Origin of the sequence: Amorphus coralli DSM 19760, from assembly GCF_000374525.1 — a bacterium.
GTDB classification, from domain to species: Bacteria; Pseudomonadota; Alphaproteobacteria; order Rhizobiales; family Amorphaceae; genus Amorphus; species Amorphus coralli.
The window spans coordinates 57672-115342 of record NZ_KB894572.1 but is presented as its reverse complement, the minus strand read 5'-3'; the positions used below and the strand labels follow the sequence as shown (position 1 = coordinate 115342).

Below are 57671 nucleotides of genomic sequence, written 5' to 3'. Positions count from 1 at the left end.
CCCGGCAGCACCAGCGTGTCCTCCGGCACGTGCGATTCCAGCGTCCGGGTGGTGCGCAGATAATGGCCCAGCGGGTCGCCGTCCGGATCCACCGCCCAGACGCTGATGTTCGGCGTGATGCGCGCGATCACCTGGTCGGCGGCCAACAGGATCTTCTCCTCCGGCAGGTAGAGCATGATTTGCTCCGGCGCATGACCGTCGCCGGAATAGACGCGGAACTGGCGCCCGCCGATGGTCAGCGTGTCGCCGGAGAGCAGCCGCAGGAAGGTCGGCGGCAACGGCGCCACCATCTGCAGATACTGGTGCCCCTGGGTGGAGACCATTTGCGCCGTTTCGGCATCCATGCCGTGACGCAGGTAGAAATCGCGATAGGGCTTGGCCTCCGCCGCGCCCGGCGTCAGCGAGATGACGTTGCACATCAGGAACGACGTCTGGCTGGTCAGGAGCGGAATGCCGAACTCCGCGCACAGCCAGCCGGCGAGCCCGATATGATCGGGGTGGAAATGGGTGACGATGAGCCTCGTCAGAGGCTGGCCGGCGAGCGGGCCGTTGAGCAGCGCGCCCCACGCCTCCCGCGTCACGTCGTCGGAAATGCCGGTGTCCACCACCGCCCAGCCATCGCCGTCCGCGATCAGGTAGATGTTGACGTGGTCGAGCCGGAAGGGGAGCGGAAAACGCACCCAGAGAATGCCCGGGGCAACCTCCACCGGAACGCCCGGCTCGGGAGCCTCGGGCCAGGGGAAGCGCAGCGCGTCCTGTTCGTTGTGCATCATTCTGCCCGCCTCCCACAAATCGTCGGACCGCGGCACCCGTCGTCCCGCGGAGCCCGTACGGTGCCACGACTTAGACCAGATCGAAGCAGGCGCGCAAAGCCTCTCGCCTGCATGCGGTAGCCACGCGCAGGACGCTGCCGGTCACGCAGCGGCGATGGTCGCCGCGTCACCGCCGAGCGCGAAGTCGATGGCCGCCCGGGCATGCAGGACGGTGGAATCGAAGGCGGGCAGAGCCACGTCCGAGGGCGACAGCAGAAGCCCGACCTCGGTGCAGCCGAAGATCACGCTGTCGGCGCCGTCCGCCGCCGCCCGTTCGCTCAACGCCACGAACGCGCGCCGGGACCCCTCGTCGACGCGTCCCTTGCAGAGCTCGTCGAAGATCACGTCATGCACGAGGCTCCGCCCGGCCGCATCCGGAACCATCGGCTCCAGGCCGTGGCGTCTGCGCATGCGGCCGACATAGAAGTCCTCTTCCATCGTGTAGCGGGTGGCCAGCACCAGTGGCCGCTGGCACTCGGCCGCGGCCACCGCTTCTGCGACCACGTCGATGATGTTGATGAGCGGAACCGACATTGCCGCCTGCACCTCGTCGGCCAACAGATGCATGGTGTTGGTGCAGATCATGAGACAATCCGCGCCAGCCGCCTCCAACCCGGTGCCGATCTGCGTGAGCATTCGCCCGGCCGCCTCCCAGTCGCCGGCCTTCTGCAGGGCGACGACCGTCTCGAAATCGACCGACCGCAGCAGAATGTCAGCGGAATGCAGGCCGCCCAGACGGTCGCGAACACCCTCGTTCAGGAGGCGGTAGTAGACCGCCGTGCTTTCCCAGCTCATCCCGCCGATCAGGCCGATCGTGCGCATAGCGTCTCTCCTTCGCCGTCGCCGGACTGAATTCGGTCCGGCTCATGGGCGCACCCTACGCCCGCCGGGATGACAACGGACACCAATCCACTCCAAGAATACCGCAAGACCGGATCATATCGTTCTATTTCTTTCCCATATCATGCAATCTGATGCTACTTTCAAAGTCAGACGAATTTCCTGCCGCCTGGCGGCCGGGCGACCTCCCGCACCTGAATGAAAGGAACGGCCATGCTGGACGCCATCGACTGCAAGATCCTGGAGATCCTCCAGCAGGACGCCATGGTGCCTGTGGCGACGCTGGCTGAAAAGGTGGGGCTGTCGTCCACCCCGTGCTGGCGCCGGGTGCGCAAGCTGGAGGACGAGGGCCTGATCAGCCGCCGGGTGGCGCTGGTGAACCGGCGCAAGGCCAACGTGCCGATGACGGTGTTCGTCGGCGTGAAGGCACCGCGCCACGAGGCCGAATGGCTGGACGGCTTCCGGGCGATGATCGCCGACGTGCCGGAGATCGTCGAGGCGTGGCGCCTGACCGGCGAGACCGACTATCTGCTGCGCATCGTCGTGCCGGACGTGGACACCTACGACGCCGTCTACCAGCGCATGATCAAGAAGCTCGAATTCTCCGACATGAGCGCCTCGATCGCCATGGAAGAGCTGAAATTCACCACCGCGATCCCCACCAAGTACATTCCGACGAAGTAGGGATCGCGAAAATATCCGGCCGGAAGCGCCGCTGTGCCTGTATTAGGAAGGCACCGCCCGCTTGCCGTGCCGGAACCGGCTTGCGCGGACGGGGACCAGCCCGCATTCTGGCCGGCCCGTTCGCCCGTATCGCTGTTTCTCCAGGTTTCTGACAGACCATGACCGAGACATTCGGACGCTTCGAAGGCCGTCTGGAAGATGGGCCGCTCGTCACCGGCGCCGGCCGCTACACCGGCGACATTCGGCTCGACGGCGAGGCGTCGCTGGTGCTCCTGCGCTCGCCGGTGGCGTTCGGCCGCATCGCCACCCTCGATGTCGCCGCCGCGCGCGAGGCCCCCGGCGTCCTGGCGGTCCTGACGGCGAACGATCTGCCGCCGGAGACCGGTGTCTTCATGCCGAACCTCGTCTACGAGGCGCCGGGCGGCGGCCAGATGCACATTCCGCCCTACCGGCCGCTCGCCGAGGGCATGGTGCGCTATGTCGGCGACATGGTGGCCGCCGTGGTCGCAGAAACCCGCGACCTCGCCGAGGATGCCCTGGAGCTGATCGAGTTCGACATCGAGGACCTCGATCCCGTCGTCGATCCCGTCACGGCGAAGCAGGACGGGGCGCCGCTGGTCTGGCCAGACTGCCCGAACAACATCTGCTTCCGCGTGGTCAAGGGAGACCCCGACGCGGTCCGGTCCGCCATCGATGCCGCGCCGCACGTGGTCCGCGAGCGCTTCGAGATAACCCGCGTCACCGCCGCCCCGATGGAGGTGCGCGGCTGCCTGGGCGCCTGGGATCCGGACGCCGGCCGCTACACGCTCTATGTCGGCACCCAGGCCGCCCATCGTCTCGGCGAGGGCGTCGCCAAGGTCATGAACATCGACAAGGACCGCATCCACGTCGTGGCCCACGACACGGGCGGTTCCTTCGGCATGAAGAACTCCGCCTACCCGGAATACCCGGTCGTGCTCGCCGCGGCGCGTCAGACCGGCCGGCCGGTGCGCTGGGATCCGGCGCGCACCGAGTCGCTCCTTGCCGACAGCCATTCGCGCGAGCAGATCGTCGAGGCCGCGCTGGCGCTGGACGAGGACGGCACCTTTCTCGCCCTCGAGATGACCTCGTCGGCCAATCTCGGTGCCTATCTCGCGCCGATGACCCCGCATCCGATGGTCGCCAATGTCGGCTCGCTGTCCGGCGTCTACCGCACGCCGCAGATTGCCGCGACCGTCGACGGCGTCTTCACCAACACCCAGAACATGTCGCCCTATCGCGGCGCCGGCCGGCCCGAGGCGATCTACCTGATCGAACGGCTGATCGACCTCGCCGCCCGACGGCTCGACCGGGATCCGGTGGAGCTGCGCCGGCGCAACATGATCCCGGCCGAGCGGATGCCCTACGACACCGGCTTCGTCTTCACTTACGACAGCGGCGACTTCCCCGCCCTGATGGACGAAACGCTGGCGCTGGCCGACTGGTCGGGGTTCGAGGCCAGGCGCGCCGAGGCCGCCACGCGCGGCCGGATGCGCGGCATCGGACTGGCCTACGCCATCGAGATCGCCGGCGGGCCACAGCCCTCGCCCATGCTGGAGTTCGCCAAGATCCGCGTCGAGGCGGACGGCTCCGTCTCGCTCGCGCTCGGCTGCGGCGACAGCGGCATGGGCCATCGCACCACCTACGCCACGCTCCTTTCGGAGCGCATCGGCGTGGCGCCTCAGGACATCCGCTACCTGGCCAGCGACACCGACCTGGTGGAGCGCGGCATCGGCTCGTTCGGCTCGCGCACCACCAGCGCGGCGAGCACGGCGATGGTCCGTGCCTTCGACGTCCTGGTGGAGAGCGCCCGGGCGAAGGCCGCCGACGAGCTCGAGGTTTCGCCGGAGGACGTCGAGTTTGCCGACGGCGCCTTCACCATCGTCGGCACCGATCGACGCATCACCCTGCCGGATCTCGCGCGGCAGACGGGCGAAGACTTCGAGGGCGAGAATTTCTCCGCCACCGACGACGCCACGTTCCCCAACGGCTGCCATGTCTGCGAGGTGGAGGTGGACCCGGAGACCGGCCAGGTCGAGCTGGTGCGCTACACCGTGATCGATGACGTCGGCACCGTCTTCAATAAGAAGCTCGTCGAAGGCCAGCTCCATGGCGGCATCGTCCAGGGCGCCGGCCAGGCGCTCATGGAGCGCATGGTCTATCAGGACGGGTCCGGCCAGCCGCTGACCGCCTCCTTCCAGGACTACGCGATGCCGCGCGCCGGCGAGTTCCCCATGTTCACCGTGGCGACCCACCCGGTCCCCTCGCCGCGCAACGCGCTGGGCGCCAAGGGCGCCGGCGAGGCCGGTGTCGTGGGTTCGATCCCGGCGATGATCAACGCCGTGGTCGATGCCCTCTCGCCGCTCGGCATCGATCATATCGACATGCCGGTCTCGCCGGATCGCGTCTGGAAGGCGATCCGGGACGCCCGCGCCCGGTAGGAGCGGCTCCCTCCGCCGCCCTCGCTACCCGACCGGCGCGTCGGCGAGCCGCTTGCGGAGCTCCGTCTTCAGGACCTTGCCGTAGTTGTTCTTCGGCAGCTCATCGACGAAGTGATAGGCCTTCGGCCGCTTGAAGCGGGCGATCGCCTCGCGGCAGTGCGCGTCGAGGGCCGCCGGATCCGCCGCATCACCGTCCGCCGCCACCACGAAGGCGACCACGTCCTCGCCCCATTCCGCGCTCGGCCGCCCGACGACGGAGACCTCCGCGACGGCGGCGTGGCGCAGCAGCACTTCCTCCACCTCGCGCGGGTAGATATTTGTGCCGCCGGAGATGATGACGTCCTTGGACCGGTCCATCAGCGTCAGGTAGCCGTCGGCATCCATGGCGCCCACGTCGCCGGTCCACAGCCAGTCGTCGCGCAGGGACTCCGCCGTCGCCGCCGGGTTCCGCCAGTAGCCCGCCATGACGCTGGGACCGCGCACCAGGATTTCGCCACTCTTGCCCGACGGCAGCGTCCGCCCGTCCTCGTCCGCGACACGCACCTCCACGCACGATTGCGCCCGCCCCACCGACCCGAGCCGCTCGCGCCAGCGCGGGTGCGCACGGTCGGCCACCTCGGTGCGCGACAGCGCGGTGATGGTCATCGGCGTCTCGCCCTGGCCGTAGATCTGCACGAAGCGCTCGCCCAGCGCGGCCACCGCCTCCTCGATGTCGGCGACGTACATGGGCCCGCCGCCATAGACGATGGTGCGGATGCCCGTCCCGTCGTGGCCCACCGCCTTCGCGTGGGAGACCAGCCGGCGGACCATGGTCGGCGCGGCGAACATCGACAGGCTGCCCACCGAGCCGGCGAGTTCCAGGATCTCCGCCGGATCAAAGCCGCCGGAGACGGGCACCACGTGCCGGCTGCCGCGCAGCACGTGCATGAAATTGTAGAGCCCCGCCCCGTGCGACATGGGCGCGGCATAGAGCGCGGCATCCTCCGCCAGCACCTCGTCGACATCGACGAAATAGGCGAACGTCATCGCCTGCAGGTTGGCGACGGTCAGCATCACCCCCTTCGGCCGGCCCGTCGTGCCGGAGGTGTAGAAGAGCCAGGCGAGCGCGTCGGAGTGGACGGGCTCCAGCGCCTCCATCGGCGCGTGTTCCAGAAGCGTACGGTGATCGTCGCCGGCGAGGTCGATGAGCCGCACCCGCCCCTCGCCCAGCATGCCACGCGTCGCCTCGTCCGGCCGGGAGGCGGCAACGAGGCCGGCGCCGCAATCCTCCAGGATGAAGGCCGCCTCGCGCGGATGGAGCTTGTGGTTGATGGGCACCGCCACCGCGCCGGCCCACCAGATCCCGTAGAGAAGCTCCAGGTACGCGGGCGCGTTCTCCATGAACAGCGCCACCCGGTCGCCGGGCTGGATGCCGTGGGCCTGGCGCAGGCCGGTGGCGATCCGCGCGGCGCGCCGGGCAAAGTCGGCATAGGTCGCGACCACCGTGGCGCCGTGCATCAGGGCCGGCGCGTCGGGCACGCGGCGCGCGGTGCGCACCAGCCATTCGGCGAGGTTCATGCCGTCCTCCTCAGCCCGCGTCGGGGCCAGCGAGCGCCGCTCCGGCGCCGGCCTTCAGGAACGCCTGGTCGGTTCCGACGACGAAGAGCGTCGCGCCGTCCCGATCCCAGACCGCAGCCTCCTTCATGGATCCGACGAACATGCCGGTGCGCGCATGTCCCTCGGCCGCGACCGAGAGCACCCGCGACGCCAGTGCCGCGATCTCCGGATCGCGCGGATCGGTCCGGCCGCAGGCGACCGCCAGGTCGACGGGACCGACGAACAGCGCGTCGACGCCGTCGACCGAAGCGATCTCCGAGGCCGCAGCTGCCGCGTCCGGATCCTCGATCTGGCAGACGAACACGGCTTCCTCCGCTGCCCGTTCCAGGTGCCCGGCGATCCCGCGCGCGCCATAGCCGGCCGCCGGCACCGAGGGCGAGAAGCCCCGCCCGCCGGGACCGTAGCGCATGGCCGTGGCGATCCGCTCCGCGTCCGCCACCGAGGTCACGTGCGGCGCCATGATACCGGCCGCGCCGCTGTCGAGCACCGAGCCGATCCATTCCGGCGAGGCCACCGGCACCCGCACCAGCATGGCGATCCCGGCGGCCCGCGCCGCGAGCAGGCAGAGATCGACGGTCTCGCGGCCCATCGCCGTGTGTTCGGCGTCGAGCACCAGGACATCGAACCCGGCCCGGCCGAGGATCTCCACGACTGCCGGGCTCGGCGTCTTCACGAACGTGCCGATGATCCTCTCGCCGCCGACGAGGCGCCGGCGGAAGGCCGCGTTGATCTCCATGGGTCAGGCTCCGCGTGGGTTGCGCATCAGGCTCCGAAGCCGCCGCCGCCGGGCGTCACCATGAACACCTCGTCGTCGGGCTGCATTTCCATCTTGCGGGTGTCGAGCACCGGCTTGCCGTTGATCTCGAAGCGCCCGGCGGTGCCGTCCTCGCCACCGGCAAGCCCCTCCGGCGCGTTCTTGAGCCGGCTCGGGATGGTGTTGAGCAGCCACGGATGCGTGGTGCGCATCCGGTAGCCGATGCGCTGGCCGTCGCCGCCCGGCTGCCGGCCCTTGCCGCCGGACCCGCGCTCCAGCTCCTTGCAGGTGAAGGCGATCGGATAGGACGCCTCCAGCACCTCCACCGGCACCGCGGCCACGCCCGTCGGATAGCAGATGGCCGACAGGCCCGGCTTCTCCGCCCGCGCGCCCATGCCACCGGAATAGTTGAACATGGAGCTGGTGAACGGCCGGCCCTCGGCGTCCTTGCCCTGGATCTGGATGGTCCAGACCGCGCCGGAGCCTTCCGCCACCACCCGGTCCGGCACCACCTCCGACAGCGCCTTCAGGATCGGGAACGGCACGTACATGCCGACCACGTGCCGGGCGTTCACCGGCGAGGGATACTTGGCGTTGACGATGCACTCGTCGGGCAGCTTCAGCTTGATCGGCGCCAGGCTGCCGGCGTTGTTCGGCAGGTCCGGGTTGAGCGTCGAGCGCACCGCGAAGGTGGCGTAGGCATGGGTGTAGGCCGGCACCACGTTGATGCCCGAACCGCTCGGCCCCGAGGAGCCCTCGAAGTCGATGGTGATCTCGCCCGCGTTCGGATCGACGGTGACCGCGGTCTTCAGCGTGATGGTCTGGCCGCCGGGCACGTCGAAGGTGGAGGCACCGTGATAGGTGCCGTGCGGCAGCTTCGAGATCGCCTCGCGCATGGCCGTTTCGGAGCGCTTGATGATCTCGTCGGACAGCTCGGAGATGTCGTCGAGCCCGTAGCGGTCGCAGAGCGCGTTGAGCCGCTCCGCAGCGATCAGGCCGCTGGAAACCTGGGCGCCCAGGTCGCCGAGCAGCGCGTCCGGGGTCCGCACGTTGCGCTTGATGATGGCAAACAGCGTCTCGTTCGGCTTGCCCGCCTCGTAGAGCTTGGTGACCGGGATCCAGAGCCCTTCCTCGTGGATGTCCCGGGCGCCGGAGCCGATGCCGTAGCCGCCGATGTCGGTGTGGTGGATGGTGGAGCCGGCGTAGCCGATCAGCTTGTCGCCGCGGAAGATCGGCGACAGCACCGTGATGTCGAAGAAGTGGCCGGCCGACATCCACGGATCGTTGGTGATCAGCACGTCGCCGGGCTTCAGCTCGTTGACGTCGATGTGGCCGAGCAGGTTGCGGGCCGCGGCGGCGAGCGAGTTGATGTGTCCGGGCGTGCCGGTCACCGCCTGGGCGACCATGCGGGCGTCGGCATCGAAGAGGCCGTTCGCCAGGTCGCCCGCCTCGCGCACGATCGGGCTGAAGGCGATGCGCTGCAGGGCACGGGCCTGCTCCGACACGATGCCGATCATGTTGCTCCAGAGGATCTGAAGTTCAACGCCGTCCATATCAGCGGCCTCCCTTTGCTTTGGTGGCAACCAGGCTGCCGGTTTCGTGCAGGCCGAGGGTCCAGCCCTCCAGAATGAAGATGGTGGTCTCGCGCTCCTCGATGATCGCCGGGCCCTCGACCCGGTCGGCCATCGTCAGCGCCTTGCGCTGGTAGACCGGCACTTCGCACGGCTCGCCGCGCAGGTGCACGGTGCGGGAGTGCGCCTCGGCACCGCCCCCGTCGGCAGCGGCGGCCGCGGTTGCGCGCTCCGGCTTGCGGCCGCTCCCGGTCACCCGCCAGTTCACCACCTCGATGGCGATGTCGTCGAGCTTGAGCCCGTACTGGGCCTCGTACTCCGCCTCGTAGAGGGCGCGGATGGCGGCGGCGTCGCGCGCCTGGCGCGGGTCGCCCGGCAGGTCGATCCGGAGTTCCGACTGCTGGCCGAGATAGCGTATGTCGACGGCGAAGGTGAACTGCAGGTCCTCCTCGCGGATGCCGGCTTCCCTGAGCGCCTCGGCGCTCTCCTCGATCATCGACTGCAGCGTCGCGTCCACCGCGTCCCAGTCCAGCGCCTCAAGCAGACAGACCAGGCTGCGCACCAGGTCGATCTGCGCCGGCGTCACCAGCGTGCCGAAGGCCGACAGCACGCTCGCCAGCGGCGGGTAGATGATGGTGTCGCCGTCGACCAGTTCCGCCACCATGCAGGCGTGCACCGGACCCGCACCGCCGAAGGCCAGCATCGGCAGGCCGCGATAGTCGATGCCCCGGTCGGTGGCATGGGTGCGGGTAGCGGCCGCCATCTGCTCGCACACCACCTCGAACACGCCCCAGGCCGCCTTCTCCGCCGACAGGCCCAGCTTTTTGCCGAGCGCGCCGAGGGCTGCGCGGGCGCCATCGGCGTCCAGCGTCATGTCGCCGCCCAGGAACCGGTCGGGATCGATGATGCCGAGCACCACGTCGGCGTCGGTGACGCACGGGTTCTCGCCGCCGCGCCCGTAGCAGACCGGCCCGGGAATGGAGCCGGCGCTCTCCGGCCCGGTCTTCAGGAGCCCGAGCGCGTCGATGGAGGCGATGGAGCCGCCGCCGGCGCCGATCTCGATCATGTCGATGGAGGGCACGGTGATCGGCATGCCGCTGCCCGGCTTGAACCGGTAGCGCCGGTCCACCTCGAAGGTGCCGGTCACCAGCGGCTCGTGGTCCTGGATCATGCAGGCCTTGGCCGTGGTGCCGCCCATGTCGAAGGAGATCAGGTCCTTGATGCCGAACAGCCGCGAGAAGTAGCAGGCGACCAGCGCGCCGGCGGCCGGACCGGATTCGATCATCCGCACCGGGAAGCGGCCGGCCCGTTCAGCGCCGATGACGCCGCCGTTCGATAGCATGATCAGCGGCTGCTGGGAGAAGCCGCGCGCGTCCAGTTCTTTCGTCAGCGCGGTGAGATAGGGCCGGGTGATCGGCACCGTGTAGGCGTTGATCGCGACGGTGGAGGTGCGGAGATACTCGCGCATCTGCGGCGCAATCTCGCTGGAGAGCGAGACGAAGATCTCCGGCGCCTCTTCCGCGAAGATGGCCCGCACGGCGTCCTCGTTGGCGCCGTTGCGGTAGGCGTTGAGCAGGCACACGGCGACCGAGGCCACACCCGCCTCGCGGCATGCCGCGATGATCGCCTTCACCTCGTCCCGGTCGACGCCCTTCTCCACCGTGCCGTCCGCGTAGGTCCGCTCGTCCAGCGTGTAGGTCCGCTCCGACGGGATCAGCGGCTCCGCGAACTCGATCTGCGGGTCGTACATGTCGTAGCGGTGCTCGTCGCGAATGTAGAGAATGTCGCGAAAGCCCTGCGTCAGCACCAGCGCCACCGGCGGGCCCTTGCGCTCGATGAGCGCGTTGGTGACCACCGTGGTCGCGTGCACCACCACGTCGTCGATGTCGGCGGGGCCGAGACCGGCCCGGCCGAGCACCAGGTCGACGCCCCGGAAGAAGCCTTCCAGCAGATTTCCGTGGGTGGTCAGCGTCTTGTCGACGAAGCTGCGTCCGTCGGAGGCGAGCAGCACGGCGTCGGTGAACGTCCCGCCGATGTCAATTGCGAGGGAAAATCGCGTCATCCAAAATACTCCGTGCAACCCAGGCTGACTGAAATGGTCCGACCGGCCCCAAGGACCGCCGAGATCTGCGTATCGACCGGCTCCGGCCGGATGGTTTCCACCGGACCGGCGATGTTGATGGACCCGACGAGGGTGTGGCTGGCGTCCAGGATCGGAGCGGACACCGCGTTCACGCCGGGCAGAACCTCCGAGGGCGCCACGGCCCATCCCCGCGCGCGGACCGTTGCGACCTCGCGCTCCAGAGCGTCGAGATCGGTAATGGTCTTCGCCGTGTAGGCGTGCAGGGCCGCGCCGCGCACCACGGACCAGAGCCGGGCCGGGCCGAAGGCCAGCGCCAGCTTGCCCTGGGCGGAGGCATGGAAATCGAGGAGCGCACCCGGCTTGGTGACGATCTGCACCGGTGATTCCATGCGGACGATGTCGATCACCCGCATCCCGCGTTCTTCCAGCACCGACAGCGTGACCGTCTGGCCGGTGGCGTCGCGCAGGCGGATCATCTCCGGCCGCGCCACGGTGATCAGTTCGGTGCCGTCGGCGATGGCCTGGCCGAGATGGTAGAGCTTGAGGGTGAGCCGGTAGCGTTCCGTGTCCGGGTCCTGCGCCACGTAGCCGATGGCCACCAGCGTCTGCAGGAACCGGTAGACCCGCGCCTTCGGCATGCCGAGCTGGCGGGCGATGTCGGTGAGCCGCATTCCCTCCCCGGCCGCCGCCATCTCCTCGATAATGCGGAACGCCACTTGGGTGGACTGGTTGGCGGTCTTGTCGATGCCCTCTGCCATGCCGTCCTCCTCAGTGTCCGAACAGGGCGGGAAGGGTGAGCGACAGGGCGGGCACCAGCCCGACAAGTGCCAGCACCACGATGCAGATGCCGATCAGCGGCAGCGCCGCCCGGCTTACCTGGTCCAGCGGCACCCGCCCGATGGCGGAGACGATGAACAGGCACAGCCCGACCGGCGGCGTGATCATGCCGATCATCAGGTTGAAAACGATCATCACGCCGAACTGCACCGGATCGAGGCCGATCACCGGGCCGAGCTGATTGAGGATCGGCATGGCCAGGATCAGCGCCGCCAGCGGCTCCAGGAAGAAGCCGAGGATCAGGAGGATGATGTTCAGCAGGATGAGCAGCAGCAGCGGCGAATCCGTCAGCCCGACGAGCGCGCCGGCGATGGACTGCGGGATGTTCTCGATGCCGAGGATGAACGACGTCATCGAGGCCATCGCCACCACCAGCATGACGCCGGCCGACATGGTCGCCGTCTCGTAGAAGGAGTTGACGATCTGCCGGGGCTTCAGCGAGCGGTAGATCACCGTGCCCACCAAGAGCGCGTAGATCGCAGCCACCGCGGCCGCTTCCGTCGGCGTGAACACGCCGGAGCGGATGCCACCGACGATGATGACGGGAAGCAACAGCGCCGGCAGGGCCCGGACAACGGCGCCGGCACGCTCGGACTTCGGCATCATCGGCGGCAGCGGATGATCCTCGCGCCGCGCCTTCCACAGCGCGTAGGTGACCAGCAGGCCGCAGAGCAGGAAGGCGGGCACGATGCCGGCCAGGAACAGGTCGGCGATGGAGGTGCCGGTGAGCACGCCGTAAAGGATCAGCGACAGGGACGGCGGCACAAGCGGGCCGAGCAACGATCCCGTCGCTGTCAGCGCCGCGGCGTAGGCCGGAGAGTAGCCGTCGCGGCGCATGGCCGGGATCATCACGCTGCCCAGCGCCGAGGCCTCCGCCGTGGCGGCACCCGAGACACCGGAGAACATCATGCTGGCGATGACGTTGACGGCGGCGAGCCCGCCCTTCACCCGGCCCACCAGGATCTGCGCGAAGCGCACGATCTGCTGGGTGAGGTTCGCGGCGTTCATCAGGTTACCGGCGAGGATGAAGAACGGAATCGTCAGCAGGACGAAGTTGTCGATGCCCGCGATCATCTTCTGCGGGAACGCCATCAAGAGCATCAGCTGGTCGTTCGCCACCAGGTAGACCAGAGAGGCCAGCCCCAGCGAGAAGGCGATCGGGATGCCGAGAACGAGGAAGGCGAAAAAGGCGAGGAGGTAGAGGGTCATTCCGACAGGCCCTCCGGCGCCAGGGGCCTGAGATCGTCGATGCTGCCGCCGCGCGCCCACAGGACGGCGTAGTGAGCGACGTCGACGAGGAGACGGATCGCCAGGAGCCCCATGCCGATGGGCAGCGCCATGTAGACCCAGTAGACCCGGGGCACGGTACCCGGGCCCCAGCCGAATGTGTCCTCGAACAGGAAGCGGAAGGCGGGGATCGGCTGCGACCCGACCATGTCGGCGAAGCGCAGCCCGTATCGCACCAGCATCAGGCACAGGAGAGCCGACACGAGGTTGGCGAGGATCGCCAGCGCCAGCGCCGGTCGCCTCGGCAGGCTGTCGCGCAGCAGCGTCATGGCCGCCAGTTCGCCGCGCTCATAGGCGAAGACGCCGGCGATCAGCGACACCCAGATCAGCAGATAGCGGCAGACCTCTTCCGCCCAGATCAGCGAGGCGTTGAAGGAATAGCGCATCACGATTTGCAGCCCCATCACCGTTAGGAGGACGGCGATGAGCAGGACCAGAAGGGCCTTCATGGCCGTCTGGTAGACGCTGCGCAGACCTGCGAATGCCATCGGTGCGACCCCAGTTTTCGGCCGAGCGGGACCTGGCCGCCCGGCTTGGCCGGACGGAGCGAAAGATGCCTTGAGCGACCCTTTTCGGATCAGTCGGCGAAGTCGTTTTCCTGGTAGGCGGTCAGGTGGCGGTAGTCGTCCCGGACCGGCGCGAACACGTCGAGATTGACGGCCACCTCGTCGCCGATCGGCTCCCCGCAGTGCATCACGTCGGGGGGAATGCGGACGACCTCGCCCGCACCGACCTCGACCACGTCCTCGCCGATGGTGAATTTCACCCGGCCGGCGAGGATGTAGGCGAGCTGTTCGAAGGGATGCGAGTGCGGGCGGACTTCCATCCCCGGCTGAAGCCAGTTCATCACCATGAGGGCGTTGTCGCCGCGAAAGGCCGTCCGGGACACGCCCGGGCGCACTTCCTCACGCGGGAGCGTGTCCCACTTGTAGACGTTGGTCCGCCCGGCCATCTCACTGCCCCTTGATCTGGTCGTAGAACTTCTGGATGAGCGGGTCCTTTGTCAGCCACTCGTCCACGACCGGCTGGGTCTTGGCCTGCATCGCCGACAGATCCTCCAGCTCGCCGATCTCCACGCCCTGCTCTTCCAGGAATGCGGCGGTTTCGGCCTCCTGGGCGGCGGCGATGGCATACTGCTCCTGGGTCGCCTCGCGGCCCGCCTCGGCCACGGCGGCCTTGAGGTCGTCCGGCAGCTTGTTCCAGGCCGCGCCCGACAGCATGATCACGCCCGGCCAGAAATAGTGGCCGGTGAGCGTGGCGTGCTTGGCCGGCTCGAAGAGGCTTTCCGACTGGATGGAGGAAAGGTTGATCTCCACCGCGTCAATGGTGCCGGTCTCCAGCGCCGAGTAGACCTCGCCGTAGGCCATGCCGATCGGATTGACGCCGACGGCTTCCCAGGTGGCCTTGTGCAGCGGGATCGGCACGATGCGGGTCTTCAGGCCGGCGAAATCGTCGATGGTGCCGACCTGCTTGTCCTTGGCCAGGAAGTGGCGCTGGCCGGCCTCGATGTAGCCGAGACCCTTGATCTGCTTGGCGTCGAGCGTGTCGAGGAGCTCCTGCCCGATGGGCGACCCCAGCGCGCCGGCCATCTCCTCGTAGGTGGACACCACGAAAGGCAGTTGCAGCGCGTCGAACGACGAGGCGCCAATCACCAGCGGCAGCACCGGAGCCGACACCAGTGCGCCGTCGATGACGCCGATCTGCAGGCCTTCGAGAAGCTGCTTGTCGTCGCCGAGCTGGCGATCGCCATAGACCTCGATCTTCACTTGGCCATCGGTCTTCTCGTCGACCTTCTCCGCGAAGATCTCCAGACCCGTGTGGAACAGGTGCTTGGACGAGGCCGCATGGCCCATTTTGAAGGTGTGGTCCTGGGCATAGGCCGGGCCGGCCAGAATCAGGGCCGCCCCCGCAAGCGCGAGCAATCGCCGCATAGTCGTCTCCTCCGGTTTTGTTTCATTATTCAAAACTCGATATTGATAATTGAAACACCCCTGTCGGCGTTGTCAATTCCCTTTGATCCCGCGGCGGCCGAGGCCCGGAAAAATCGCGGCTCGTCAGGCACTTCGGGCGGCCGGACGCAGGCATGAAACACCGGTATGCGGCGCCGCGGGTTGTCCGGCGCGCGCGCTTTTGCTTAAGACGCAGGTCCGCGGGCAAGCGCCCGTCACCCGGACGACACCTTTGTCGCACAGTGTCGCCGCCCGAAATCGAACCGACCGGACCCGCCGCTCGATGCTCCGCACGCCCTACTATCTGATCGACAAGGCCGCCCTCCTGAAGAACATGGAGGTGATGGACCGTGTCCGGACGCTGTCCGGCGCGAAGACGCTGCTCGCCCTGAAGTGCTTCGCCACCTGGTGCGTGTTCGACCTGATGCGCGAGCACATGGACGGAACCACGTCCTCGTCCCTCTACGAGGTGCGCCTGGGACGGGAGAAGTTCGGGGGCGAGACCCACGCCTACAGCGTCGCCTACGCCGACGACGAGATCGACGAGGTCGTCTCCCACGCCGACAAGATCATCTTCAATTCCGTCGGCCAGCTGGAGCGCTTCGAGAGCCGCTCCGCCGGCATCGTGCGCGGCCTGCGCCTTAACCCGCGCGTCTCCTCGTCCTCGTTCGACCTGGCGGACCCGGCGCGGCCGTTCAGCCGGCTGGGCGAATGGGACCCGGAGCGCGTGTCGACCGTCATCGACCGCATCAGCGGCTTCATGATCCACAACAACTGCGAGAACGCCGACTTCGCCCTGTTCGACCGGATGCTCGGCGACATCGAGGAGCGCTTCGGCGCGCTGCTGGCGCAGGTCGAATGGGTCAGCCTCGGCGGCGGCATCCACTTCACCGGCAAGGATTATCCGGTGGAGGCGTTTGCCGCCCGGCTGAAGGCCTTTGCCGAGCGCTATGGCGTGCAGGTCTACCTGGAGCCCGGCGAGGCCGCAATCACCGGCACCACGACGCTCGAGGTCACCGTTCTCGACACGCTGACCAACGAGAAGGACCTGGCCATCGTGGACTCCTCCATTGAGGCCCACATGCTCGACCTCCTCATCTACCGCGAGACCGCCAAGGTGGCCCCGAACGAGGGCCCGCACAGCTACATGGTCTGCGGCAAGTCGTGCCTGGCCGGCGACGTGTTCGGCGAGTTCCGCTTTCCCGAGAAGCTGAAGATCGGCGACCGGATCTCCATCCGCGACGCCGCCGGCTACACGATGGTCAAGAAGAACTGGTTCAACGGCGTGCGCATGCCCTCCATCGCGGTGCGCGAGCTCGACGGCAGCGAACGCCTGGTCCGCGCCTTCGACTACGCGGACTTCGAGACGAATCTTTCCTGAAGCCTAGGCTGACCAACGACGGAGCAATTCCCCGCAATGAAAAAGAACGTCCTCATCATCGGCGCCGGCGGCGTGGCCCAGGTGGTGGCGCACAAGTGCGCCCAGAACAACGACGTGCTGGGGGACATTCACATTGCCTCCCGCACCGTCGACAAGTGCCGGGAAATCATCGCCACCGTGCATGACAAGAAGGCGCTGAAGGCGGAGGGCATCCTGGAGGCCCATGCCCTCGACGCCCGCGACGTGGCGGCGACCACCGCGCTCATCGAGAAGACCGGCGCGCAGATCGTCATCAATGTCGGCACCGCCTTCATCAACATGCCGGTCATGTCGGCCTGCATCGCCACCGGCGCGGCCTACATCGATACCGCCATCCACGAGGATCCGCTGAAGATCTGCGAGACGCCGCCGTGGTACGCCAACTACGAGTGGAAGCGCCGCGAGGAGTGCGAGAAGGCCGGCGTCACCGCGGTGCTCGGCGCCGGCTTCGATCCGGGCGTCGTCAACGCCTACGCCGCGCTCGCCCGCGACGACTATTTCGACACCATCGACGAGATCGACATCGTCGACGTCAACGCCGGCAACCACGGCCGCTACTTCGCTACCAACTTCGACCCGGAGATCAACTTCCGCGAATTCACCGGCGTCGTGTACTCGTGGCAGAACAACGCCTGGCAGACCAACCAGATGTTCGAGGTCCGCCACGACTGGGACCTGCCGGTGGTCGGCAAGCAGACCACCTACATGAGCGGCCACGACGAGCTGCACTCGCTGTCCCAGACCATGGGCGTGCCGACCATCCGCTTCTGGATGGGCTTCGGCGAGCGCTACATCACCGTGTTCACCGTGCTGAAGAATCTCGGCCTCCTGTCGGAGCAGCCGGTGACGCTGGCCGACGGCCAGGACGTGGTGCCGCTGAAGGTGGTGAAGGCGGTGCTGCCGGATCCCAAGTCGCTGGCGCCCGACTACACCGGCAAGACCTGCATCGGCGACGTCGTCAAGGGCACCAAGGACGGCAAGCCGCGCGAGGTGTTCATCTACAACGTCGCCGACCACGCCGAGGCCTACCAGGAGGTCGGCAGCCAGGGCATCTCCTACACCGCGGGCGTGCCGCCGGTGGCCGCCGCCATGCTGATCGCCAGCGGCGAGTGGGACGTGAAGAAGATGGCCAACGTCGAGGAGCTGCCGCCGCAGCCCTTCCTGTCGGTGCTGGCGAAGATCGGCCTGCCCACCTGGGTGCGCGAGGACGGCGAGGACACCGCGATCTATCCCGGCTGATCGGCACCTGCCGCACCAGCAAGTCCAGACCGGCCCGGGCCGATCCCCTGTCGGCCCGGGCTTTTCTTTGTCGCCCCGCCCAATCGACCGTGGCCGCCCGCGCGTGCTAGCTCATCTCGGGATACGGGTGGCGGACCGGCCGCCCTCCCCTCGCCAGACCGGACGCTTCATGACCGCCGAGCGCCGCCCTTTCGAGACCCTCCCCAACGGCACCGACATCGAGGCCGTCGACCTGGCGCGCGACGGCATCGCCGTCACCGTCGTCAGCCAGGGCGCGGCCATGGCGCGCCTGCGGGCGCCGGACCGCTCGGGCGTGATGGGCGACATCGTCCGGGGCTTCCACGATGCGCAGAGCCGCGCCTGCCGCCCGCCGGTTTCCGGCGCCACGGTCGGGCGCTACGCCAACCGGATCGGCAGCGCGTCTTTCGTCCTCGACGGGCACCGCCACACCCTCACTGCCAACAAGGGTCCGCACTGCCTGCACGGCGGCCCGGACGCATATCATACCCGGCCGTGGCGGCTCGAGGCCGCCGGCGACACCCCCCATCCGTTCGCGACCTTCGCGCTGACCTCGCCGGACGGCGACGGCGGCTTTCCCGGCCGCCTGGAGGTGACCGCCACCTACGCCCTCACCGGCCCCGGCGAACTGACCATGACCTGCGAGGCCCGGACCGACCGGCCCACCGTCGTCAGCCTGACCAACCACGCCTTCTTCAACCTCGCCGGCGGCGGACCGATCAACGACCACCGCCTGCAGGTCGCGGCCGAGGCGTTCCTGCCCCTCGACGCCACGCAGCTCCCCACCGGAGAGATCCGTCCGGTCGACGGAACCCGCTTCGACCTGCGCCGGCCGACCGGCCTCGCCGACGCGGTCGCCGGCAGCGACGACCCGCAGCTTCTTCAAGAGCGCGGCTTCGACCACTGCTTCGTGCTGCACCGGGACACGTCCCTGTCCCAGCCCCGCTTCGCCGCCCGCGCCTTCGACCCGCACTCTGGCCGCGTCCTCGAGCTCCTCACCACCGCGCCAGGCCTGCAGGTCTACACCGGCGCGATCCTGGCGGTGGACGAGGACGGCACGGCGCGGCCGATCGCGCTGTCCGACGGCTTCTGCCTCGAACCCCAGGCCTTCCCCGACGCCCCCAACCGGCCCGAGTTTCCTTCCACTCGCATCACGCCCGGGCATCCCTTTCGGCAGGTAACGGTCTACCGCGTCTCTTCCGCCCCATAGGACACGCGTGCCGCTCCATGCATCGTGATCCACTCCCGGATTGCCCTGTGCCCCGTTCTGGGGTTCAACAGGCGAAACGGCTGGGGGAAGGTGTCGCGCGCTGGCTGTCGCGCGCGCCGTGAGTGTGCAGGAGTTGTCCCGACCAATGTCCGTCGTACCGGGCGTTGCCCGAAAAGCCCCGCCGCGCCGCGCGCCGGAGGGCGCCGGCCTGTCCCGCGACAAGATCGTCGCCGCATCGATGAAGCTCATCGACGAGCAGGGGCTGGAGGCCTTCAGCCTCCGCGCGGTGGCCAAGGCGCTGGGGGTCTATCCAACCGCCCTCTACTGGCACGTTCCGAGCCGCAACGAGCTGGTCGTCGAGATCATCACAGACGTGCTGGCGGAGATGATGCCGCCGCGCGAGCTGGCCTGGGAACCGTGGCTGCGCGAGCTGTTGCAGCGCTATCGATCCATCATCCGCCGTCATCCGAACGTGGCACCGCTCATCGGCGTGCAGCTCGTCTCCAACGCCAGCGTCGATCTCACCCTGCTGGAAACCACCCTGGAGAAGCTGCACGAAGCGGGCTTCGAGGGTGAGCGCCTGGTCGCCGCCTACAATGCGGTGTTTGGCACCCTGGTCGGCTTCGTCACCCAGGAGTTCGCCATGGTGCTGACCGACGATGTTGACAGCTGGACCGCGCGGATGGGCGATCTCGTTGCGCGGATCGACCCGCAGACCCACCCCATGCTCGCCGCCCACAAGGAGCTGATGCTCAACCGATCCTTCATCCTGCGCTGGCAGAACGGCGCCGCCGCGCCGCTGGACGCCGGCTTCGAGTTCTATTGCGAACTCCTGGTTGCCGGCCTCAAGGGCCTTGCCGCCGCCGGCGGCGACGGCTCCACGCGTCAGATGCTGACCTGACGTCCGAACGTGGCGTTGAACTGGTCGATCGGCGTCGGGTGGCCGAACAGGTAGCCTTGGCCGAGACGGCAGCCGAGGAACAGAAGCGCTTCGCGCTGCTCCTCCGTTTCGATGCCCTCGGCCACGCAATCGACGCCGAGCGCCTCGGTCATGGTCAGGATGATGGCGGCGAGGCTGCGCCGGGCCGAATGCACCTCCAGCGTATCCACGAAACTTCGATCGATCTTCAGGATATCGATGGGCAGCAGGCTGAACTGTCTCAGCGAGGAGTATCCGGTGCCAAAATCGTCCATGGCGATCCGGTAGCCGGCGGAGTGTAGCGTCTCGATCTCTTCCGCCGCCCGCGCGGCGTCCTCCATTGCCACGCCCTCGGTCACCTCGAACCGGATGTCGTCCGGCTTCAGGCCCAGCTCGGCTATCTCTTGCAGCGTCCAGGCTGCGAAGCCGGGACGGTTGAGGTCCGCCATCGACAGGTTCACCGCGACCGGTATGGCGTCGAAACCGTCTCCCCCGCTCTCGCGCCAGGCCACGATCTGCTCGAGCACCAGCCCGGTCAGGGCCCGGGTCAGTCCCGCTGCTTCTGCAATCGGAATGAACTCTTCGGGTGAAACAAGCTCTCCACCGAAGCGCCAGCGCGACAGCGCTTCCGCTGCGACGACCCTGCCGCTGGTCAGTTCGACGATGGGCTGAAGATAAACCTCTAGGCCGGTCTTGCTATTGAGAGCCTGCTTGAGGGCGATCTGGAGGGCTTGCTTGCGCTCCATCTCCCTCTGCATCTCAGGACCGCAGATGACAACTTCGTTGGGACGCGACTGACGCACGTGGACGAGCGCCGTGGTCGCCATGCGAAGCGCGTCGACAGGATCCTCGGGCAGGTCCGAGAGCTCCACGATCGCGGTGGTCGCTGTCGGCATGAACTCGATTTCGTCGATCAGATAGGGCGTTGCGAAGGTTCGGGTGACCAAATCCGGCACGAGCGTCTCGCGGGGGGCGATGACGCCGAACGTGCCCCGGCCGATCAGCGTGACGGTCGCCGCTCCCATCAGCTCGGAAATCCGTCCGTAGACCTCGCGCAGCAGCCGGTTGGCCATCTGGGCGCCATAGGTGGCGATCGTCGACGGAAATCCGCTCAACGTGATCATGGCGACGCGCTTCCCGGCCCCGTCCGAGGCGATCTCGCGGGCAAGCCCGGCCTCGAAGGCGCTGGCGTTCGGTATGCCGACGATCGGATCGGTGAACGCGAGCCGGTTCATCTCTTCGGTGAGCGCAAGGTTCTCGAAAGCGATCGAGATGTTGGTACAGAACACCCGTAGCAGATCCAGGTCCGCGTCCTCGCGGCCGGCGCGCGCCTGCAGGACGGCGCACAACTTGCTGCCGGACTCGCTTGTGAACAGCAGCACCATGTAGCCATCGCGGAAAAGCGGCTCGGATTGCTGACGCGCCGCCGCGATCAGGCTGCGGATTTCGGCCGGCAGCGCATCGATTTCCTTGCCGATGAGCGGGGCGAAGTCGCCCATGGCGCTGACGATTACCTGATTGGTCGTTTTCCGGCCTTCGACGCACACGAAGCCGGACGAATGGGTTCGCATCAGGGCTCCCACCTGGGCCAGGACGCCCTGGGAGAACACCTCCATGTTGGTGCGCTTGAACAGCTGGGTCGAACTGTCGATCACCATCTGCAGCCCTTGCCGGCTGCGCGACAGGGTGCGCAACTGGTCGTAGGCACGGATCGCCGCGGTAAGGACCGAAATCAGCCGAACCCGGGTCAGTTCGTCCTTGGTCCGATAATCGTCGATCTCATAGTGGGTGATGACCGAAAGCTCGGGTGCATAGCCCGGATAGCCCGTGCGCAGCACGATGCGCAGTTCGTCATAGCCGAGCTCGCGGAGTTTGCGGACGAGCTCAAGCCCGGCATCCGGGGTTTCCATCACGACGTCGATGAAAGCCACCGCGACGTCGGCGTACCGGACCATCGCCGCCAGAGCTTCCTCCTCGGATCGGGCGTAGACCACCTCCAAAGAGCGTCCAAGAATGGTCGTGTGGCGCAACGCAAACTCGGTGGCTTCGAGCACGTCGGGATCGTCGTCGACGACCAGAATCCGCCAGGTCGGCGCAATCGCAGCCCCGTCTTCGACACCATCGGCGCCGGCCGTCGCGGCATTCCGGGTCAACTCGGTCTCAATTTCGACGGACATCGTACTCGCTCAGCTGATTGCCGGTCTTCAGGGTGGGAGCCTGCCTCGGCAGTCGAACGACGACCGACGTTCCGGCTCCCGGCCTGCTGGTCACCGCGATTTCCCCTCCCAGGATCCCGGTCACGATCCTGTGGACGATTGCCATCCCCATCCCGCTGCCGTCGGCACCCAGCCGGGTGGTGAAGAAGGGATCGAAAATTCGCTTCGAGACGGCCGGCGCCATGCCCTTGCCGGTGTCCCGCACGACGAGTTCAAAGAAACCGCCTGACAGTTCGCGGCAGGTGACTATGACGCGCCCCTGCTCGCCCGGAGCAAACGCGTGAATCCTCGCATTGGCGATCAGGTTCGACACCACCTGGCCCAGCGGTCCGGGATAGCTGTCGAGCGGGGTGGCGGCCCGGCCCTCGCATTCAAGCACGATGCCCGTCCCCCTGAACTGGGGGCTGTGAATGTGAACCATGTCGCGCAGGAAATCGTCGAGGCGGAACTCCCGCCGACGCTCGCCCACCTGATCGGTCGACACTTCTCTGAACTGTCGGACGATCTCGGCCGCTCGCGTCACGTTCTTGAGCACCAGCCCGGTGCCGTCGCGAATATCACGCATGGCCTCGTCCACCGACGCGGGCCGGCCGCTCGCGGCCATCTGCGCCTCCAGCTCATCGAGCCGCTCGGTCAGGGTGCTGGCCACCGTCTTGGCGTTGCCAAGCGGGGTGTTGAGCTCGTGGGCGACCCCGGCAACGATGCTCCCGAGCCCAGCCAGCCTGTCAGCACGCACAAGTTCGACCTCTGCCATCAAGCGGCGCTGCTCCGCCCGGCGCCTGGCCGTCAGCAGGCCCGCGACCAACCACGCAAGAATGCTCGAGAGAGTCAGAACCACGAGCGTCCGCGGCCAGCCGATCCACACCGGAGTGGTGACCTGGCCCGGCACGCCGGCCAGCAGGATCCAGCTTTCTGCCGCGAGATAAATGTCGAGGCCGGCGTGCGCCTGCGTCAGGACCTCCGCGGGCCGCACGGTGTCCACGATGTAGTCGGTGTCATCGACGGAAAACCCTCCGGAGCCGATGGCCTCGATGCGCCTCCACAGATCCGGGTCGCTCGATGCCAGGGAGGTGTCCTTACCGAACATGAAGCCCCAGCGGCGGTCCGGCGAGGCTCCCGCAAGCCAATAGCCGGCACCGTTCAGAAGGGCGACCGATCGGCCATCCGCGAACCGCAGTCGCTCCACAGTGTCGATCAGGAAGCCCGCATCGAGGTTCATCACCACCAGCGCGGCCGTGGTTCCGTCGGGGCCAGGAATGGGGGCCGCCAGCCGCAGCATCGGACGCCAGGGCGTTTCCACGACCCCGCGCTCGACGTTGAGGTCCAATTCGGACAGATAGACCCCGTTCGGCGGCAGGCCGACGGCGTCGCTGAAATAGTAGCGGGCGGATTTGTCCTGCAGCGCGCTGTCGTCGGCGGTCACGATCCGGCTGCCAACGCGATCGACGCGCACCGTCTCGCGACCGTCCAGGTTCATCACGCGAAGCTGCGCGATGGCCGGCTTTTCCGCCATGAACACCGAAAATTCTCGTTCCACGAGCGGGCGCACAGTCTCGTCGCCGTTCGCGAATTCCAGAACTGCCATGTCCTGGGCGATGACGCGAACGTTGCCAGCCTCAAGGCGGACGAAAGCCTGCACCTGCCGGGCGGCTTCCGCGACCGCTGCCGCCGCGGCCGAGTGATCGCGCGCCCTTTCAACGCGCTGGTCGGCCCAGACAACGAGGGCGGATGCAAGCCCGAACAAGCCGATGAATAGGAGAAAGGCCGGAACGAAGACGCGCAGGCTCGACGTCATTACAAATCCCGCACCACGGAGCCGCACGAGGCCGGTTGCCGGAAGACTGTCAGCGTAGCGTGCACCCATACCGACCGACCCTGCAGCACACCTATCGGAAGAAGTGTGCCCTTCCCCGTTTCACACCGTCAAATCGTGAACCCATACCAGCCCGCCTCAACCCGCTCCGGGGCCGCCCGCGGGATCCCCGGTCGCGCCGCAACGCCGCACGGTGGGAGCGCTTACAAGCAGCCGGGACCCGGCTCCACAGATCGAAATCGCGATATTGACGGATGTAACTCCCGAAAGTTGCGCGGGGCTGTCGTCCACTGCCTTTGGGATCGATCTTTTTGCACCGCACCAACGGCAAAAAAGCCCGCAGCGCGGGGCTGCGGGCTCTAGGGAAAGGCAGAATGTGCGATGCGGCAGGTGAGCGGGCGCCCGCTCTACTCCGCCGCGCTGGCGGAGATTTCTCCGGTGCGGATCTGTTCCTCCTCGATCGATTCGAACAGCGCGCGGAAGTTGCCCTCCCCGAACCCCTCGTCGCCCTTCCGTTGAATGAATTCGAAGAAGATCGGGCCGATCACCGTCTTGGAAAAGATCTGCAGCAGGATCTTGGTCTGGCCGCCGCCGACGACCCCTTCGCCGTCGATCAAGATTCCGTGTTTCTTCATCCGGTCGACGGGTTCGTCGTGGCCCTTCACCCGCTCATACGACATCTCGTAGTAGGTGTCCGGCGGACCGGGCATGAACAGGAGGCCGTTATCGGCCAGCCGGTCGGTGGCGTCGTAGATCGCCTCGGTTCCCACCGCGATGTGCTGGATGCCCTCGCCACGGTACTTCTTCAGGTAGCTCTCGATCTGGCTCTTGTCGTCCGTGCTCTCGTTCAGCGGGATGCGGATCTTGCCGCAGGGCGAGGTAATCGCCCGGCTGACAAGGCCGGTGAGCTTGCCCTCGATGTCGAAGAAATGGATCTGGGTGAAGCCGAACAGCTCCCGATAGAAGGCCCACCACTTGTCCATGTTGCCGCGGTAGACGTTGTGGGTCAGGTGGTCGAGATAGTAGAAGCCGACGCCCTCGGGCCGCGGGTCCGCTTCGCCCAGCCACTCGAACTCGGCGGCGTAGGGCGAGCCCTTCTCGCCGTAGGAGTCGACGAAATAGAGAAGCGAGCCGCCGATGCCGACGATCGCCGGCACGTCGAGGCTCTTGTCGTCGCCCTCGTAGGGCTCCGCGCCCTGTTCGACGGCATGTCGGAAGGCATGGTCCGCGTCCACCACCCGCCAGGCCATGGAGGGAGCACAAGGGCCGTGCTTGTCCACGAAGCGGCGGCCGAAGCTGCCCGGCTCGGCATTCAGCAGGTAGTTGACGTCGCCCTGGCGCCAGACGGTGATCGCCTTCGACTTGTGGCGGGCGACGGGCGCAAACCCCATGCGGGCGAACAGCGCCTCGAGCGCCTCGGGCTCCTCGCTGGAGAACTCGACGAACTCGAAGCCATCCGTGCCGGCGGGGTTGGCGTCGGTGATCTCGGCGGGCGGTGCGTCGTGCGGGAAGGGTCCCATCCTGTCCTCCTTGTGGACCCGGCCGTTCGGCCGGATCGTGCATCGGACAGGAGCATGCCACCGCGCACGCGCACGCTGCGCGCATTCTGCGGACTTCTGCGCAATTCTGCGCACGCTTTGCGCAGTCGACTGCGCACGGATGCACGAACCGCCGCGCACCCTCGTGATGCGGTGGTAAAGCCCGCCCGAAAGCCCGTCAGGCCGTCGTGTCGGGCTTGTCGCGCGGGGTCAGCGCCGAGACGATTTCCGCCGGGCGGATGACGCCCAGATGGTCGCCTTCCTCCGACGTCACGTTCAGGACGCGGCCCTCGTTGAGCGGCTCCATCACGTCCTGGAGCTTGGTGTCGGCGTGGATCTCGTCGGCATCGGCCGGGGCCTCGCCGTCGATCATCACGTCGCTTGCCCTCAGCACCCCAAGCGGGTTCATGTGCGCCACGAAATCGGCCACGTAGTCGTTGGCCGGATTGCGGATGATTTCCGGCGGCGTGCCGCACTGGACGATGCGCCCGCCTTCCATGATGGCGATGCGGTCGCCGATCTTGAAGGCCTCGTCGAGGTCGTGGCTGACGAAGATGATGGTGCGCTGCAGGTTGCGCTGCAGGTCCAGCAGCTCGTCCTGAAGCCGGTTGCGGATCAGCGGGTCGAGTGCCGAAAACGGCTCGTCCATCAGCAGGATGGGCGCCTCGGTGGCGAAGGCGCGCGACAGGCCGACGCGCTGCTGCATGCCGCCGGACAGCTCGCTGACCAGCCGGTCTTCCCAGTCCGACAGGCCCACCAGTTCGAGCTGCCGCCGCGCCCTTTCTTCCCGCTCCTTGCGGCCCATGCCGCCGAACTCCAGGCCCAGCGCCACGTTGTCGAGCACGTTGCGCCACGGCAGCAGGCCGAACTGCTGGAAGACCATGGCCACGCGGTGCAGCCGGATCCGTCGCAGCGTCTTGGCGTCGGCCTGGGTGACGTCCACCATGGTGCCGTCGTCGTTGACCAGCACCCGGCCGCGGGCCACCGGGTTAAGCCGGTTGACGGCCCGCAGGAGCGTCGACTTGCCGGAGCCGGACAGGCCCATCAGGACGAGGATCTCGCCGTCGCCCACCTCGAGCGAGCAGTCGTGAACGCCGAGCACCTGGCCGGTCTCGGCCTGGATCTCCGCCCGGCTCTGGCCCGCATCCATGAGCGGCAACGCCGCCTGCGGATTGGTTCCGAAGACGATGTTCACAGCGTCGAAGACGACGGCCTTGCCGCCCTTTGCGGCCCGGTTCGGTGCGGTCTCGGTGTTACTCATCGCGGACGCCCTCCCACACGCAGCACACGGTCGAGCATGATCGCCACGACCACGATGATGAAGCCGCTCTCGAAGCCGAGCGCCGTGTTGACCTGGTTCAGCGCGCGCACCACCGGCACGCCCAGCCCGTCGGCGCCGACCAGCGCCGCCACAACCACCATGGAGAGCGACAGCATGATCGCCTGGTTCAGGCCGGCCATGATCTGCGGCATGGCGTAGGGCAGCTCGACCTTCGTGAGCTTCTGCCAGCCCGTCGCCCCGAAGGAATCGGCGGCTTCGAGAAGCGGCATCGGTGTGGATACGACACCCAGGTAGGTGAGCCGGATCGGGGCCGGCAGCACGAACACGACGGTGGCGAGCAGGCCGGGGACCATACCGATGCCGAAGAACACGATCGCCGGAATGAGATAGACGAAGGTCGGCAGCGTCTGCATCAAATCGAGGATGGGCTGCAGCACCTTGTAGAAGTTGGGCCGGTGCGCGGCCGCGATGCCGACGGGCACGCCGATCGCCATGCAGACGATGCAGGCGGAGACAACGAGCGTAAGGCTCTCCGTCGTCTCCTCCCAGTAGCCCTGGTTGATGATGAACAGGAAGCCGAGGAGCACGAAGAGCGCCATCTTCCAGCTCTTCTGCAGCCACCAGGCGAGCGCCACGAAGACGGCCACGACAACCAGCTCGGGCGGCTCCTGAAGGAGCCAGAGAAAGCCGTCGATCAGGCTTCCCATGACTTCGGCGAGGCCGTCGAAGAACCAGCCGCCATTGACCTGCAACCAGGTGAAGATGTCGGCCGCCCAGCGGCCCACGGGGATCTTGTAGTCTGTCAGGAAATCCACGCGCGAGCCCCTCTGCTCTTGCCGGAAACCGGTCCGACCGGGTCCACGAACCCTGCCAGACGGAAACGGATGCTAGCAGGTCGACGCGCAGCGGAAAGACCCAACGGGTCGGCCCGCGTGCAGTCACCCCGCAACCGGTTTCGGGAGCGGGAAGAGGAAAAGCGGCTCACGCGCCTTTCCGCTTCGCACCCCGCGTGTCCGCCCGGGACAGGCCCCGGGCGGACAGTCGGTGCATCAGCCTCAGAGGCCGAGCTGTTCCTTCACGGCCGGCAGGCCCGGCTCACCGTCAACGGTGGTGACGCCGTCGAGCCAGGCTTCCAGCACGTCCGGATTGGCCTTCAGCCATTCCTCGGTGGCGTCGTCGGCATCCTCGCCGTCATTGAGGATCTTGCCCATGATCTCGTTCTCCATCGGCAGGGAGAAGTCGAGATTCTTCAGAAGGGCGCCGACGTTCGGGCACTCCTCGACGAAGCCTTTGCGGGTGACGGTGTTCACCACGCCCTCGCCGCCGAAGAAGTCCTCACCGCCGGTGAGATATTTGAGCGAGTAGTTGGCGTTCATCGGGTGCGGCTCCCAGCCGAGGAAGACGATGGCCTCCTCCTTGGGGTACTTGCGGCCGACCATGGCCAGCATGCCCTGCTCGGAGCTCTCGACGATCTCGAAGCCCTCCAGATCGTGCTTGTTCTCCTCGACCAGCGAGACGAGGTAGGCGTTGCCCTCGTTGCCAGGCTCGATGCCGTAGATCTTCTCGTCCAGCTCGTCGCGGAACTTGGCGATGTCGCCGTAGGTCTTCAGGCCCTTGTCGTAGAGATAGGTCGGCACGGCGAGGGTGTACTTGGTCCCCTGCAGGTTCTCGTGGACCGTCTCGATCTCGCCGGAGTCCAGGTACGGCGTGATGGCGGCAGTCTGCGCCGGCATCCAGTTGCCGAGGAAGACGTCGACGTCGTCGCTCTCGAGCGAAGCGAACGTCACCGGCACCGACAGCACCTTCACGTCGACATCGTAGCCGAGCCCCTCAAGGACATGCTTGGTGGCAGATGTCGTCGTGGTGATGTCGGTCCAGCCCACGTCGGACATCGTAACGGAATCGCATTGTGCCTGCGCGTAGGCCGCGCCAGCCAGCATCGGCGATGAGGCGAGCGCAACCGCGCAAATCGAGCTCAAGGTACGAAGCATGTGAGTCTCTCCTGTTTCGACATCACGCCCGGGACTGGCGGGCGCAGATCCTGCAGTGTCCCCAACCTCGCCGGTGGAATTGTCCACCGGGACGTTCGTCTTTCTTGATTGATCACTCAATCAACATCATTATGTCCCAGATGTAAACGGGCAGGTGTGCCTTTGGTTGCGGACAGGCGGCTCGGTCGCCCGGAAGGCGGAGTGGATGCCCAAGGTCGGAATGGAAAGCGTCCGCAAGGACGCGCTGGTGAAGGCAGCCATCGCCGAGATCGGAGCCGTGGGCTCCCTCGACGTGACCGTTGCCGGCATTGCCCGGCGTGCCGGCGTGTCGGCGGCCCTCGCCCATCACTATTTCGGCTCGAAGGACTCCATCCTGCTGGCCGCCATGCGCCGGATCCTCGATGATTTCGGTGAACTGGTGCGCGAAGGCTACCGGCGCTGCGACACGCCCCGCAAGCGCGTCGAAACGGTCATCCAGGCCTGCTTCGAGCCCGGCCAGTTCGATCCCGCGGTGGTCAGCGCCTGGCTCGCCTTCTACGTGATGGCCCAGCGTTCCGATGAGGCCGAACGCCTCCTCGCCGTCTACCAGCGCCGCCTCGACAGCAACCTCGTGGCCGCGCTCGACGAGCTCGCTCCGCCCGACGAGGCACGGCGCATTGCCGACGGCGTCGCCGCCATGATCGACGGCTACTACATCCGCGCGGCGCTCCGCGCCCGCCCGACGAACCCCCGCCAGGCGGCAGCCATGGTCATCAACTATCTCGACCTCTGCCTCGCCTCCGCCGCCCAGACCCAGCAGGAGATTGCCGGGTGACCCAGAAACCGAACGTCCTGATCCTGATGGTCGATCAGCTCGCAGGGACCTTTTTTCCCGACGGGCCGGCCGACTTCCTGCACACCCCGAACCTGAAGGCGCTGGCCGAACGCTCCACCCGGTTCGCCAACACCTACACCGGCTCGCCGCTGTGCGCGCCAGGCCGGGCGAGCTTCATGTCGGGCCAGTTGCCGAGGCGCACCCGCGTCTATGACAACGCCGCCGAGTTCGCCTCCGACGTGCCCACCTTCGCGCACCACCTTCGTCTCGCCGGCTACCAGACGACGCTGTCGGGCAAGATGCACTTCGTCGGCCCGGACCAGTTGCACGGCTTCGAGGAGCGGTTGACCACCGATGTCTATCCCGCCGATTTCGGCTGGACGCCGGACTACCGCAAACCGGGAGAGCGCATCGACTGGTGGTATCACAACATGGGCTCGGTGACCGGCGCCGGCGTCGGCGAGATCTCCAACCAGCTCGAGTATGACGACGAGGTTGCCTACGAGGCGATCCGCAAGGTCTACGATCTGGGTCGGCGCGGCGACGAGCGGCCGTGGCTCCTGACCGTGTCCTTCACGCATCCGCACGACCCGTACGTCGCCCGCAAGAAGTTCTGGGATCTCTACGAGGACTGCGACCACCTGGAGCCGACGGTCCCGGCGATCCCGTACGACGAGCAGGACGCCCATTCGAAGCGCATATTCGATGCCAACGACTGGCGCAGCTTCGACATCAAGCCCGACGATATCCGCAACTCGCGCCGGGCCTATTTCGCCAACATCTCCTACCTGGACGACAAGATCGGTCAGATCCTGGAGGCGCTCGAGGGCACCGGGCAGAGCGAGAACACCATCGTGCTGTTCCTGTCCGACCACGGCGACATGCTTGGCGAACGCGGATTGTGGTTCAAGATGAGCTTCTTCGAGGGCTCGTCGCGCGTGCCGCTGATGATCGCGGCGCCGCAGATGCAGCCGGGCCGGATCGATGCGCCGGTTTCCACCATGGACGTCACGCCGACCCTCGCCGACCTCGTCGGCATCGATCTGGGCGAGGTGGCGCCATGGACCGACGGCGAGAGCCTCATTGCCATTGCCGCCGGCGGCGACCGGCAGATCCCCGTGCGCATCGAGTATGCCGCGGAAGGCTCCATCGCGCCGCTGGTGGCGCTGCGCGAGGGCCGCTTCAAGTACGTGCATTGCGAGGTCGACCCCCCGCAGCTTTTCGACCTGGACGCCGACCCGAACGAGCTCGTCAACCTGGCCGACGATCCGGCTCACGCAGAGACGGCCGCCCGCTTCGCCGAAAGGGTTCGGGAGTTGTGGGACATGAAGGCCTTCGACACCGAGATCCGCCAGAGCCAGGCCCGCCGTCACGTCGTCTACGCCGCCCTGCGCAACGGCGCCTACTACCCGTGGGACTTCCAGCCCCTGAAGAAGGCGTCCGAGCGCTACATGCGCAACCACATGGACCTGAATGTGCTGGAAGCATCCCAGCGCTGGCCGCGAGGAGACTGAATTCATGCAAGCCCAACCGACCGCCAGCCATTTCGTCGATGGCGCCTACATCGAGGACGAGGCGGGCCAGGCCTTCGACAGCTTCCATTCGGCCACCGGCGAGGTCATCGCGCGGCTGCATGCCGCCACCCCCGCCGTCATCGACAAGGCCATGGAGTCTGCTGCCCGCGCCCAGGTCGAATGGGCGGCGACGCCGCCCGCCGAGCGTGCCCGGGTGCTGCGCCGCGCCGCCGACCTGATCCGTGCGCGCAACGAGGAGCTCTCCCGGCTGGAAAGCCTCGACACCGCCAAGCCGATCCAGGAAACGCTCGTCGCCGACGCCATGTCCGGTGTGGAGGCGCTGGAGTGGTTTGCCGCCCAGGCCGCGTCCATCGCCGGCGAAGCCGTGCCGCTGGGCACCGATTTCGCCTACACGGTGCGTGAACCGCTGGGCGTGTGCGTCGGCATCGGCGCCTGGAACTACCCGACCCAGATCGCCTGCTGGAAGGCGGCCCCGGCGCTCGCCTGCGGCAACGCCATGGTGTTCAAACCGTCAGAGCTGACGCCACTGTGCACGCTCAAGGTCGCCGAGATCTTCATGGAGGCCGGCGCACCGGCGGGCCTGTTCAACGTGGTTCAGGGCTTCGGTGACGTCGGCGCGGCGCTGTCCACCCACCCCCTGACGGCAAAGGTCTCGCTGACCGGCTCGGTGCCGACGGGCGCCAAGGTCTATTCCGCGGCGGCCGCGGGCATGCGCCACGTGACCATGGAACTTGGCGGCAAGTCGCCCATCGTCGTCTTCGACGATGCCGACATCGAGGACGCCATCGGCGGCGCCATGCTCGGCAACTTCTACTCCGCCGGCCAGATCTGCTCCAACGGCACCCGCGTCTTCGTCCAGTCCGGCATCCGCGACCGTTTCCTGGAGCGGCTGATCGAGCGCACCAAGACGATCCGCGTCGGCGATCCTCTCGATCCGGACACCCACATGGGCCCGCTCATCTCCGAGGCCCAGCGCGCCAAGGTCGTCGGCTACATCGAGGCCGGCACCCGAGAGGGTGCGACGCTCGCCTATGGCGGCGGCCTGCCGTCCGGTCCGGTCTTCGACAAGGGCGCCTTCATCGAGCCGACCATCTTCTCCGATGTCACCGACGACATGACGATCGCGCGAGAGGAGATCTTCGGCCCGGTGCTGTCGCTGCTGTCGTTCGAGACGGAGGACGAGGCCATCGCCCGGGCCAACGGCACGCCGTTCGGCCTCGCGGCCGGCGTCTTCACCCGCGACCTCGCCCGAGGCCACCGGGTCGCCGGGCAGCTGCAGGCGGGCATCTGCTGGATCAACACCTACAACCTGACCCCGGTGGAAGCCCCGTTCGGCGGCGTCAAGCAGTCGGGCCTCGGCCGCGAGAACGGACGCGCGGCAATGGAGTTCTACTCCCAGCTCAAGACCGTCCATGTAGGCCTCGGCCGCGTCGACAGCCCCTACTGACAATCACAAGGAAGCGGCGTCGGGCGACAGTCCGACCGCCGTGAAGAGGATGATGACCGAAGCGGATTTCGTGATCGTCGGCTCGGGTTCGGCAGGCTCGGCCCTTGCCTACCGGCTGTCGGAAGATGGCAGGCACTCGGTGCTGGTGCTGGAATATGGCGGCAGCGACGCCGGCCCGTTCATCCAGATGCCGGCAGCGCTCTCCTACCCGATGAACATGCCGCGCTACGATTGGGGCTTCGCCTCCGAGCCGGAGCCCGGACTTGGCGGACGCCGCCTGGTCACGCCGCGCGGCAAGGTGGTCGGCGGCTCCTCCTCCATCAACGGCATGGTCTACGTTCGCGGCCACGCCCGCGACTTCGACCACTGGGCGGAGAGCGGCGCGGCCGGCTGGTCCTATGCCGACGTGCTGCCCTACTACAAGCGCATGGAGCACTGGCACGACGGCGGCCACGGCGGAGATCCCGCCTGGCGCGGCACCGATGGCCCGCTGCACGTGACCCGGGGCACCCGCGAGAACCCGCTCTTCCACGCCTTCGTGGAGGCGGGAAAGCAGGCCGGCTTCGAGCTGACGGGGGACTATAACGGCGAGAAGCAGGAAGGCTTCGGACCGATGGAGCAGACGGTCTGGAAGGGCCGTCGCTGGTCCACCGCCAACGCCTACCTGAAGCCGGCGCTGAAGCGCTCCAACCTCGACCTGGTGCGCTGCTTCGCTCGGCGCATCATCATCGAGAACGGCCGCGCCGTCGGCGTCGAGATCGAGCGCGGCGGCAAGATCGAGATCGTCCGCGCCCGGCGCGAGGTGATCCTGTCGGCCTCGTCCATCAACACCCCGAAACTGCTGATGCTGTCCGGCATCGGCCCGGCGGAGCACCTGGCCGAACACGGCATCGACGTGGTTTCCGACCGGCCGGGCGTCGGCAAGAATCTGCAGGACCATCTGGAGGTCTACGTGCAGCAGGCCTGCACGCAGCCGATCACCCTCTTCAAGCACTGGAACATGGTCGGCAAGGCCCGCGCTGGCGCCGAATGGCTTCTGTTCAAGCGCGGCCTCGGCGCCTCCAATCAATTCGAAAGCGCCGCCTTCCTGCGCTCCAGGCCGGGCGTGGACTATCCCGACATCCAGTATCATTTCCTGCCGATCGCGGTGCGCTATGACGGCCAGGCAGCGGCTGAGGGCCACGGCTTCCAGGCGCATGTCGGCCCCATGCGCTCGCCCTCGCGTGGCGAGATCACCCTGAAGAGCGCCGACCCGGCCGAGGCGCCGCGCATCTTCTTCAACTACATGTCCACCGAGCAGGACTGGGCCGACTTCCGCCACTGCATCCGGCTGACCCGGGAGATCTTCGCCCAACCGGCCTTCGACGCCTATCGCGGCAAGGAAATCCAGCCCGGCGACGACATGCAGAGTGATGACGACATCGACGCCTTCATCGCCGAGCACGCCGAAAGCGCCTACCACCCGTGCGGGACCGCGAAGATGGGCAAGGCCAGCGATCCGATGGCGGTGGTCGATCCGGAGTGCCGGGTGATCGGCGTCGATGCGCTCCGCGTGGTGGACTCGTCCATTTTCCCGCGCATCACCAACGGCAACCTCAACGGCCCGTCGATCATGGTGGGCGAAAAGGCCTCCGATCTGATCCTGGGCAAGCCGCCGCTTGCCGCCGACAACGCCGAGCCCTGGATCAACCCGCGCTGGCAGACGTCCGACCGGTAGGATCTTCCGCCTGCCAGCCGCCACGCGCCGCCTGAGGCGGCGCGTGTCTCAGCGACCCATCAGCGCCGGCAGGAAGGTGGCGATCTGCGGGAAGGCCACGCAGAGCATCAACCCGACGATCTGCAGGAGGAAGAAGGGCAGGATCCCCCGATAGACGGTGCCCATGCCGACTTCGTTGGGCAACGTGCTCTTGATGTAGAAGAGCGTGTAGCCGAACGGAGGGCTGATATAGCCCATCTGGATGGTCAGCGCGTAGAGCACGCCGAACCAGATCTCGTCGAAGCCGAGGAAGCGCACCACCGGCAGGAACACCGGGACCGTGAGCAGGATGATGCCGATCTCGTCCAGCACGGTGCCGAGGAAGACCAGGATCAGCATCATCACCGCCAGCACCAGGTACGGGCTGACCTGCAACGACTGGATGGTGCCGAGCAGCGCGTCGGCGCCCCCGAGCCCGGTGAAGATCGCCACATAGGCCTTCGCGCCGATGGTGATCCACAGGATCATGGCGGTCGACTTGAGGGTCACGCCGGAGGAATCGATCAGCATCGAGAGCGTCAGGTGTCGGCGGGTCGCCGCCGCAAGGCAGGCGCCGAAGACACCGACCGCCGCGGCTTCCGTCGGCGTGGCGATGCCGAAGAAGATCGAGCCCAGCACCATCACGATGATCAGCGACGGCAGCACCAGCGTCTTCAGCGACGCCAGGCGTTCGGCCAGACTGACGCGCGGCGCGTCGTCGACGCTCGGAGCCAGCTCCGGCTTCAGCCACGAGGCGATGACGATATAGGCGATGTAGAGCGAGGCGAGCAGAATGCCCGGCACGATGCCGGCGATCAGCATCTTGCCGATGGAGACCTGGGCGGTGACCGAATAGACGATGGTCAGCACCGATGGTGGGATCAGGATCCCGAGCGTTCCCGAGGCGCAGATGGTGCCGGTGGCGAGCTTCGGATCGTAGCCGCGCTTCAGCATTTCCGGCAGCGCCAGGATGCCCATCGCGGTGACCGCCGCGCCGACGACGCCGGTCATCGCCGCCATCACCACGCATATGATGACCGTGCCGATGGCCAGCCCGCCCTTCACCCGGCCGAACCACAGCTCCATGGCCCGGTAGAGATCCTCGATGACACCGGAGCGTTGCAGCACCACCGCCATGAAGATGTAGAGCGGGATGGCCAGCAGCGCCTCCGACCGCATGGTGTCGAAGACCTGCAGGATCAGGATGATCAGCGCCTGCGGGTTCCAGAACAGGACCGTGAACAGGACGGAGAGACCGCCGAGCACGAAGGCCACCGGCAGGCCGGTCAGCAGGAAGACCGTTAGCCCGCCGAACATCAGGATGAGGATGAGATTGGCACTCACAGGGCGTCTCCCTGCGCATCCTCGGCCGGCGGCGCGGTGTCGTTGAAGATGACCCGCAGCCATTCGGCGACGGCCTGGAGGAGGAGCAGCGCCAGCGCGATCGGGATCACGAACTTCACCGGCCAGATCACCGGGTTCCAGGAGGTGTAGGAGGTCTCGTTCAGCGCGTAGGACTGCATCGCGAACGGCCACGCGAAATAGAACAGGATCACCGCGTAGGCGCCGATGATCGGGTAGTTGATGAGATCGAAGATGCGGTTCACCCGCGGCGAGACCGACCGTCGGACGAGGTCGAGGTTCACGTGGCCGCCGGTGTGCAGCAGGTAGGGTCCGCCGAGCAGGAAGAACGGCCCGAACAGCAGCGTCGCCAGCTCAAGCCCCCAGCTGGAGGGCGAGTTGAACAGGTAGCGTGCCGTTACCGCGTAGAGCATGACCGGCACGATCACCAGCATCAGCAGGCTGGCCGCCTTGTAGAGCCAGTGGTTGAACGCCGTGATCCAGTGGACGACGGCGGCGATCGGACTGGGCATTCTGCGTTCCCCGAAACGGCGCGGGCGGCGGGGCGCGAGGCCCCGCCGCCCTTTCTCCAGTAGAGAGAAGCTTACTGGATCAGGCCCAGCTCCTGCATCTGCTCGACCTGGGAGTCGAGGATGCGGGTGGCGAGATCGTTGTCCTTGGTGGCCTTGCGCCAGGACTCAACCGCCTGGGTCCGCGCCGCGATGACATCGTCCTCGGACAGTTCGATCACCTCGACGCCCTGCTCCTTGAAGGCCTCGAGCGCGCTGGCGTCGCTCTCGGTCTTCGCCGCCTGATACGCGTCGGAGACTTCCTTGGCGGCGGTGGCGAGCGCCTCCTTGTAGGCGTCCGGCAGCTTGTCGTAGGCGCCCTGGTTGGCGACGTAGGAGGTGGCCGTCGTCGGCTGGTGGACGCCTGGCAGGATGATGTAGGGCGCCACCTCGGACAGGCCGGCGTCAAGATTGGCCTGCAGGTCGCCGCGGTCGGCCAGATCGATCAGGCCTTTGTCGAGGGCGGAGTAGACCTCGGAGGTCGGCAGCGGCGATACCGCCACGCCGAAGTCGCTCATGACCGACGAGGCGAGACCGACGAAGCGGCCCTTGGTGCCGTCGAAATCCTCAATGGATTCGATCTTCACCTTGGAGTGGATCGGTTCCTGATCGTAGACCATCGGGGCGATGTAGTAGAGCCCGGCCGGGGCATACGCCTCGCGCGCCATTTCCAGGCCGCCCTTCTCGTAGAACCAGTCAGAATACTGGCCCGATTCCGGGTAGCCGAAGGGGATGGTCGAGGTGAAGGCCAGCGCCGGGATCTTGCCGGCCTCGTAGCCATCGAAGGTCTTCATCATCTCGAAGGCGCCGCCGCGCACGGCGTCGAAGGCCTGCGCCGGCGGAACCAGTTGGCCCGCGGAGAACAGCTCGATCTGGAACTTGCCGTCGGTCAGCTCGGCGACCCGGTCGACATACATCTGCTCGTATTTCTGCGGCGTCGTGCCGCCATCCCAGAGCGCCTGCATGCGCCAGTTCACCGTCTCACCGTCCTGGGCGAACGCGGCGGGACCGAACGAGGCGACCGCGAGCGCGGCGGCAGAGACTGCGAGCGCCGTGCGGCGCGTGAACGTCGTGGTCATGGGTGTTTCTCCTTCAAGGGTTTCGTGGTTGTTGTGATTGGGCCGGTCAACGGGGTGCTGCGGACGGTCCACCGTCAGCTCGCACCGCGCATCTCGGCCAGGATTTCGCGCGCCCGGTCGGTGCGCACGTCGTGGGCCTCGGCGAGCCTGCCCGCCACGACCTCGATCTCGTTGCCGACAGCGCCGGCGACGATGGCGATGTTGCGGGCGTGCAGCGCCATGTGGCCGCGCTGGATGCCCTCGGTGGCAAGCGCGCGGAGCGCCGCCATGTTCTGGGCGAGACCCACCGCGACGGTGATCTCGGCCAGTTCCTGGGCGCTCTCCACGCCGAGGATCTTCAGGGCCGCCTGGGCGACCGGATGGGTCTTGGTGGCGCCGCCGACGAGGCCGACCGCCATCGGCATTTCCAGCGTGCCGACGAGGCAGCCTTCGGTGTCGACTTCCCAGCTGGTCAGCGAGGTATAGGCACCCGAGCGAGCGGCGAAGGCATGGGCACCCGCCTCGATGGCGCGCCAGTCGTTGCCGGTCGCGACGATCACCGGGTCGATGCCGTTCATGATGCCCTTGTTGTGGGTGGCGGCCCGGTAGGGGTCGATCACCGCCAGCTCATGGGCGTCGAGGATGCCCTCCACCATGCGCTCGCCGGAGAACTCCTTGGTGGCGAGCGCGTCCTGGGGTACCCGAACCTGCGCACGGGCAAGCCGGCGGTCGGCGAGATTGGACAGGATGCGCAGGCGCACGCGGCCGCCGGTCAGCTCCTCGATCAGCGGGGCGACGGCCTCCGCCATGGTGTTGACGGCGTTGGCGCCCATGGCGTCGCGCACGTCGACCAGAAGATGCAGCACCACCATCGCGCCGCGACGGGTGTCGGGGAAGACGTGGACCTCGATGTCCTTGCAGCCGCCGCCGAGCTTCACCAGGAAGGCGTCACGGCTGTTGGCGATCTCAAGGATCTGCTCGCGCGCCGCGAGGATCTTCAGCCGCGCACCGTGCGGATCGGTAATACCGAGCACCTGCACCTGGGCGCGCATGACCGGATCGGTGGAAGAGGTCTGGAAACCGCCGTGCTCGCGGGCGATGCGGGCCATGTAGGAGGCCGCGGCGACAACAGACGGCTCCTCGACCACCATCGGGATCAGGTAGTCGCGGCCGTTGATGGTGAAGTTGGTGGCGATGCCCATCGGCAACTGGAATGTGCCGACGACGTTCTCGATCATGCCGTTGGCGCGCGCCACGTCCAGGGCGGCGGCATCGCCGATGGTGGCGGCATCCTCTCCGGCCAGGCCGACAGCCTCGGCGAGGGCCTCCAGACGCTGACCGGGGGTCTTGTTGCGATAGCCCTCAAGGCGCGAGTTGAGCGTACGCGGCACAGCAGACATGGTCGTTTCCATCACCCGATTAACCTGCATCTCTTGCTTGGATGCGGTGATGGATTGTCCTAGTATGACTGGGACAATCAAGGGACAGTTCCAGCCAATTATGGAATGACTGTCCCAACAATATTCTAGGGACAGTTCCGTGAAACGCACCGAGACCCTCGTCGAGGCGATCGTGGCCAAGGTCTCCGCAGGGCTTGCCAAGGGCGCCTACAAGGTGGGCGACCGGTTGCCTTCGGTGCGCCGCGCCGCAGAGGACTACGGCGTCTCCAAGAACACCATGGCGGAGGCCTACGACCGGCTGGTGGCGCAGGGACTCCTGGAGGCGCGGGCCGGCTCCGGCTTCTACGTCTCGCATCTGGAACTGCCGAGCCCCACCGAACCGCCGCCGCATGTGGCCACCGCGGTCGATCTCGTCTCGCTCCTGCGCGAGCAGCTCGACCGGCGCTACGAGGTCAGGCCCGGCGACGGCCGGCCACCGGCGTCGTGGATGGAAGGGTCGGAGCTCCGGCGCCACTTCGCCAGCTTCAAGGCGGCTGGACCAGACAGCGTCGATTTCGGCTACGGCTCCTCGCGCGGCTACGAGCCGCTGCGCGAACGACTGCGACTGATGCTCCTCGACCGATCGATCTCGGTGGCGCCGGACGGATTGCTGCTGACCAACGGCGCCAACCACGCCCTCGACCTGATCGTCCGCCACCTGCTGGAGGCCGGCGACACCGTTCTCGTCGACGACCCCGGCTACTATCCGCTGTTCGGCAAGCTGACACTGGCCAAGGTCCGCATCGTCGGCGTGAAGCGAAACCCGGACGGTCCAGACCTCGACGATCTCGCCGCCAAGCTGGCACTGCACCGGCCGAAGATCTTCTTCACCCAGTCCCAGGCCCACAACCCGACCGGCGGCTCGCTGTCGCCTCCCGTGGCGTTCGGCCTGCTGCAGGCGGCTGAGCGCTGGGGCACGCTGGTGGTCGAGAACGACACCTTCGCCGACATCCTGCCGCCGACGCTGCCGCGGCTTGCCGCCCTCGATCAGCTGAACCGGGTTCTTTATGTCGGCACCTTCTCCAAGACGCTGTCAGCCAGCCTGCGCTGCGGCTTCGTGGCCGGCCATCCGGACGTGGTCAGCGCGCTGGCCAACTTGAAGATCCTGACCACCGTTGCGACCTCGGACTTCGTCGAGCGGTTTGTCTTCAACCTGATCCAGGGCGGCCAGTATCTGCGCCACATCCGTCGCCTGCGCGCCCGGGTCGAAGCGGCCCACCGCGCGGCGATCGGCGATCTGGAGAGCGTCGGCCTCCGGCTGCGGCCGAGCAAGGGGCCCAGCTTCTATCTCTGGGCCGACCTGCCCGACCACGTGGACGAGCTCGAGCTATGCCGGCGCGCCGCGGATGCGAGCATCTTCCTGGCACCGGGCAGCGTCTTCCGGCCCGACCGCGGCGAGGCGCATCCCGCCGCCATCCGCTTCAATGTCGCCTATGGCTCCGACCCGAGGCTACTCGACTTCCTCGCCGGCGCCCTCTGACTCCCGAGCAACCCGAACCACCGACAGGCCCCACCATGAGTTCCCTTCCCTCCCGCGTCCGCATCGTCGAAGTTGGCCCCCGCGACGGCCTGCAGAACGAGGCGGAGATCGTTCCCGCCGCCGTGAAGATCGAGCTGATCGACCGGCTCGGCGCCGCCGGCTGCGAGACCATCGAAGCCGGCAGTTTCGTGTCGCCGAAATGGATCCCGCAGATGGCCGACACGGCCGAGGTGCTGGCCGGCATCGAGCGCAGGCCCGGCGTCGGCTATCCCGTTCTCGTGCCGAACATGAAGGGGCTGGAGCGGGCGCTGGAGTGCGGGGTCGAGGAAGTCGCCGTCTTCGCCGCCGCCTCCGAGGCGTTCTCCCAGCGCAACATCAACTGCTCGATCGCTGAGAGCCTTGAGCGCTTTGCGCCGGTGATGGAGGCCGCCGACGGCAACGGACTGAGGGTGCGCGGCTACGTCTCCTGCGTGCTCGGCTGCCCCTACCAGGGCGAGGTGCCGCTTTCCGACGTGGTCCGCGTGTCGAAGGCGCTTGCCGACATGGGCTGCTACGAGGTCTCGCTGGGCGACACGATCGGCGTCGGCACACCTACGAAGGCCGCCCGCATGGTCGAGACGGTGGCGGCCGAAGTGCCGGTGGAGGCGCTGGCGCTGCACTTCCACGACACCTATGGCCAGGCGCTTGCCAACATCCACGCCTGCCTGCCGCTGGGCGTGGCGGTGGTCGATGCCGCCGTGGGCGGGCTCGGCGGCTGCCCCTACGCCAGGGGCGCCACCGGCAACGTCGCGAGCGAGGATCTCGTCTACATGCTGCACGGCATGGACATCGAGACCGGCATCGATCTCGACGCGCTGACGGAAACGGCCCGCTTCATCTCCGCCGCCATCGGTCGCGAGCCGGCGTCGCATGTCGCCCGCGCCCGCGCGGCCTGACCGGATCGCGCAAGACGCTTGAACCGGCAGCCGTGCGGGACGAAGCTCGCCCGGCACGCCGAGCGGCCCGTGCCGCCCATCAGAAGAAGGCAATCCCCATGCCCGTGATCGACCGCAGCGCGGCCCCGCGCGCCGTGGACCGCATCCGTCCCCAGATCCTCGACCTGGAGATGGAGAACATCGCCGAGCTTGCCATGCGGGCGAGTTCGATGACCGACGTCATCACCCTCTGGTATGGCGAAGGCGACCTGCAGACGCCCGGATTCATCAAGGAGGCGGCGAAGGCGGCGCTCGACGACGGCCAGACCTTCTACGTGCCCGACATGCGCGGGCTGCCGGCCCTGACCGAGGCGCTATCGGCCTACCAGGAACGGCTGCATGGACGCCCCTTTCCGCTGTCGCGCTCCACGGTAACGCCCGGCGGCATGCAGGCCGTTTTCCTGGCGCTGCAGCTTCTCGTCGATCGCGGCGACAACGTCGTCTACGTCGAACCGCAGTGGCCCAACATCCGCCACGCCATCCACGTGGTGGGCGGCGAGCCCCGGCCCGTCGCGCTCGACCATCGAAACGGTCGTTGGCAGCTCGACCTCGAGGCCGTCTTCGACCGATGCGACGCCCGCACCCGTGCCATCATGTTCTCCACGCCGTCCAACCCGCTCGGCTGGACGGCGAGCGCAGAGGAACTGGAGGCGCTCATCGCCTTCAGCCGGCGCACCGGCATCTGGATCCTCAGCGACGAGATCTACAACCGGCTCTCCTTCGCCGGCGAGACCGCGCCCTCGGTCCTGCAGGTGGCGGAGGAGGAAGACCTCGCCATTGCCATCAACGGCTTCTCCAAGGCCTGGGCGATGACCGGCTGGCGGCTCGGCTGGCTGACGCATCCGCCCTCGGTCTCGGAGGCCCTGTCGGCCATGACCCAGTACATGAACTCTGGTACCGCAGCCTTCGTGCAGGCCGGCGGCGTGGCGGCCCTCGAGCAGGGCGAGGAGACCGTGCGGACGATCCGCGCGCGCTGCCATGCCGGCGTCGACGCGGCCTACGACGCGCTGTCCGGCCTCAACAGCGTGATCCTTCCGGAAAAGCCCGATGCCGGGATGTACGTGACGTTCGAACTGGCCGGCGAGGCGGATTCACGTGCCGCCTGCACACGGATCCTGCAGGAGGCCCGGGTGGGCCTGGCGCCGGGGTGGCTTTTCGGGGAAAGCTCCAACGCGCTGGTGCGCATGTGCATCTGTCGCGACACGCGCGAGATCGCCGAGGCTGGCGCCCGCATCGCCCGGGCGCTGGGCTGACAGTGCGGCTCAGCGGGCGACCACGGAGACCGGCCCTTCTGTCCAGGTGTCCGTCCCCTTCGGCGGTCCAGTCGGCGTCAGCCTGAGCCGCGCGATCGCTCCGATATCCGGGAGCATGGTCAGGCGCCGCGCCGCGATGGTGTCCACCGTCTCGAAGCGTCCGTCGCCGTGGTCCACATCCAGGCGGAACCCTTCGGGATAGTCGCCGCCATGCCAGTGCGGCAGCGTTGCCTCGAACCGCAGCGCCAGGGGCTTGGTCGGACGCTCGAACGACAGGGTGAGAACGCGTCCGCCGGGGGCCGGCGCCGTCGAGAGATGGATGGCGACCTCGTGAGCTGCGACCTCTCTGGCCCGGGCCTGCCAGACGATCGCCGCCAAGAAGACGAGCGAGACGGCGCCGAAGGCGGATGCGAGCCGGTTCGGCCGCCGGATGGTCGCCGCAGCAGCCAGGCAGACGACAAGCGCCGTTGCAACGAGCCCGCCCCTGGTCAGGAGCGCAGCGTTGGCCTCGAGCCCCAGCGACCGCTCGCCGCGCAGGAAAAAGATGGGATCGGCCGCCAACCAGGGCGGAAGGTAGACCAGGCCAAACCAGTCGAACAGCCGATCATAGATGATCGAGACCTCGCGGTTCTCCAGGAACGCGTTCGGGTCGAAGCCATAGAAGACCGCCATCCCGGCCGATATCAGCCCAAGCATGGCCGTGACCGCATGCCCGCACCAGGTTCGCTGCTCCCGGACCCAGATGGCCAGCCCGACCGCGAAGATCGGCATCGCGGCGCACCAGAACCGAGCCGGCATGGACTCCATTGCGGAGCTCCACGCGATGGTTCCGGCGTAGGCGAGGAGCAGGACGAGGCCCTGCACCGCCAGCCTCTCGCGTCGCAGCACGCCCACGACGAGGCCCGCGAGCGCGACGATCATCAGCGGATTGAAGATGAACAGCCCATGCCTCTGGGAGATCAGCTGGACGGCCAGTCGCGGAAGAACATCGTCGAGCGTTGGTGAAAAGGTGGCGGTCGCCGAACCGAAATACTGTCCCGACACCCAGAGCTGGTAGGCAAGCAGCGCGGCAAGCGCCACGGCGCAGGAAGCCGCAATGGCCGCAACCTTCAACACGAGCCGACGGCTTCGTAGGCCCCGCTCGGCGCTGATCTCACCCGCGATGTAGAGGGCGATCAACGCCGCGGAGGCGGGCCCCATGCGCAAATGGAGGAAGGGCAGGATCAGCGCTGACAGCAGGAACAGAGCAAGATGCCCCCACGTCCGGCTCCGCGACCCAAGCAGCATCCAGCTCACCGTCAACGCGGTGAACAGCCAGGCTTCGGTATAAAGGATCCAGGAAAAGGCCAGCAGCGGCAGGGTCGCAAAGACGGCAACGGCCGCCCCCAGAGCCAGCCAGCGGGAAAAGTGAGCCCGCAGCATCGATAGGAGGAGACAGAACCCCACCGCCGCGATGGCAAAGGCGCCTGCTCTCCCGCCCGTCGGTCCGAAGACATCGATCAGCGGCGCGATCGGAATCAGGTGGAGCGAGGCGTGCGGATGCCCCCCGACGGTGTCGGCGTGGCCCAGCCAGGCCAGCGCCCGGGCGACGTAGCGCGGCTCGTCACCGGTGATGTAGGGCTGGGGGCCGACCAGATGGACGAGAAGGACAGCCGCCACGACCGCGGCGCCGAGGATCCAGGCTCCGTCGAGCGTCCAACGTTGATGCATGCCACCCTCACAGGCTCCCACCACCCGGGCCGGCTTCAGGGGCATTGATCCGGTTGCGGGTTCACGCCCGTGTAGTCCGCCGGGCGTGGCGCACACAAAGCGGCAAAAAGATTACGGAATTGCGAGACCCTGTTCCGCGACGCGTGTCGCGGCCCGGAGAAACCGGGGGCGACCGGCGACCAACGCAAAGCGGCCGGGCAGAGCCCGGCCGCAAGGCAGTCTTTGATCCGGCGAAGTTGGACCGGGAGGCGACCCGGTCAGGCCGGCTCGTAGAGGCGCGGCGTCACGAGGCCCGAACCACGCAGGCCATGCAGCGTCTTGGCGCCGGCCAGAACCGCCAGGTCCACCAGCGGCTCGAGCAGGATGACCAGCATGTAAGCGCCGCCGAAGGTCACGATGGACTGCACGTTGGCCGCCGTGAAGCCCTGGCCGTAGAGCGCCCAGAAGCCGACCCACGCCACGATACCCGCCTGATAGGTGGTGGAGAGCGCCAGCGCCTGGCGATACTTGAGCTCCACATAGGGCGTGTTCGGCGCGATGATCTTGCGGCTCAAGGCACCGAGCGCGAACAGCGGCACCAAGAGCGTGGTGACGTTCATGCCGAACTGCGGCAGGTCGAATGGCGCGAAGAGCAGCCCCTGGGCGAGCAGGCCAAGGGCGAGGCCGATGGCGGCGGGGGCCATACCGAACAGCAGGAACAGCGTCGAGCCAAGGATCAGGTGAACTTCCGATACGCCGACCGGATAATGCGGCAGCACCTCGAAGAAACAGAAGACGAGAGCGGTCGCGACGACCGCGCGCGCGGCAAGCGAGACAATGCCGCGATCCTTCGCGTCGAGGTAGGCCTTGCGCAGGGCGAAGGCGCCCGCGCCGGCGGCGGTTACGTAGCTGAGGCCGATCTTGCCGGCGTCGACCAGTCCAGGCTCGATATGCATTCCGAAGCTCCTTGCCGTCTCACCCGACGGCGCTCGAGAAATATCCGCACAAGGCCGGTCTCCTGACTCGCGGGTCGTCGCGCCACCCGTCTTCCCACCGGCCCGTAGCCGGCAGTGACGTTTTGGGTGGCCGCTCGCCGCTCACAGTCGCGGGGGCGGTCCGGGCTCCAGGTCTTTCGACCCTTCCCGGTTCCCGTTTCAGCTCGAACGCACCGTGCGTTTCGAACCACCTTGCACGCGCATAGGAGGCGCTGCCTCACTGGCGAAGTCAACCCGTCGGCTGGCCGGCCGCCCCGCCGCGAGCGCCGAACGCCGCCTCAATAAAGCGACCGGTGTTTTCGTAGTGGGCGGCGAGCAGTACCAGCGCCCCTGCCGCGTCCCGGGACAGCGCTGCGTCCTTGAGAAGAGCGTGTTCGGCAACGACGTCTCGGCCGGGCCCGCGCCGGTCCCCTTCGGCCAGGAGATGCGGGCGGCGATAGCGCTCGGACTGCACGAAGAGCTGGCCGGCGAGATGCAGCAGCGTCGGCGACCCGCAGCCGGCGATGAGTGCACGGTGGAAGGCCGCATGACGGTCCTCGAAGAGGGCCCGATCCTCGGATCCGGCCGGCGGACGCGCCGCGCACTTGGCAAAGGCGTGGAACGTGGACACGACACGGCCTTCCCACGCGTCGTCACCCGCCTCGATGGCCAGCCGGAACGCCTCCCCTTCCACGACGATGCGGGCGCGCAGGAGGTCCCACATTTCCGCAAGGGACAGCGGCGCTACCCGAAAGCCGCGCAGGCTCGTCTGTGCCACCAGCCGATCGGCGGCAAGCCGAGTAAGCGCCTCGCGGATCGGCGAGAAGGAGTAGCCGTAACGCTCCTTGAGCGCCTCCAGCCGCAGGGGTTGCCCGGGCTCGAAGACGCCGTCCAGAATATCGGTGCGAATGGCATCGCAGGCGCGATCGGCGAGGCTGCCGGCGGGCTTCACGGTGTCGAGGTCGAGGGCGGTCATCGTGTCTCGGGGCATCAGGACCGGGAGCCGGTTTGCGGGCATATTTTATGCATGTTTCTCAATTTTATAAAATCTTGACGCGCGAGACGCCAGAGCGTTAGCTGGGGTCCGAGCGTTTTCATCCGCCGGGCGAGCCGATCGGCCTCGCGGGCGAGGGAGGTGTCGGATGAGCAAGTCTTACGACGACTATCGCGAGGACGTGGCGGGACGCGCCAACGTCGAGGACACGCCGGAACTGGTCGCCTATTATGAAGAGCTGGCGGAAAACGACACCGCGGCGCTGTGGACGGTGGCCAACAAGATCGAGCCGTGGGAGCCGGTCTCCTCGTCGGTTCCCGTGCTGTGGCGCTACGCCGACCTGCGCGACAAGGTGCTGAAGTCCCTCGACCTCGTTTCCGCCGAGAAGGCCGGGCGCCGGGTCATCTATCTCAACAACCCCGGCCGCACCGACGTGGCCGCTGCTGTCGGCTGGCTCTATTCCGGCCTGCAGGTAATGAAGCCGGGCGAGCGCGCCTCTGCGCACATTCACGCGGCCTCGGCGCTGCGCTTCATAATCGAGGGCCAAGGCGCCTACACCATCGTCGACGGTCACAAGATGACGCTGGGCCCGAATGATTTCGTGCTCACCCCGAACGGGACCTGGCACGAGCATGCCATCGCCGAGGACGGGACGGAGTGCATCTGGCAGGACGGGCTCGACATCCCGCTGACCAACGCGCTGGAGGCGAATTTCTACGCCGTCCACGAAGACCTGCACCAAGCGGTCGCCTACCCGGTCAACGATTCCACCTATCGCTGGGCCGCGCCGGGCATGCTTCCGGCTGGCGAGACCTGGAAGAACGGCTATTCGCCGCTGTTCAAGTACGAGTGGGAGCCTGCCTACGAGGCGCTCACGAAGCACGCCAAGGCTTCCGACGGATCGCCCTATGACGGCATCCTGATGAATTACGTGAACCCGTCGACGGGCGGCCACGTGATGCAGACGATCGGCGCCAGCATGCAGCTGCTGCGCCCCGGCGAGCGCACCAAGGCCCACCGCCATACCGGCTCGTTCCTCTATCACTGCGCCAAGGGCGAGGGCTATTCGATCATCAACGGCAAGCGCTTCGAGTGGAAGGAGCACGACATCTTCTGCGTGCCCTCCTGGGCGTGGCACGAGCACGGCAACATGTCGGACAGCGACGATGCCTGCCTGTTCTGCTTCAACGACTTGCCGGTGATGGAAAAGCTCGGCTTCTGGCGTGAGGAAGCCTTCGGCGACAACGGCGGCCAGCAGCCCGTCCTCGCCTGAGCCCACCGCACCGAGACGCCCTGCCCGGCCGCAATCCGCCGCGGTCACGGGCCTGCAACAGTCCGTCCCCAGCATGAGGCCGCGCGCTGACGCGCGGCTCACTGAAAGAAGGTCTTCATGAAGCTCGTCACCTACCGCAAATCCGTCGAAGAACCCGCCCGCCTCGGCGCCCTTGCCGAAGGCTTCGTCCTCGACGTGGAACGTCTCGGCTACGGCGTCGGGCTGGAACTTCCCGACCGGATGATCGACTTCATTTCGGCCGGCCCGGCTGCCTGGCGTGTGCTGCGCCACCTCATCGACGCGGGCTTCGACGACTGGTCGGTGGATGCGGTGATCCCGGCCTCCAATGTCACCCTGCTCGCGCCGATCCCCCGCCCCGCCAAGAACATCTTCGGCATCGGCCTGAACTACGTGGAGCACGTGGAGGAATCCTCCCGCACTCTCGACACCTCCGCCGACCTGCCGAAGGAGCCGGTGATCTTTTCCAAGCCGCCGACGGCGGTGATCGGCCCCAACGATCCGATCCGCCACAATGCGGCGCTGACCCAGCAGCTCGACTGGGAAGTCGAGCTGGCCGCCATCATCGGCACCACGGCGCGGGGCGTGTCCAAGGACGAGGCCCTCGACCATGTCTTCGGCTATTCGGTGATGGTCGATGTTTCGGCGCGCGACTGCCGCCGCGCCGGCCAGTGGATCGTATCCAAGGGCCAGGACACCTTCGCGCCGTTCGGCCCGTGCATCGTCACCGCCGACGAGGTCGGCGATCCGCAGGACCTCGACCTGTGGCTCACCATCAACGGTGAGGAAAAGCAGCGCTCCAACACGAAGCACATGCTCTTCAAGGTCGATCACCTGGTGTCGGACATCTCCTCCTGCATGACGCTGGAGCCCGGCGACATCATCGCCACCGGCACGCCGTCGGGCGTCGGCGCCGGCCGCGATCCGCAGGAGTTCATGTGGCCGGGCGACGTGCTGGAGTGTGGCGTGGAGAAGATCGGCACCCTGCGCCACCCGGTAGTGAAGGCCTGAGGCCATGAGCGCGGACGACGGTCGCGGCTACCGCTCCTTCGACTTCACCGCGATGACTGCGGACGAGTGCTACCGGCTGCTCGCCTCCTCCATCGTGCCGCGGCCGATCGCCTGGATCGTCTCGCGCTCCACCGACGGCATTCTCAACGCCGCCCCCTACTCCTTCTTCAACTGCTTCGGCGGCGATCCGCCCACCGTGGCGATCGGCTTTCTGCCTCAGGATCCGATCAAGGACACGCCGAAGAACATCCTCGACACCGGCGAGTTCGTCGTCCACCTGGTCTCCGAGGAGCTCGGCGAGGCGATGAACGTCACCTGTACCGATGCACCGCCGGAGGTGGACGAGGTGGCGCTCGCTGGGTTGGAGACCGTGCCCAGCAGCCAGGTCGGTCCGCCGCGCCTTGCGGCAGCTGTCGCTGCTTTCGAGTGCCGGATGAGCCACCACATCTGGACCGGTCCGAAACAGCTTCTCGTCGTCGGCACGATCGTGGAGGCGCACTTCCGCGCCGACATCATCGGCGAGGGCGATCGGCCCCGGCTCGACACGCCGGACATGCACCTGATCGGCCGCATGCACGGGCGCGGCGTCTATGCCCGCACCACCGATCTTTTCGAGATGGACCGGCCGCGCTGGGCCGACATCGGCGCAAGCAAGGAGACCGACCGATGACCAAGGTGACGCTCGCGGTGGTGCAGGCCGCCACGGTCCCCTTCGACGCCGAGGCCGCCACCGACAAGTGCGTCGGACTGATCGCGGAAGCCGCGGCGAAGGGTGCCGAGCTCGCGGTCTTTCCCGAAGCCTTCATCGGCGGCTATCCCAAGGGGCTCGATTTCGGCTGCGCCATCGGCCGTCGTACCCCCGAGGGACGCCGCGACTTCCAGCGCTATGTGGAAGGCGCAATTGCCGTGCCGGGGCCTGAGGTCGATCGGCTGGTGGAGGCCTGCGCCGAGGCCGATCTCCATGCCGTCGTCGGCGTCATCGAGCGCGACGGCGGCACCATCTACTGCACCGCGCTCTATCTCGGACCCGACGGCCTGCTGGGCAAGCACCGCAAGGTGATGCCCACCGGCTCGGAGCGCCTCGTCTGGGGCTTCGGCGACGGCTCGACGCTGACCGCGGTGGAAACGCCCTTTGGCACGCTCGGCGGCGCCATCTGCTGGGAAAACTACATGCCCATGTTGCGCATGGCGATGTACGCCAAGGGCGTGCAGATCTGGGCCGCACCGACGGCGGACGACCGGGAGAGCTGGCCCTCGACCATGCGCCACATCGCCATGGAAGGCCGCTGCTTCGTGCTCTCGGCCTGCCAGGTGATGCGCCGCTCCGACTATCCGGCCGACTACGAATCCCGGATCGAGGCGGAGCCCGACGACTACCTGATGCACGGACGCTCGCTGATCGCCGGTCCGCTCGGCGAGGTCCTCGCCGGCCCGCTCGTCGACGAGGAAGGCATCCTCACGGCCGAAGTCGAGATCGACGACCTGATCGGCGCCAAGCTCGACTTCGACGTTGCCGGCCACTACGCGCGGCCGGACATCTTCCGCCTGTCGGTCAACGAGAAGCCTCAGCCGCCGGTCAGCGGCGAGTAGGCGCACCTCTGGACCGGCGCCTTCCGGCCGGATGCCACGCTTTCCGGGAAACGCAGCCCCCTTCGAGCCGCGTTTCCCTAAAGATAACCGATGCCCGCGCGGCGCGGATGCGCGTCAGCGCGTCTCGTCGGCGATGGGGTTGGAGAGGATGCCGAGGCGCTCGACCTCAATCTCAACCGTGTCGCCGGCCTTCATCCACTTCGGCGGCGTGCGGGCATGGCCGACGCCGGGCGGCGTGCCCATGGCGATCAGGTCGCCCGGCTCCAGCGCCGCGAATTCCGAGATCGCCTCGATGGTGCGGGCCACGGAGAACACCATGTCGTCGGTGTTGGCATCCTGCAGCACCTCGCCGTTGATCCGCGACTGGATCCGGAGGCCCGTGCAGCCGGCCGGCAGCTCGTCGACGGTGACCACGTCGGGGCCAATGGAGCCCGACCGGTCGAAATTCTTGCCTGGGGTCCACTGCGCCGTCTTGCGCTGGTAGTCGCGCACCGAACCGTCGTTGAACAGCGTGTAGCCGAACACGTGGTCGAGGGCGTCGGCCTGGCGGATGTGGCGCCCGCCCTTGCCGATCACCGCCATGAACTCCGCCTCGTAGTCGAAGCGCTCCGAGCACAACGGCCGGATCAGCGGAGCACCATGGGGCACCACCGAGGCGGCCGTGCGCATGAACAGTGCCGGATAGTCCGGCACGTCGTAGCCGCCTTCCTTGGCGTGATCGACATAGTTGAGGCCGAGGCAGACGATCTTGGTGGGCGCCGCTAAAGGCAGCGCGAACGAGACATCGGCCAGCGGGATGCGCGGCGCACCGGCCATTGCCGCGCTCGCGGCATCGGCGGCCGCCTGGCCGGCCTCGATCACCGGCAGCAGGTCGCCCTGGAACAGCGCGCCGGCGCCCGACAGGTCAACGACCGCATCGCCCTCGATCACGCCGACCGCGGTTCCGCCGCCCGACCGATTGAATACCGTCCACCGCATGCGCGTTCATCCCATTCTTGTCTCGACTAACCGGCCGGACGATACGTCCCCTGCAAGGCCTCAGTCAATCGATGAAACATTGACTGAGGCTTTTTTATCGACAAAATTCACCTTGAGAGCTTGTAAGCGGCTTTATCATAAAGGCGCAGCGCGCCTGCGAACAATCGGGAGGAACGGGCATGAAATCATTCCGGCGGGTTGTCACCGGACACGATGCGGACGGCAAGGCAGTGGTCATTTCCGACGGTGAGGCCACGGAGATCCTGCAGCGGCCGAACCGGCCGGGCGTCGCCCTGATCAATCTCTGGCAGACCGACGGCGCGCCGGCGGAGTATGACGGCGCGGAGGAAAGCCTTACCGGCGACTTCGTGCTGCATCCGCCGAAGGCAGGCACCGTCTGCCGCATCGGCGTTTTCGAGCCGGAGGATCCGGAGGTCTTGAAGACGCTGGACGGGCGCGCCGCCTTCGGCGAGATGGGCGCCGCCCACAACATCGTGGAGAACGCCCGCCACCCGTTCATGCACCGCACCGATTCCGTCGACTACGCGATCATCCTGTCCGGCGAGATCACCATGCTGCTCGATGAGGGCGAGGTGCACCTGAAGGCCGGCGACACTCTGATCCAGCGCGGCACCAACCACGCCTGGTCCAACCGCGGCACCGAGACCTGCGTCATCGCCTTCATCCTTGTGGACGCGGTCGCCCGACGCGACTAGCCCTGTCCAGGGAGACCCTGCGACTGCCGGGTCGCCCATCGGAGCGGCGAATGGACTAGGATAGGGTCGGATACGACCACGGAGAGACGCATGGAGCAGGCGGAATCGACCGCCGAGTCGCTGACGCGGCGGGCCTACGCCCAGTTGCGCCAGGACATCATCGAGGGAACCCTGCAGCCGGGCGCCAAGCTCAAGATCCAGGAGCTGACCCGCGCCTACAACACCGGCGCCAGCCCGATCCGCGAGGCGCTGAGCCACCTCGCCTCCGACCGGCTGGTGAACCGGATCGAGGGCCGCGGCTTCCGCGTCTCCGATGTCAGCCGGGAGGAGTTCCTCGATCTCCTGAAGGTGCGCATCTGGGTGGAGGGCAAGGCGCTCGCCGAATCCATCGCCGTCGCCGACCCGGCCTGGGAGGACGCCGTGCTGAGCACCAACTTCCGGCTCGGCCAGGCGGCCCGCTCCAGCCGCGCCGACCGGTTCGAGCCGAATGCCGAATGGGAGGAGAAGCACAAGCTCTTCCACATGGCGCTGGTGAGCGGCTGCCGCTCGCCCATCGCGTTGCGCATCTGCGACCAGCTTTACGACCAGAACATCCGCTACCGGAAGATCGCCGGACCGGTGGCCTATCCGGGCCGCAGCGTGGCCGAGGAGCACGACGCTATCGCCAAGGCCGCCCTGGCCCGCGACGCCGGCACGGCCGTGACGCTCCTGGAGCGCCACTACTCCGCCACCGCAGACTACGTCCTCGACCGCCTGCCGCCATCCAACTGACGGGCTGCTCCGGGTCCTCTCACCGTCGCCGGTACACGGGTGCGCCACTCAGGCAACGCGCCCGGCCTCGGCCGTCGGTTCGGGGCGCAGGACCACGAACAGCCCTGCCAGCAACGCCAGGCCGAGCAGGTCGGTGAGCATCGTCTGGTAGAGCAGCATCAGACCCGCGACGATCAACAGCGCCCGCGCCGCGGGGCCGAGCGGCCGCCTGAGCCAGCCGACGATGCCGGCGGCGAAACAGAACACGCTGATAACGCCGCTTGCCGCTGCCAGCAGGATCTGGTCCGTGGTGCCCTGCATCAGCAGCGCCGGACCGAAGAAGAACATGAACGGCAGGATGTAGCTGGTCAGCCCGTAGCGGAACGCCGTCCAGCTCACCTTGGAAATGCTGGAATCGGCGATACTGGCCGCCACGTAAGAGGCCAGAGCCACGGGTGGCGTGATGGTCGAGATGCAGCCGTAGAAGAAGACGAACATGTGCGCCGTCATCAGCGGGACGTCCATCTTCACGAGCGCCGGCGCCACCACCGTTGCCAGGATCAGGTAGGCCGCCGTCGTCGGCAGGCCCATTCCCAGCACGACGGCGACGAGCATCGTCAGCACCAGGGCGATGAGCGGCACCCCTCCCGAGGCGAGCACGATCATCGACGAGATCTTGGAGCCGAGGCCCGACATGGCCAGCGTGCCGGAGATGATGCCGGCAGCCGCGCAGGCCACCGCGATGGGCACGACCGCCATGGCGCCCTGCTCGATGGCCTTGAGTGCCTTGGACAGGAACACCGACGGCTTTGGCCGCTGCATCACGGCGCACAGCACCAGCAGCAGGCCCAGCGCGGCGAACGACGCCTTGAACGGCGAGTAGCCGCTCACCATCAGCCCGACGAGCGTGGCGAAGGGCAACACGTAGGGGATACCGGCAACGAGCAGCGGGCCTTCGGGCTCCGTGAGCCCCTCGCCTTCAGGCGGCGGCGCACCGTCCGCCTTGCCGATGCCGAGCTTCATCGCCTGCAGATGGACAATCAGAAGGATGGAAAGGAAGAAGAGGAGCGCGGGAATGAGCGCTGCCTCCATGACCTCGGCATAGGGCCGGCCGATGATCTCGGCCATGATGAAGGCCGCCGCTCCCATCACAGGCGGCATGATCTGGCCGCCGGTGGACACCACCGCCTCGATGGCACCGGCCTGGTGCGGGTGGTAACCCTCCCGCTTCATCATCGGGATGGTGAGCGTGCCGGTGACCGCAACGTTGCCGGCCGCCGAACCTGAGATCATGCCAAGGAAGGCGGAAAACAGCACCGCTGTCTTGGCCGACGCCGCCCGCATGGAGCGGGTGAAGCGGCGCGACAGCGCGAAGAAGAAGTTGCCGGCTCCGAACACCGACAGGAAGGCGCCAAAGATCGTGAACATCACGATGTAGGTGGCCGAGACGCCGAGCGGGATGCCGTAGACGCCCTCGGTGGTCGTGGTCAGGAAGGCCGCCACCCGTTCAACGCCGTATCCACGGCTGTTCAGGATGCCCGGAAGGTAGGGGCTGATGAACGGATAGAGAAAGAAGACCAGCGTGATCAGCGCCAGCGCCAGCCCGACCCGCCGGCGCGCGCCCTCCAGCACCAGCAGGATTACGACCAGTCCGACCCAGGCGTCCATCGGCTCGGTCATGCCGCCGGAGAAGGCGATCGCCTGCCAACGCGACAGGAGATAGGCGGTGCAGCCAACGGCCGCGGCGACGAAGAGCGCCCGGATCGCGATACCGACCCCGGTGCCGGCTCCCGTCCGCCGCTCCCGTCCCGGTTCGAAGGCCGGCGTGGTGGCAAACAGCAACACCAGGACCGCGCCCAGGTGCACCAGCCGGATCTGCATCGTCGACAGGACGAGGACGCCGCCGACATTGAGCAGGTGAAAGACGCCGAGGGCGATGGCGGTCCATCGAACCGCCATCGCGTTGGCGCGCAAGAGCGCTGAGCCCATGTGGACCTACCGAAGAAGCGTGGACGCTATTTGGTTTCGTCGAAGTAGCGCTGGGCACCGGGATGCAGCGGCACGGCCAGTTCACGCGACTGGGCCGGGTCGATCTGCTTCGCGTTGGCGTTTTCCGCCGCGAAGGCATCGAGATGATCGTAGACGGCCTTCGTGATGGCGTAGGCCCGCTCGTCGTCCATGGATGCCGGGGCGATCAGGACGTTGTTGACACCCAGAACGATCGCGTCCCCGTCGAGATTGTAGACGTCCTTCGGCAGCGTCACCTTCGAGTAGTAGGGATATTTCTCGAGGATAGCGGCCAGCTTGGCATCGTCGATGGCGACGAATTTCAGCTTGTTCGTCGCTTCCGTCTGCATGACGGCGGAAGACGGATAGCCGGAGAGCGCCAGCGCGGCATCGACATTGCCGTCGGAGAGCTGGCTGAAGCCGTCGGCATAGGACAGGAAGCTCGGCGTGATATCGCCGGGTGTCATGTCGTAGGCCTCGAGAAGCCGGTTCAGGAAGCTCAGCGTTCCGCCGCCGGCCGGTCCGACCGCCAGGCGCTTGCCCTTGAGGTCGGCGAAGGTCTCGATGGGCGAGCCGTCGAGGGTCACGATGTGCAGGATGCTCGGGTGCAGCGCGCCGAGGGGCGCGATCTCCATCTTGCCCGGATAGGGCTTCTCGCCGTTGACGGCGAGGAAGAGCAGGTTGGCATTGGTGATGCCGAGATCGGTTTCGCCGCTGTCCACGAGGCGCGGGTTCTGGACCGAGCCCTGGGTCACCACCGGCACCATCGACACGCCATCGACGTGTTCGGAGACAAGGTTCGCGATGCCCTGCCCCACCGGGTAGAAGGCCCCGCCGAGGCTGGCGGTGCCGATCCGCAACTCTTCCTGCGCCTGGGCCGCTCCGGCCCACGAGCCGGCCACGAGTAGTCCCGCGACAAGGGCCGACGATATCCGTTTGTGCATGGTCATTGGTTTCCTCCGCTATTTTCGGAGAGTGTCTGACCACAACCGGGCGCTGTCAATATTTCATCGATAAAAAACGTATTGTTTGGTTTTCGTCGATCATATCAGGTTCCCGACGACGCGCAGGCCATCGCCAGGCGCACACCGCAGCCGAGCCTCCGAACCAAGAGCTCGGAAAGCGAAATCCGTCGAATGATTGGCGAAGAGGCGCCTGCCTGTTGAGAGGCGGCGCGTGTGGGAGGAGCGACCTACGGCCGCCCGGCCGGCGTCTCGCCATCCTCGGCAAGACCATCGACGATGTCCTTGAGCGTGGACATGAGCAGCGCCTTGCGCTTGGCGCCGACGATCCTGTCGAGCCGGCGCATGTGGTTGCGGGCCTTGGCCGCAATGCGCTCGTAGACCACGCAGCCCTCGGGCGTGGCACGGCTGGCGTAGGAGCGACGATCGTCCTCCAGCCGGGTGCGCTCGATCAGCCCCTTGTCCTCCAGCTGACGCAGCCCGGCGGTGACGCTGGACTTGTCGCGCCCGCTTGCCCTGGCCAGCACGGTCTGGGTGATGCCGGGATTCTCGAAGATGATCGACAGGAGCGCGAAATTGCCCGGCTTCAGCGAATCCGGGCCGAGTTCGCGGGAAAAGTCGTCGAAGGCGCTCTCGTAGGCGAGGCGCAGATAGAAGCCGAGAAACTCCTCCAGGATGCCGAGTTCGACATCCGGCCGGTCAGTCGCAGGTGCAGTATCGACGATCGTCACAACGAAACCCGTTCACACTTGGCGCGCCGAGAGACTGCGCCCCCGGCCTCTCCTAGACCATTTCCCGTCGAGATTGAATCGCTCCGCCATCGCCGAGCGCCCCATCTCAACGGGCAGAGCCGCCCTCGAGCCGCAGGCAGTCCGCGAAGGCGGCCCTGTCTGCCAGGGCCCGAAGCCCGATCTGGCCCATGGCGTTGACGAGCTCGGCCCTCAGAAGATCGAACACCTGGCCTGCGCCAGCCTCGCCTGCCGCACCGACCGCGTAGACGAACGGCCGGCCCATCAGCACGAAGTCGGCCCCGGCCAGGAGCCCCTTGAGGATGTCCTCTCCGCAGCGGATTCCGCCGTCCAGAAGCACAGCAAAATCCGGGCCCACCGCATCCCGGACCGCACCGAGCGCATCGAGGGTCGCGGGCGCCGACGCCAGCTGGCGCCCGCCGTGATTGGACACCACCACGCCGTCGGCACCCCGCTCCGCCGCCATCACCGCGTCCCGCGGTGCGCAGACCCCCTTGAGGATCAGCTTGCCCGGCCATGCGGCCCGGATGTCGTCGAAGAGCGACCAGTCAAGGCGCCCGGAGGTCTGCGAGGCCATGAACTCGGCCAGCGAGCTGGCCGAACTTGCCTGGGCGTAGCGCTCGAAATTCTGGAAGCGCGGCGAGCCGGCGCGGGCGATCGCCATCGACCACGCCGGGTGGGTCGCCACGTCGAATGCCATCCTTGCCCCGGGCCTGAGCGGCAGCATGAAGCGATTGCGGATGTCGCGCCGGCGCTTGCCCGGTTTAGGGACGTCCGCCGTCACGAACATCGTGTCGTAGCCGGCGCTCTTCGCCCGGGCGATCAGGTCGTCGACGATCCACTGCTCGCGGCCGACATAAAGCTGGAACCAGGACGATGTGGGCGCCGCGGCACGCAGCGCCTCCAGCGTATCGGTGGCCGGCGTGGAGGCCGTGTAGGGTGCGCCGGCCCGTTCGGCCGCGGCCGCGAGCCAGCCGTCGATACCGGGCCAGGCGATACCGGCCATGCCGATCGGGGCCACCCCGAACGGCACGGTCCAGGACTTGCCGAAGAGCTGCATCGACGTGTCGAGGTCGCCGTCGACATTGCGCAGGACACGCGGCGTCAGCGTCGCGCGCCGATAGGCCTCCACGTTGCGGGCAAGGCAGGCCCCGTCGCCCGCCCCGCCATCGATGAAATCGAAGGCGAAGCGGGGCAGCCGGCGGCGCGCCGCCAGCCGGAGATCGTCGATGGAGGCCCAGCTGCCTGCCATGACGTCAGCCCTTGCCGCAGCCGCGCGAGGTCGGCCGGCTGGCGTAGTCGCGTAGCGCGTCGCGATCGGCGGCGAAGCCGAGGCCCGGCGTCTCGGGCAGCGTCAGCATCGAGCCGTTGCGCTCGGGCAGGTCGGAATAGAGCGCCTTGCACATCTCCACCGAGATCAGGTGCCACTCCACCAGCCCGCCGTGGGCGAGACCCGCGTGCAGATGCATGTTGTGGAAGGGGAACGCGCCGCCGTTGGCGATCTCGACATTGTGGGCCTGGGCCATTCCGGCGATCTTCTGTCCAGCGGTGAAGCCACCACAGATGACCACGTTCGGCTGAATGACGTCCACCGCGCCGCCCACCAGAAGATCCCGGAAACGGAAGAGCTGGCCTTCGTTCTGGCCCGCGGCAACCGGCATCCCGGTGCGTTCCCGCAGCTCGCGCATCTGCACGACGTCGTTGTCGCGCACCGGCTCCTCGAAGAACGTCAGGTCGAACTCGCCGAGCCTGTCGGCCAGGTACCGCGCCCAGGTCGGGTCCAGGCTGCAGTTGGCA

General features: G+C 67.4%; 49 protein-coding genes and 1 riboswitch (2 of these 50 cut by a window edge). Of the genes, 19 read left to right on the top strand and 30 right to left on the bottom strand.

Features of this window, described 5'->3' with window-relative positions; translation table 11 throughout:
• Positions 1-773, bottom strand: the 5' portion of a protein-coding gene (locus C507_RS0108520; protein WP_018699260.1) for an MBL fold metallo-hydrolase. Its footprint begins 271 nt before the window's first position; the window shows 773 of its 1044 coding nt (coding positions 1-773); the start codon lies at positions 771-773; the stop codon falls past the left edge of the window.
• A 141-nt stretch (positions 774-914) separates the two neighbouring features.
• On the bottom strand, positions 915-1634 hold the full coding sequence (locus C507_RS0108515; protein WP_018699259.1) for an aspartate/glutamate racemase family protein: 720 nt from the start codon (positions 1632-1634) through the stop codon (positions 915-917).
• Between the two features lie 234 nt (positions 1635-1868).
• Here C507_RS0108515 and C507_RS0108510 point away from each other — a divergent pair, with 234 nt between their 5' ends.
• Entirely contained in the window at positions 1869-2336 is a 468-nt protein-coding gene (locus tag C507_RS0108510; RefSeq protein ID WP_026318948.1) for an Lrp/AsnC family transcriptional regulator, read from the top strand.
• Positions 2337-2494: 158 nt separating this feature from the next.
• Positions 2495-4795 (top strand): xanthine dehydrogenase family protein molybdopterin-binding subunit, encoded by a 2301-nt coding sequence (locus C507_RS0108505; protein ID WP_018699257.1) that lies wholly within the window; start codon positions 2495-2497, stop codon positions 4793-4795.
• A 24-nt stretch (positions 4796-4819) separates the two neighbouring features.
• Here C507_RS0108505 and C507_RS0108500 read toward each other — a convergent pair whose 3' ends face one another.
• The 9 genes from C507_RS0108500 to C507_RS20795 all read right to left on the bottom strand — a co-directional run bounded on the left by C507_RS0108500 (position 4820) and on the right by C507_RS20795 (position 14854).
• Entirely contained in the window at positions 4820-6352 is a 1533-nt protein-coding gene (locus tag C507_RS0108500; protein ID WP_018699256.1) for a class I adenylate-forming enzyme family protein, read from the bottom strand.
• A 10-nt stretch (positions 6353-6362) separates the two neighbouring features.
• Complete coding sequence (locus C507_RS0108495; protein ID WP_018699255.1) at positions 6363-7127, bottom strand: HpcH/HpaI aldolase family protein; 765 nt, start codon at positions 7125-7127, stop codon at positions 6363-6365.
• A 26-nt stretch (positions 7128-7153) separates the two neighbouring features.
• Entirely contained in the window at positions 7154-8698 is a 1545-nt protein-coding gene (locus tag C507_RS0108490; protein WP_018699254.1) for a hydantoinase B/oxoprolinase family protein, read from the bottom strand.
• Between the two features lies 1 nt (position 8699).
• Entirely contained in the window at positions 8700-10778 is a 2079-nt protein-coding gene (locus C507_RS0108485; RefSeq protein WP_018699253.1) for a hydantoinase/oxoprolinase family protein, read from the bottom strand.
• Entirely contained in the window at positions 10775-11557 is a 783-nt protein-coding gene (locus C507_RS0108480) for an IclR family transcriptional regulator (protein ID WP_018699252.1), read from the bottom strand. Before C507_RS0108480 ends, C507_RS0108485 begins: the two co-directional genes overlap by 4 nt.
• 10 nt (positions 11558-11567) lie before the next feature.
• Entirely contained in the window at positions 11568-12845 is a 1278-nt protein-coding gene (locus C507_RS0108475; protein ID WP_018699251.1) for a TRAP transporter large permease, read from the bottom strand.
• Complete coding sequence (locus tag C507_RS0108470) at positions 12842-13411, bottom strand: TRAP transporter small permease (RefSeq protein WP_018699250.1); 570 nt, start codon at positions 13409-13411, stop codon at positions 12842-12844. The genes C507_RS0108475 and C507_RS0108470 overlap by 4 nt, the downstream gene beginning before the upstream one ends.
• Before the next feature lie 89 nt (positions 13412-13500).
• Positions 13501-13875, bottom strand: coding sequence for a cupin domain-containing protein (locus C507_RS0108465; protein WP_018699249.1), 375 nt, complete (start codon positions 13873-13875; stop codon positions 13501-13503).
• 1 nt (position 13876) lies between these two features.
• Positions 13877-14854 carry a TRAP transporter substrate-binding protein gene (locus C507_RS20795; RefSeq protein ID WP_018699248.1) on the bottom strand — a complete coding sequence of 326 codons (978 nt, stop codon included), beginning with the start codon at positions 14852-14854 and terminating at the stop codon, positions 13877-13879.
• Positions 14855-15155: 301 nt separating this feature from the next.
• Between C507_RS20795 and nspC the strand changes: the two genes are divergently transcribed.
• From nspC to C507_RS20790, 4 genes are all read left to right on the top strand, one after another.
• Positions 15156-16253, top strand: coding sequence for a carboxynorspermidine decarboxylase (gene nspC / locus C507_RS0108455; RefSeq protein WP_018699247.1), 1098 nt, complete (start codon positions 15156-15158; stop codon positions 16251-16253).
• Positions 16254-16289: 36 nt separating this feature from the next.
• The gene (locus C507_RS0108450; protein ID WP_018699246.1) at positions 16290-17531 is read left to right on the top strand and encodes a saccharopine dehydrogenase family protein; all 1242 of its coding nucleotides are present in this window, start codon (positions 16290-16292) and stop codon (positions 17529-17531) included.
• A 169-nt stretch (positions 17532-17700) separates the two neighbouring features.
• Complete coding sequence (locus C507_RS0108445) at positions 17701-18759, top strand: aldose epimerase family protein (protein ID WP_018699245.1); 1059 nt, start codon at positions 17701-17703, stop codon at positions 18757-18759.
• A 145-nt stretch (positions 18760-18904) separates the two neighbouring features.
• Complete coding sequence (locus tag C507_RS20790) at positions 18905-19660, top strand: TetR/AcrR family transcriptional regulator (RefSeq protein WP_018699244.1); 756 nt, start codon at positions 18905-18907, stop codon at positions 19658-19660.
• On the opposite strand, the gene C507_RS0108435 is transcribed toward C507_RS20790, so the two are convergent.
• The 6 genes from C507_RS0108435 to choX form a co-directional block, all read right to left on the bottom strand.
• A complete protein-coding gene (locus tag C507_RS0108435) occupies positions 19645-21855 on the bottom strand; it encodes a GGDEF/EAL domain-containing response regulator (RefSeq protein WP_018699243.1) in 2211 nt (736 codons plus the stop codon). The two genes, C507_RS20790 and C507_RS0108435, sit on opposite strands and share 16 nt — an antisense overlap.
• Positions 21839-23689, bottom strand: a complete 1851-nt coding sequence (locus tag C507_RS22325) for a sensor histidine kinase (protein WP_018699242.1) — start codon at positions 23687-23689, stop codon at positions 21839-21841. Before C507_RS22325 ends, C507_RS0108435 begins: the two co-directional genes overlap by 17 nt.
• A gap of 425 nt (positions 23690-24114) precedes the next feature.
• Positions 24115-25227, bottom strand: a complete 1113-nt coding sequence (gene hppD / locus C507_RS0108425; protein ID WP_018699241.1) for a 4-hydroxyphenylpyruvate dioxygenase — start codon at positions 25225-25227, stop codon at positions 24115-24117.
• 196 nt (positions 25228-25423) lie between these two features.
• Positions 25424-26506 (bottom strand): choline ABC transporter ATP-binding protein, encoded by a 1083-nt coding sequence (gene choV / locus C507_RS0108420; RefSeq protein ID WP_018699240.1) that lies wholly within the window; start codon positions 26504-26506, stop codon positions 25424-25426.
• Positions 26503-27342, bottom strand: a complete 840-nt coding sequence (gene choW, locus C507_RS0108415) for a choline ABC transporter permease subunit (protein WP_018699239.1) — start codon at positions 27340-27342, stop codon at positions 26503-26505. Before choW ends, choV begins: the two co-directional genes overlap by 4 nt.
• A 240-nt stretch (positions 27343-27582) precedes the next feature.
• Positions 27583-28518 (bottom strand): choline ABC transporter substrate-binding protein, encoded by a 936-nt coding sequence (gene choX / locus C507_RS0108410; RefSeq protein WP_018699238.1) that lies wholly within the window; start codon positions 28516-28518, stop codon positions 27583-27585.
• A gap of 205 nt (positions 28519-28723) precedes the next feature.
• On the opposite strand from choX, the gene betI reads away from it, so the two are divergent.
• From betI to betA, 4 genes are read left to right on the top strand one after another with little or no spacing between them, the layout of a single operon-like run.
• Entirely contained in the window at positions 28724-29332 is a 609-nt protein-coding gene (gene betI, locus C507_RS0108405) for a transcriptional regulator BetI (RefSeq protein WP_018699237.1), read from the top strand.
• On the top strand, positions 29329-30846 hold the full coding sequence (gene betC / locus C507_RS0108400) for a choline-sulfatase (protein ID WP_018699236.1): 1518 nt from the start codon (positions 29329-29331) through the stop codon (positions 30844-30846). The genes betI and betC overlap by 4 nt, the downstream gene beginning before the upstream one ends.
• Before the next feature lie 4 nt (positions 30847-30850).
• Positions 30851-32314: a betaine-aldehyde dehydrogenase gene (betB, locus tag C507_RS0108395; protein ID WP_018699235.1), complete on the top strand. Its 1464-nt coding sequence runs from the start codon at positions 30851-30853 to the stop codon at positions 32312-32314.
• A gap of 49 nt (positions 32315-32363) precedes the next feature.
• Positions 32364-34031: a choline dehydrogenase gene (gene betA, locus C507_RS0108390; RefSeq protein ID WP_018699234.1), complete on the top strand. Its 1668-nt coding sequence runs from the start codon at positions 32364-32366 to the stop codon at positions 34029-34031.
• Positions 34032-34079: 48 nt separating this feature from the next.
• Here the strand turns inward: betA and C507_RS0108385 are convergent, their stop codons facing one another.
• The 4 genes from C507_RS0108385 to C507_RS0108370 form a co-directional block, all read right to left on the bottom strand.
• The gene (locus tag C507_RS0108385; protein WP_018699233.1) at positions 34080-35393 is read right to left on the bottom strand and encodes a TRAP transporter large permease; all 1314 of its coding nucleotides are present in this window, start codon (positions 35391-35393) and stop codon (positions 34080-34082) included.
• Positions 35390-35923 carry a TRAP transporter small permease subunit gene (locus tag C507_RS0108380; RefSeq protein WP_018699232.1) on the bottom strand — a complete coding sequence of 178 codons (534 nt, stop codon included), beginning with the start codon at positions 35921-35923 and terminating at the stop codon, positions 35390-35392. The genes C507_RS0108385 and C507_RS0108380 overlap by 4 nt, the downstream gene beginning before the upstream one ends.
• Before the next feature lie 71 nt (positions 35924-35994).
• Complete coding sequence (gene dctP / locus C507_RS0108375) at positions 35995-37038, bottom strand: TRAP transporter substrate-binding protein DctP (protein ID WP_018699231.1); 1044 nt, start codon at positions 37036-37038, stop codon at positions 35995-35997.
• Between the two features lie 74 nt (positions 37039-37112).
• Positions 37113-38417, bottom strand: a complete 1305-nt coding sequence (locus C507_RS0108370; protein ID WP_026318945.1) for a hydroxymethylglutaryl-CoA reductase, degradative — start codon at positions 38415-38417, stop codon at positions 37113-37115.
• Between the two features lie 139 nt (positions 38418-38556).
• Between C507_RS0108370 and C507_RS0108365 the strand changes: the two genes are divergently transcribed.
• From C507_RS0108365 to C507_RS0108355, 3 genes are all read left to right on the top strand, one after another.
• Positions 38557-39936 carry an aminotransferase-like domain-containing protein gene (locus tag C507_RS0108365; protein WP_018699229.1) on the top strand — a complete coding sequence of 460 codons (1380 nt, stop codon included), beginning with the start codon at positions 38557-38559 and terminating at the stop codon, positions 39934-39936.
• Between the two features lie 35 nt (positions 39937-39971).
• Positions 39972-40871: a hydroxymethylglutaryl-CoA lyase gene (locus C507_RS0108360; protein ID WP_018699228.1), complete on the top strand. Its 900-nt coding sequence runs from the start codon at positions 39972-39974 to the stop codon at positions 40869-40871.
• A gap of 98 nt (positions 40872-40969) precedes the next feature.
• Positions 40970-42163, top strand: coding sequence for a pyridoxal phosphate-dependent aminotransferase (locus C507_RS0108355; RefSeq protein ID WP_018699227.1), 1194 nt, complete (start codon positions 40970-40972; stop codon positions 42161-42163).
• A gap of 9 nt (positions 42164-42172) precedes the next feature.
• Here the strand turns inward: C507_RS0108355 and C507_RS0108350 are convergent, their stop codons facing one another.
• The 3 genes from C507_RS0108350 to C507_RS20780 all read right to left on the bottom strand — a co-directional run bounded on the left by C507_RS0108350 (position 42173) and on the right by C507_RS20780 (position 45802).
• Positions 42173-43873 (bottom strand): hypothetical protein, encoded by a 1701-nt coding sequence (locus tag C507_RS0108350; RefSeq protein ID WP_018699226.1) that lies wholly within the window; start codon positions 43871-43873, stop codon positions 42173-42175.
• 257 nt (positions 43874-44130) lie between these two features.
• The gene (locus C507_RS0108345) at positions 44131-44808 is read right to left on the bottom strand and encodes an energy-coupling factor ABC transporter permease (protein WP_018699225.1); all 678 of its coding nucleotides are present in this window, start codon (positions 44806-44808) and stop codon (positions 44131-44133) included.
• Between the two features lie 35 nt (positions 44809-44843).
• Positions 44844-45057: riboswitch (cobalamin riboswitch) on the bottom strand.
• Positions 45058-45076: 19 nt separating this feature from the next.
• Positions 45077-45802, bottom strand: coding sequence for an FCD domain-containing protein (locus tag C507_RS20780; protein ID WP_018699224.1), 726 nt, complete (start codon positions 45800-45802; stop codon positions 45077-45079).
• A 166-nt stretch (positions 45803-45968) separates the two neighbouring features.
• Here C507_RS20780 and C507_RS0108335 point away from each other — a divergent pair, with 166 nt between their 5' ends.
• From C507_RS0108335 to C507_RS0108320, 4 genes are all read left to right on the top strand, one after another.
• The gene (locus tag C507_RS0108335) at positions 45969-47093 is read left to right on the top strand and encodes a cupin domain-containing protein (RefSeq protein ID WP_018699223.1); all 1125 of its coding nucleotides are present in this window, start codon (positions 45969-45971) and stop codon (positions 47091-47093) included.
• Positions 47094-47210: 117 nt separating this feature from the next.
• Positions 47211-48122: a fumarylacetoacetate hydrolase family protein gene (locus C507_RS0108330; RefSeq protein WP_018699222.1), complete on the top strand. Its 912-nt coding sequence runs from the start codon at positions 47211-47213 to the stop codon at positions 48120-48122.
• A gap of 4 nt (positions 48123-48126) precedes the next feature.
• Positions 48127-48792: a flavin reductase family protein gene (locus C507_RS0108325; protein ID WP_018699221.1), complete on the top strand. Its 666-nt coding sequence runs from the start codon at positions 48127-48129 to the stop codon at positions 48790-48792.
• On the top strand, positions 48789-49712 hold the full coding sequence (locus tag C507_RS0108320) for a carbon-nitrogen hydrolase family protein (RefSeq protein WP_018699220.1): 924 nt from the start codon (positions 48789-48791) through the stop codon (positions 49710-49712). Before C507_RS0108325 ends, C507_RS0108320 begins: the two co-directional genes overlap by 4 nt.
• Positions 49713-49826: 114 nt before the next feature.
• On the opposite strand, the gene C507_RS0108315 is transcribed toward C507_RS0108320, so the two are convergent.
• On the bottom strand, positions 49827-50690 hold the full coding sequence (locus C507_RS0108315) for a fumarylacetoacetate hydrolase family protein (RefSeq protein ID WP_018699219.1): 864 nt from the start codon (positions 50688-50690) through the stop codon (positions 49827-49829).
• A 179-nt stretch (positions 50691-50869) separates the two neighbouring features.
• On the opposite strand from C507_RS0108315, the gene C507_RS0108310 reads away from it, so the two are divergent.
• Complete coding sequence (locus C507_RS0108310; RefSeq protein WP_018699218.1) at positions 50870-51406, top strand: cupin domain-containing protein; 537 nt, start codon at positions 50870-50872, stop codon at positions 51404-51406.
• A 90-nt stretch (positions 51407-51496) separates the two neighbouring features.
• Positions 51497-52177, top strand: a complete 681-nt coding sequence (locus tag C507_RS0108305) for a GntR family transcriptional regulator (protein ID WP_018699217.1) — start codon at positions 51497-51499, stop codon at positions 52175-52177.
• Positions 52178-52225: 48 nt separating this feature from the next.
• Here the strand turns inward: C507_RS0108305 and C507_RS0108300 are convergent, their stop codons facing one another.
• The 5 genes from C507_RS0108300 to C507_RS0108280 form a co-directional block, all read right to left on the bottom strand.
• Entirely contained in the window at positions 52226-54145 is a 1920-nt protein-coding gene (locus C507_RS0108300) for a TRAP transporter permease (protein WP_018699216.1), read from the bottom strand.
• Between the two features lie 26 nt (positions 54146-54171).
• Positions 54172-55113 (bottom strand): TAXI family TRAP transporter solute-binding subunit, encoded by a 942-nt coding sequence (locus tag C507_RS0108295; protein ID WP_210162114.1) that lies wholly within the window; start codon positions 55111-55113, stop codon positions 54172-54174.
• 242 nt (positions 55114-55355) lie between these two features.
• Positions 55356-55856: a MarR family winged helix-turn-helix transcriptional regulator gene (locus C507_RS0108290; protein WP_018699214.1), complete on the bottom strand. Its 501-nt coding sequence runs from the start codon at positions 55854-55856 to the stop codon at positions 55356-55358.
• A gap of 106 nt (positions 55857-55962) precedes the next feature.
• On the bottom strand, positions 55963-57126 hold the full coding sequence (locus C507_RS0108285; protein WP_018699213.1) for an alpha-hydroxy acid oxidase: 1164 nt from the start codon (positions 57124-57126) through the stop codon (positions 55963-55965).
• Positions 57127-57130: 4 nt separating this feature from the next.
• A protein-coding gene (locus C507_RS0108280; protein WP_018699212.1) for a mandelate racemase/muconate lactonizing enzyme family protein crosses the window boundary here: on the bottom strand, positions 57131-57671 show its end. Its footprint extends 620 nt past the window's final position; 541 of the gene's 1161 nt are visible here — the last part of the coding sequence; its start codon lies beyond the right edge, outside the window; it ends in the stop codon at positions 57131-57133.

Coding starts and splice junctions, on each gene's coding strand:
- C507_RS0108515 (WP_018699259.1), bottom strand. CDS start 1,634: ATGCGCACGATCGGCCTGATCGGCGGGATGAGCTGGGAAAGCACGGCG.
- C507_RS0108505 (WP_018699257.1), top strand. CDS start 2,495: ATGACCGAGACATTCGGACGCTTCGAAGGCCGTCTGGAAGATGGGCCG.
- C507_RS0108500 (WP_018699256.1), bottom strand. CDS start 6,352: ATGAACCTCGCCGAATGGCTGGTGCGCACCGCGCGCCGCGTGCCCGAC.
- C507_RS0108495 (WP_018699255.1), bottom strand. CDS start 7,127: ATGGAGATCAACGCGGCCTTCCGCCGGCGCCTCGTCGGCGGCGAGAGG.
- C507_RS0108490 (WP_018699254.1), bottom strand. CDS start 8,698: ATGGACGGCGTTGAACTTCAGATCCTCTGGAGCAACATGATCGGCATC.
- C507_RS0108485 (WP_018699253.1), bottom strand. CDS start 10,778: ATGACGCGATTTTCCCTCGCAATTGACATCGGCGGGACGTTCACCGAC.
- C507_RS0108480 (WP_018699252.1), bottom strand. CDS start 11,557: ATGGCAGAGGGCATCGACAAGACCGCCAACCAGTCCACCCAAGTGGCG.
- C507_RS0108475 (WP_018699251.1), bottom strand. CDS start 12,845: ATGACCCTCTACCTCCTCGCCTTTTTCGCCTTCCTCGTTCTCGGCATC.
- C507_RS0108470 (WP_018699250.1), bottom strand. CDS start 13,411: ATGGCATTCGCAGGTCTGCGCAGCGTCTACCAGACGGCCATGAAGGCC.
- C507_RS0108465 (WP_018699249.1), bottom strand. CDS start 13,875: ATGGCCGGGCGGACCAACGTCTACAAGTGGGACACGCTCCCGCGTGAG.
- C507_RS20795 (WP_018699248.1), bottom strand. CDS start 14,854: ATGCGGCGATTGCTCGCGCTTGCGGGGGCGGCCCTGATTCTGGCCGGC.
- nspC (WP_018699247.1), top strand. CDS start 15,156: ATGCTCCGCACGCCCTACTATCTGATCGACAAGGCCGCCCTCCTGAAG.
- C507_RS0108450 (WP_018699246.1), top strand. CDS start 16,290: ATGAAAAAGAACGTCCTCATCATCGGCGCCGGCGGCGTGGCCCAGGTG.
- C507_RS0108445 (WP_018699245.1), top strand. CDS start 17,701: ATGACCGCCGAGCGCCGCCCTTTCGAGACCCTCCCCAACGGCACCGAC.
- C507_RS20790 (WP_018699244.1), top strand. CDS start 18,905: ATGTCCGTCGTACCGGGCGTTGCCCGAAAAGCCCCGCCGCGCCGCGCG.
- C507_RS0108435 (WP_018699243.1), bottom strand. CDS start 21,855: ATGTCCGTCGAAATTGAGACCGAGTTGACCCGGAATGCCGCGACGGCC.
- C507_RS22325 (WP_018699242.1), bottom strand. CDS start 23,689: ATGACGTCGAGCCTGCGCGTCTTCGTTCCGGCCTTTCTCCTATTCATC.
- hppD (WP_018699241.1), bottom strand. CDS start 25,227: ATGGGACCCTTCCCGCACGACGCACCGCCCGCCGAGATCACCGACGCC.
- choV (WP_018699240.1), bottom strand. CDS start 26,506: ATGAGTAACACCGAGACCGCACCGAACCGGGCCGCAAAGGGCGGCAAG.
- choX (WP_018699238.1), bottom strand. CDS start 28,518: ATGCTTCGTACCTTGAGCTCGATTTGCGCGGTTGCGCTCGCCTCATCG.
- betI (WP_018699237.1), top strand. CDS start 28,724: ATGCCCAAGGTCGGAATGGAAAGCGTCCGCAAGGACGCGCTGGTGAAG.
- betB (WP_018699235.1), top strand. CDS start 30,851: ATGCAAGCCCAACCGACCGCCAGCCATTTCGTCGATGGCGCCTACATC.
- betA (WP_018699234.1), top strand. CDS start 32,364: ATGATGACCGAAGCGGATTTCGTGATCGTCGGCTCGGGTTCGGCAGGC.
- C507_RS0108380 (WP_018699232.1), bottom strand. CDS start 35,923: ATGCCCAGTCCGATCGCCGCCGTCGTCCACTGGATCACGGCGTTCAAC.
- dctP (WP_018699231.1), bottom strand. CDS start 37,038: ATGACCACGACGTTCACGCGCCGCACGGCGCTCGCAGTCTCTGCCGCC.
- C507_RS0108370 (WP_026318945.1), bottom strand. CDS start 38,417: ATGTCTGCTGTGCCGCGTACGCTCAACTCGCGCCTTGAGGGCTATCGC.
- C507_RS0108360 (WP_018699228.1), top strand. CDS start 39,972: ATGAGTTCCCTTCCCTCCCGCGTCCGCATCGTCGAAGTTGGCCCCCGC.
- C507_RS0108355 (WP_018699227.1), top strand. CDS start 40,970: ATGCCCGTGATCGACCGCAGCGCGGCCCCGCGCGCCGTGGACCGCATC.
- C507_RS0108350 (WP_018699226.1), bottom strand. CDS start 43,873: ATGCATCAACGTTGGACGCTCGACGGAGCCTGGATCCTCGGCGCCGCG.
- C507_RS0108345 (WP_018699225.1), bottom strand. CDS start 44,808: ATGCATATCGAGCCTGGACTGGTCGACGCCGGCAAGATCGGCCTCAGC.
- C507_RS20780 (WP_018699224.1), bottom strand. CDS start 45,802: ATGACCGCCCTCGACCTCGACACCGTGAAGCCCGCCGGCAGCCTCGCC.
- C507_RS0108335 (WP_018699223.1), top strand. CDS start 45,969: ATGAGCAAGTCTTACGACGACTATCGCGAGGACGTGGCGGGACGCGCC.
- C507_RS0108330 (WP_018699222.1), top strand. CDS start 47,211: ATGAAGCTCGTCACCTACCGCAAATCCGTCGAAGAACCCGCCCGCCTC.
- C507_RS0108325 (WP_018699221.1), top strand. CDS start 48,127: ATGAGCGCGGACGACGGTCGCGGCTACCGCTCCTTCGACTTCACCGCG.
- C507_RS0108320 (WP_018699220.1), top strand. CDS start 48,789: ATGACCAAGGTGACGCTCGCGGTGGTGCAGGCCGCCACGGTCCCCTTC.
- C507_RS0108315 (WP_018699219.1), bottom strand. CDS start 50,690: ATGCGGTGGACGGTATTCAATCGGTCGGGCGGCGGAACCGCGGTCGGC.
- C507_RS0108310 (WP_018699218.1), top strand. CDS start 50,870: ATGAAATCATTCCGGCGGGTTGTCACCGGACACGATGCGGACGGCAAG.
- C507_RS0108305 (WP_018699217.1), top strand. CDS start 51,497: ATGGAGCAGGCGGAATCGACCGCCGAGTCGCTGACGCGGCGGGCCTAC.
- C507_RS0108300 (WP_018699216.1), bottom strand. CDS start 54,145: ATGGGCTCAGCGCTCTTGCGCGCCAACGCGATGGCGGTTCGATGGACC.
- C507_RS0108295 (WP_210162114.1), bottom strand. CDS start 55,113: ATGACCATGCACAAACGGATATCGTCGGCCCTTGTCGCGGGACTACTC.
- C507_RS0108285 (WP_018699213.1), bottom strand. CDS start 57,126: ATGGCAGGCAGCTGGGCCTCCATCGACGATCTCCGGCTGGCGGCGCGC.